This is a genomic window from Citrobacter sp. wls711, assembly GCF_005281055.1.
Lineage (GTDB): Bacteria > Pseudomonadota > Gammaproteobacteria > Enterobacterales > Enterobacteriaceae > Citrobacter > Citrobacter gillenii.
Window position 1 is genome coordinate 230,032 of the sequence record NZ_SZXC01000079.1, and the last position, 57,671, is coordinate 287,702.

The window sequence follows — 57,671 nt, forward strand, 5'->3', positions numbered from 1 at the left end:
ATGTCTTTGCTGAACTCAGCGAGCGCTGGGAGCAGGGCGGGTATGAACGGTTTACGGAAGGCAAAAGCGAGCTGGAATGGCTGGAGACCTTTTACAAGATTGCCGGGCAGCGCGGGGTCAGCCAGCAGGTGACGTTGCCGCACTTTGCCGAGTTCTGGCAGGCCAACAGGCTTATCGAAATGCCGGAAAGTGCCGCCAACGCGCAGTTTATTCGCTTTGCTGATTTTCGCCGTGACCCGCAGGCGCATCCGCTGAAAACGGACAGCGGCAAAATCGAAATCTACTCGCAGAAGATTGCAAGTTACGGCTACGCGGATTGTGCAGGGCACCCGATGTGGCTGGCGCCGGATGAATGGTTCGGCAATGCTGAGCCTGAGCAATTACAGGTGCTGTCGGCCCATCCGGCGCACCGTTTGCACAGCCAGTTGAATTACAGCACGTTACGCGAGCAGTACGCGGTGGCGGATCGTGAACCGGTGACCATTCACCCGCAGGATGCGAGGGCGCGGGGGATTGCCGATGGCGACACGGTCAGGGTGTGGAATCATCGCGGGCAAATTCTGGCCGGGGCGGTGGTGACGACAGGCATCAAAGCGGGCGTGATTTGTATTCACGAGGGCGCCTGGCCAGATTTGGACCTGTCCGCAGGGGGGATTTGTAAGAATGGCGCGGTGAATGTGCTGACCTGCGATCTCCCCAGCTCGAAGCTGGGGAATGGCTGCGCGGGCAACACCGCGCTGGCGTGGCTGGAAAAGTACACCGGGCCCGCACTGGCGCTTACGGCGTTTGATCCGCCTGCCAGTTCATAATCCACGTGGGGTGATGCGTCTCTTCCTGCCATGCGCTGTCTTCAATACGAAAACCCAGCGCATGGTAGAAATTCACCGCCGACTGGTTCTTCTGATAAACCTCAAGGCTGAGTAACGAAAAGCGCTGCTGGACATGCTGCACCAGCGCTTTGCCGATCCCGCTTCTGATGGCGGTAGGTTCAACAAACAGTGCGCCCAAAAAGCGCGCTTCCATCACGCTGGCAAAGCCTTTGAGCTGGCCGCTTTCCTCCCATACCCAGGTTTGTGCTGCGGGCAGGTAGACATCGCGTACGATGGGTTCACTCTCACGCCAGTAGCGTTCTTCAATAAACGGATGAGCATAAATCGTGCTATCCATCCACAGCGCCAGAATCGGCGCCAGATCGTCAGGCGTTGATTGGCGAATCATGTTGACCCTCCGGGTAGCAAATACAGCCGGTGACATGGTCGTTGACCAGCCCGCATGCCTGCATAAAGGAGTAACAGATGGTGGTGCCGACAAACTTAAAGCCGCGCTTTTTTAACGCTTTTGAGAGCGCGTCAGACGCAGGGGTTGAGGTGGGGATGTCGCTCAGGCTAGCGGCGCGCGTCAGCTGCGGTTGATGATCAACGAACGACCAGACAAACTCGCTAAACGGTTCGCCGTTTTGCGCCATCGCCAGGTAGGCGCGTGCGTTGCCGATAATGGCCTGAATTTTCCCTCGATGACGAATAATGCCGGCATCCAGCACCAGCCTTTCGACATCATCTTCGGTCATCGCGGCAACGGCGACGGGATCGAAATGGTGGAAAGCATGACGATAGTTTTCCCGTTTCTTCAGGACGGTTATCCACGATAACCCCGCCTGCTGCCCCTCCAGACAGATCATCTCGAACAGCTTTTGACCGTCGGTTTCGGGGACACCCCACTCCTTGTCGTGATAGGCAATGTATAGTGGATCTTGACTGACCCAGCCGCAACGCTGCATATTCTTCCTCGCTGTTTTTACTGGCGTAAAAATTTCATTCGGCTCGCCTTGACGTGCCCGCTAAAAAGACAATATTTAATACAGGGCCTAATGTGCCCGATATCCTTCACACAATGACAATAATATCGCCGAATTCGGCTCTTTTCTGGAGTCGCGTTGATGATTATAAGAAACAGTAGTGGTCGCCAGAGGTTCAGCCTTCTGGTGAGCGTCGTGGTCTGTGCGCTGTCTACCCATACGGCCTATGGCTGGCAACAAGAATATATCGTTGATGCTATGTCAGGTCATACGGCTGAACGTTATACATGGGACAGCGATCACCAACCACGCTATAACGACATACTTGAAGAACGCATTCGTTCCACGAAGAGCGTGGCGGGTCCGGTGGTGAGCCTGGCGGACCAAACGACGCTGGATACGACCAGCGGTATGAGTATGGGCTGGAATTTCCCCGTGTCCAGGCAAGTGACGACCGGCCCGATTGCAACCCTGCATTATGACGGTTCGGCAACGTCCACCTATAACGAGTTTGGCGACAGTGCGACGTCCGTCACGCAGACCGATCCGTTATGGCATGCCAGCGTTAGCACCTTAGGCTGGCGGGTTAATTCGCAGTTTGGCGATGTGCGTCCGTGGGCGCAAATCAGCTATAACCAGCAGTTTGGCGAGAATATCTGGAAGGCGCAATCGGGCCTCAGCCGGATGTCCGCGGCGAGTCAGGACGGTAACTGGCTGGATGTTACCGTGGGTGCCGATATGCTGCTCAATCCGCATATGGCGGCCTATGCTGCGCTCTCTCAGGCGGAAAATAGCACCAATAACAGTGACTATATGTACACCATGGGAGTAAGCGCAAAATTTTAACGCCAACATGCGTAAATAAAACAACTCCGTTACATATTAGAACCAATAATCACACGCGTCTCAGTGATAGCGGACACTCATTTGTGTGAAAAAATCGGTTAGCTGAATAATTGTCTCGTCATTCATTCCGCAATCCAGGCATTTCATTCCGTTCTGATGGCACTTCATGCCGTTTTCCCCTCGTCATAAATGCACTTCGGTATGGTTGTTGGCAGAGAATTTCCCATTTTGCTTATGCAGGAATACTGCCATGAAAACTTCTGATTATCAGCGTACCCGGTGGCTGACCCTGATCGGCACCATCATTACCCAATTTGCCTTAGGTTCGGTTTACACCTGGAGCCTGTTCAATGGCGCGCTTTCTTCAAAGCTGGATGCGCCGGTCAGCCAGGTGGCTTTCTCCTTTGGCCTGTTAAGCCTGGGCCTGGCGATTTCTTCTTCTGTCGCCGGGAAACTTCAGGAACGTTTTGGCGTGAAACGCGTCACCATGGCATCCGGTATCCTGCTGGGCGTGGGCTTCTTCTTAACCGCACACTCTGACAGCCTGATTATGCTGTGGCTGAGTGCGGGTGTGCTGGTGGGCTTAGCGGATGGTGCGGGCTACCTGTTAACGCTGTCCAACTGCGTAAAATGGTTCCCTGAGCGTAAAGGGCTGATTTCCGCCTTTGCTATCGGCTCTTATGGCCTCGGCAGCCTCGGCTTCAAGTTTATCGACACTCATCTGCTGGAAACCGTCGGGCTGGAGAAAACCTTTGTTATCTGGGGCGCGATTGTGCTGGTGATGATCGTCTTTGGCTCTACGCTGATGAAAGATGCACCAAATCAGGAAGTTAAAACGGTGAATGGCGTGGTCGAGAACGACTACACTCTGGCGCAATCGATGCGCAAACCACAGTACTGGATGCTGGCAGTGATGTTCCTGACCGCGTGTATGAGTGGGCTGTATGTCATTGGTGTGGCAAAAGATATTGCACAAACTCTGGCGCATATGGATGTGGCGACAGCGGCCAATGCGGTGACGGTGATTTCCATCGCTAACCTGTCAGGCCGTCTGGTGCTGGGCATCCTGTCCGACAAGATTTCCCGTATTCGCGTTATCACCATTGGTCAGGTTGTTTCGCTGGTCGGTATGGCGGCGCTGTTATTCGCACCGCTGAACGAAGCGACCTTCTTCGCGGCGATTGCCTGTGTGGCCTTTAACTTTGGCGGTACGATTACCGTGTTCCCGTCCTTGGTCAGTGAGTTCTTTGGCCTGAATAATCTGGCTAAAAACTATGGGGTTATCTATCTGGGCTTCGGGATTGGCAGCATCTGTGGGTCCATCATCGCTTCCCTGTTTGGCGGTTTTTACGTGACCTTCTGTGTCATCTTCGCTCTGTTAATCATCTCGCTGGCGCTGTCTACCACCATTCGTCAGCCTCAGCGTAGCGTATTTACCGAGGCGCACGCCTGATTCTATTAGTGGTGTCATTAATACCTGGCGCATATATTTACAAAAATATATGCGCCATTTTCATTCTCTATAAGCACTTTTGCGTTTACCTGTGGTCTACTTACTCGCGCCCGTAGACATTTCAAACTCTGCCGTTGTCGCATCTTTCACCTGCCCGGTCTAACTGACTGTAAGTAGGGTTTTTTATCCCGTTTTCCAGGTTTTATTGATGAGATATATTAAGTCGATGACGCAGCAGAAGCTCAGTCTCTTGCTGGCAATCTATATCGGTCTGTTTATGAACTCCGCTGTATTTTACCGTCGTTTTAGCGGATATGCGTACGAGTTCACCGTCTGGAAAGGAATCTCTGCGGTTGTTGAATTAGCTGGCGCGGTGCTGGCAACCTTCTTTTTACTTCGTCTTCTCTCTTTATTTGGCCGACGCGCCTGGCGTGTACTGGCGACCTTTGTGGTGCTGTGTTCCGCAGGTGCCAGCTATTATATGACCTTCCTGAACGTGGTGATCGGTTACGGCATTATTGCCTCGGTTATGACCACCGATATTGATTTATCGAAGGAAGTTGTGGGCTGGCATTTTATTGCGTGGCTGGTTTCGGTCAGTATTTTGCCGTTGCTCTTAATCTGGAATAACCGCTGTCGCTACACCCTGATAAAACAGCTGCGCACGCCAGGTATGAGATTTCGCAACGTGGCGGTCGTTTTGCTGGCGGGGATCATGGTATGGGCGCCGATTCGTCTGCTCAGCATGCAGCAGAGATCCGTCGAGCGTGAAACCGGCATCGATTTGCCCAGCTACGGCGGCGTCGTGGCAAACTCCTATCTGCCGTCAAACTGGCTCTCCGCGTTAGGGCTGTATGCCTGGGCGCAGGTTGATGAGTCCTCAGACAACCAATCGCTGATGAACCCGGCGAAAAAATTCACTTATGTTGCCCCCAAGAATCTCGATGACACCTACGTGGTGTTTATTATTGGTGAGACCACGCGCTGGGATCATATGGGGATTTTTGGCTACGAGCGAAATACCACGCCAAGACTGGCTCAGGAGAAAAACCTGGCGGCATTCCGTGGGTATTCATGTGATACCGCGACCAAATTGTCGCTGCGCTGCATGTTTGTACGTCAAGGTGGTGCGGAAGAAAACCCACAGCGGACGCTGAAAGAACAAAACGTTTTTTCTGTACTCGGTCAGTTAGGGTTTAAAACAGACCTTTACGCGATGCAAAGCGAGATGTGGTTCTACAGTAATACCATGGCGGAAAACATCGCCTATCGTGAACAAATTGGCGCAGAGCCGCGTAACCGTGGCAAAACGGTTGACGATATGCTGCTGATTACCGAAATGCAGCAATCCTTAAAGCAGAATGACAGCGGTAAGCGCCTGATTATTCTGCATACCAAAGGTTCACACTTTAACTACACGCAGCGCTACACTCGCGAGTATGCACAGTGGAAGCCTGAGTGTGTGGATGTCGATAGCGGCTGTTCGAAAGAACAGATGATTAACTCTTTCGACAACTCGGTGACCTATGTCGATCACTTTATTACCAAAGTGTTTGATCAACTGCGCGATAAGAAAGCGATAGTGTTCTATGCCGCCGATCACGGTGAGTCTATTAACGAACGTGAGCACCTGCACGGTACGCCGCGTAAAATGGCGCCGCCAGAGCAGTTCCGCGTGCCGATGATGGTGTGGATGTCGGATAAGTATCTGGAAGACCCCGATCATGCGAAGGCGTTTGCTCACCTGAAGCAAGAGGCGGATATGAAGGTCCCGCGCCGCCATGTGGAACTGTATGACACCATTTTGGGTTGCCTCGGTTATACCTCGCCAAACGGCGGTATAAATGAGAACAATAACTGGTGCAACGTTCCGGGCGGGCAGAAAGTCGCGGCGCAGTAACCGGCCTGCTGACTTTCTCGCCGATCGAATGGCATTTTGATACGAAGGGATTGACGGGCGCACACCTGAGCAGTAAGATGCGCCCGCATTCGGTGATTGGCGCAGCCTGGTAGCGCACTTCGTTCGGGACGAAGGGGTCGGAGGTTCGAATCCTCTATCACCGACCAAATTAGAAAAGCCCGCTCTTTGATTCACGAGGATGAGAACCTCCGGGGGTAAGAGGTTCGACTCGAACGTAGTGAGAGAACGTTGCGCCAGCAACGGCCCGCAGGGCGAGCCACGCAGTGGCGAGTCATCCTCTATCACCGACCAAATTTAAAGCCCTGCTCAACGAGCAGGGCTTTTTGCATTTGAAGCCGAGAGGATTTGTAGGCCCGATAAGTGCAGCGCCATCAGGCAATTAAAGCGTGCGGGAGTCTGCATCGTCGGATGGCGGCGCAGACGCCTTATCCGGCCAACGGGCCGCTTCCCCGTTTCATCTTCATTTCGCCTGCAAAAATTGTGTACCACTTCCCACTGTCTGTTAACGATTCTGTGACATATTCCATTGTCTTTTTTTATATTTGCTTGAATCTTTTTTTGCGTTACTTATGGCTGAACCTAGCATTTTCCGCTGTGCGCTTTAACGTTCATGGTATTAATCGCTCAGATATGCAGCATTCATTAAGAAATTTTTCACATTTTGCATAAATGTTAATCACTAAACGTTGCTAAATATGAAGATATTTATTCTGGTATAGGCCGCGTAGCACAAATTTCCCTGCTGAAAATGCCCCTCTGCACTTTTTTTAATCTTTGTTTGCGAATTCTCACCGTTGGCGTAAATCACGGTTACCTGTATTGACGTTTTCACATTCTGTTGACAGATTGTAGGGCATGAGGGGCATTTCATGGAGAATCCGCACTGCAACTCAGTCGCTTATGTGAACGGAATCCCCATCCTCTTAACGCCGACCCGGCCGGGTAAAAAACAAAAAAGGCCAGGCGGTGCAAACCCACTGCAAAGGGTAAAACAACAAACATCACATTTGGAGCAGAAGAATGAGTATTTCCTTGAAGAAGTCAGGGATGCTGAAGCTTGGTCTGAGCCTGGTGGCTATGACCTGCGCCGCAAGCGTACAGGCTAAAACTCTGGTTTATTGTTCAGAAGGATCTCCTGAAGGCTTTAACCCACAGCTTTTCACTTCTGGCACAACCTATGATGCCAGCTCAGTACCGATCTATAACCGCCTGGTTGAGTTCAAAACCGGTACGACTGAAGTGATCCCGGGCTTGGCTGAGAAGTGGGAAATCAGCGAAGACGGTAAAACCTATACCTTCCACCTGCGTCAGGGCGTGAAGTGGCAGGACAATAAAGAATTTAAACCGACGCGTACCTTCAACGCTGATGACGTGGTGTTCTCCTTTGACCGCCAGAAAAACGCCCAGAACCCGTACCATAAAGTCTCTGGTGGCAGCTATGAGTACTTCGAAGGGATGGGCTTGCCGGATCTGATCAGTGAAGTGAAGAAAGTCGACGATAACACCGTCCAGTTCGTACTGACCCGCCCGGAAGCACCGTTCCTGGCAGATCTGGCGATGGACTTCGCGTCTATTCTTTCCAAAGAATATGCCGACAACATGCTGAAAGCTGGCTCCCCGGAGAAAGTGGATCTGAACCCAATCGGTACCGGTCCGTTCCAGATGCAGCAGTACCAGAAAGACTCGCGCATTCTGTATAAAGCGTTCGAAGGTTACTGGGGCACCAAGCCCAAGATCGATCGTCTGGTCTTCTCCATCACCCCTGACGCATCCGTGCGTTACGCCAAGCTGCAGAAGAATGAGTGCCAGGTGATGCCGTACCCGAACCCGGCTGACATCGCGCGTATGAAGCAGGACAAAAACCTCAACCTGCTGGAGCAGGCGGGCCTGAACGTCGGCTACCTCTCTTTCAACACCGAGAAGAAACCATTTGATGATGTGAAAGTGCGTCAGGCGCTGACCTACGCGGTGAACAAAGAAGCGATCATCAAAGCGGTATATCAGGGCGCAGGCGTTGCAGCCAAGAACCTGATCCCGCCAACCATGTGGGGCTATAACGACGACGTTAAAGACTACAGCTACGATCCGGAAAAAGCCAAAGCGCTGCTGAAAGAAGCGGGCCAGGACAAAGGCTTCACCGTTGAACTGTGGGCGATGCCGGTACAGCGTCCGTACAACCCGAACGCACGCCGTATGGCTGAAATGATCCAGGCGGACTGGGCGAAAATTGGCGTCCAGGCCAAAATCGTCACCTACGAGTGGGGCGAGTACCTCAAGCGTGCCAAATCTGGTGAGCACCAGGCGGTGATGATGGGCTGGACCGGGGACAATGGGGATCCGGATAACTTCTTCGCCACCCTGTTCAGCTGTGCGGCAGCGAAAGACGGCTCCAACTACTCTCGCTGGTGCTACAAGCCGTTTGAAGATCTGATTCAACCGGCCCGCGCGACCGACGACCACAACAAGCGTGTTGAACTCTACAAACAAGCTCAGGTAGTGATGCATGACCAGGCGCCTGCGCTGATCATTGCTCACTCCACCGTGTATGAGCCCGTGCGTAAAGAAGTCAAAGGCTATGTGGTTGATCCATTAGGCAAACACCACTTCGAAAACGTCTCTATCGAATAATTAAAAGCAATTAAGGAAGCGCTGCGCCCCGGTATTGTGTAGGCCGGATAAGCGCAGCGCCATCCGGCGTAGTGCTTTACCCACAGTTGTTTATGCGTGGGATAAGATTTGTGAGCAATACAGATTCACGGTTCCAGGCCGTGCGTCATTAGAGAGAATCCGGGTTATGTTGCAGTTCATTCTCCGACGTTTGGGACTCGTCATCCCTACGTTTATCGGTATCACTCTTCTCACCTTTGCCTTCGTCCATATGATCCCCGGCGATCCGGTAATGATCATGGCGGGTGAGCGTGGGATCTCCCCTGAGCGTCATGCTCAACTGCTGGCTGAACTCGGTCTGGATAAACCGATGTGGCAGCAGTACCTCCATTACATTTGGGGGGTTATGCATGGTGACTTAGGCATTTCGTTAAAAAGCCGCTTGCCGGTGTGGGAAGAGTTCGTGCCACGCTTTAAAGCGACGCTGGAACTCGGTGTCTGCGCCATGATGTTTGCCACCGCGGTAGGCATTCCCGTTGGTGTACTCGCCGCGGTTAAGCGTGGTTCCATTTTCGATCACACCGCTGTGGGTCTGGCACTGACCGGTTACTCCATGCCTATCTTTTGGTGGGGCATGATGCTGATCATGCTGGTTTCCGTGCAGTGGAACCTGACGCCGGTTTCCGGGCGGGTGAGCGACATGGTGTTCCTTGATGACTCCAACCCGCTGACCGGGTTTATGCTGATCGACACCGCCATCTGGGGTGAAGAGGGTAACTTCATTGATGCCGTGGCGCATATGATCCTGCCCGCGATGGTGCTGGGCACCATTCCTCTGGCTGTTATCGTGCGTATGACCCGTTCGTCAATGCTGGAAGTGCTGGGCGAAGATTACATTCGTACCGCGCGCGCCAAGGGGCTGACGCGGATGCGCGTGATCGTCATTCATGCTCTGCGCAACGCCATGCTGCCCGTGGTGACCGTTATCGGTCTGCAGGTCGGTACGCTGCTGGCAGGGGCTATTCTGACCGAAACCATTTTCTCGTGGCCGGGTCTGGGGCGCTGGCTGATTGATGCGCTGCAACGCCGTGATTATCCGGTAGTGCAGGGCGGTGTATTACTGGTAGCGACGATGATTATTCTCGTCAACCTGCTGGTAGACCTGCTGTACGGCGTGGTGAACCCGCGTATTCGGCATAAGAAGTAAGGGGCCATCATGTCACAGGTTACTGAAAATAAAGTTATTGCTGCACCGGTGCCGATGACCCCGTTGCAGGAGTTCTGGCACTATTTTAAACGCAACAAAGGTGCGGTCGTTGGCCTCGTTTATGTGGTCATCGTGCTGTTTATTGCCATTTTCGCCAACTGGATTGCGCCCTATAACCCGGCGGAACAGTTTCGCGATACGCTGCTGGCACCTCCTGCGTGGCAGGAAGGCGGCTCGTGGGCGCATCTGTTCGGTACTGACGACGTGGGACGCGATGTGTTATCGCGCTTGATGTATGGTGCACGATTGTCGCTGCTGGTCGGCTGTCTGGTGGTGGTGCTGTCGCTGGTGATGGGGGTTATCCTCGGCCTGGTGGCCGGTTATTTCGGCGGTATTGTTGATAACATCATCATGCGTGTGGTCGATATCATGCTGGCGCTGCCGAGTCTGTTGCTGGCTCTGGTGTTAGTCGCCGTATTTGGCCCATCGATAGGTAACGCGGCGCTGGCGCTGACGTTCGTGGCGCTGCCGCACTATGTGCGTCTGACACGTGCCGCCGTGCTGGTGGAAGTGAACCGCGACTACGTCACCGCCTCTCGCGTAGCGGGTGCCGGTGCGATGCGCCAGATGTTCGTTAATATTCTTCCTAACTGTCTTGCGCCGCTGATTGTTCAGGCGTCGCTCGGCTTCTCTAACGCCATTCTCGATATGGCCGCGCTTGGCTTCCTGGGCATGGGCGCGCAGCCGCCAACACCGGAATGGGGCACTATGCTCTCCGACGTGTTGCAGTTCGCGCAAAGTGCCTGGTGGGTCGTGACCTTCCCGGGTCTGGCGATCCTGCTGACGGTGCTGGCATTTAACCTGATGGGTGACGGTCTGCGTGACGCGCTCGATCCCAAACTGAAGCAGTAAGAGGTTCGAGATGGCGTTATTAAATGTAGACAAGTTATCTGTACATTTCGGCGACGTTGGCGCCGAATTCCGTGCCGTAGACCGCATCAGCTACAGTGTGAACCAGGGCGAAGTGGTGGGGATTGTCGGGGAATCCGGCTCCGGTAAGTCCGTCAGTTCACTGGCGATTATGGGGCTGATTGACTACCCCGGGCGCGTGATGGCGGAAAGCCTTGAGTTTAACGGCCGCGACCTGAAACGCATCTCTGAAAAAGAGCGTCGCCAGCTGGTGGGTGCTGAAGTGGCGATGATTTTCCAGGATCCAATGACCAGCCTCAACCCTTGCTACACCGTCGGCTACCAGATTATGGAAGCCATTAAGGTGCATCAGGGTGGCAACAAGAAAACCCGTATTCAGCGGGCGATTGACCTGCTGACGTTGGTGGGCATTCCTGACCCGGCTTCACGTCTTGATGTGTATCCGCACCAGTTGTCTGGAGGCATGAGTCAGCGCGTGATGATCGCCATGGCGATTGCCTGTCGTCCGAAACTGCTGATTGCCGATGAACCGACAACCGCGCTGGACGTGACTATTCAGGCGCAGATCATCGAACTGCTGCTGGAGCTTCAGCAGAAAGAAAATATGGCGCTGGTGTTGATTACTCATGACCTGGCGCTGGTGGCAGAAGCGGCACACAAAATCATCGTTATGTATGCCGGTCAGGTGGTGGAAACCGGGGCTGCACACGATATTTTCCGCGCGCCCCGCCATCCGTATACCCAGGCATTGCTGCGTGCGTTGCCGGAGTTTGCGCAGGATAAAGCGCGTCTGGCCTCATTGCCGGGCGTGGTGCCGGGTAAATACGACCGCCCGAACGGTTGTCTGTTGAACCCGCGCTGTCCGTATGCCACGGACAAATGCCGTAGCGTAGAGCCGGAGCTGAACATACTGGGCGAAGGTCGCCAGTCGAAATGCCACTACCCACTCGATGATGCCGGGAGGCCCACACTATGAGTACGCACGAGGCCACCTCGCAACAGCCATTGTTGCAGGCAATTGACCTGAAAAAACACTATCCGGTGAAGAAGGGGATGTTCGCCCCGGAGCGCCTGGTTAAAGCGCTGGACGGCGTGTCATTTACCTTAGAGCGTGGCAAAACGCTGGCGGTGGTTGGCGAGTCGGGCTGCGGGAAATCAACGCTGGGTCGCCTGCTGACGATGATTGAAGTTCCGACCGGCGGAGAGCTGTATTATCAGGGGCAAGATCTGCTCAAGCATGACCCGCAGGCGCAGAAGCTGCGTCGGCAGAAAATCCAGATTGTGTTCCAGAACCCGTATGGCTCGCTGAACCCGCGTAAGAAAGTGGGGCAGATTCTGGAGGAGCCGCTGCAGATCAATTCCTCGCTCAACAAAGAGCAGCGTCGTGAAAAAGCGCTGGCGATGATGGCGAAAGTGGGCCTGAAAACCGAGCACTACGACCGCTATCCGCACATGTTCTCCGGTGGTCAGCGTCAGCGTATTGCCATCGCCCGCGGTCTGATGCTCGACCCGGACGTGGTGATTGCCGACGAACCGGTCTCCGCGCTGGACGTTTCTGTGCGTGCACAGGTGCTGAACCTGATGATGGATCTGCAGCAGGATCTGGGGCTGTCCTATGTCTTTATCTCCCACGACCTGTCGGTAGTGGAACATATTGCCGATGAAGTGATGGTGATGTATTTAGGTCGCTGCGTGGAGAAAGGGACCAAAGATCAGATCTTCAACAATCCGCGTCATCCGTACACCCAGGCGCTGCTCTCTGCGACGCCGCGTCTGAACCCGGACGACCGTCGTGAGCGCATCAAGCTGACCGGCGAGCTGCCAAGCCCGCTGAATCCACCGCCGGGCTGCGCGTTCAACGCCCGCTGCCGCCGTCGTTTTGGTCCTTGTACCCAGCTACAGCCGCAGCTTAAAGATTACGGCGGTCAGCTGGTGGCGTGCTTTGCCGTAGACCAGGATGAGAATCCACAGCAATAAGCGTGGGTTATGACCCAATAACCGGAGCCTTGTGCTCCGGTTTTTTTATATTTCGTTTTTACTTCCACAATGTGAGTCCATTGGCAGAACATTATTCCACAGCGTCTAGAATGTAGTCAGATTCTTGAGCGTCACCGAAATATCTACTTCGCAGTTGCTAACTACCTGGAGCAAATGTGGTCACGATACGCTGGGATATTAAAACAATTGATCGCCTGTCTATGGTTGAGGATGTCCTGAAGGAGTTTTCCTGCTGTGATATTAATATCATCTCAATGAAGGTGACGGCAGGCCGGATCCTGATTAAATCCTGGTGTCGTCAGTTGCAGGATATTTCCTGCGTGCAATCCAGCTTAAGTCAGCGTGCCGATATTATTAACGTTGCTTACTTTTGCGAAGAGATAAGCGAACTGTCGATGCCCGAAGTGGAACGCCCACGCTATTTTTCAGACATTATTTGCAGCAGCCAGAGCATGCAGGCACTGATCGAAAAAGCGATCAGAATTGCGGACAGCAAATATACCGTCCTGATCCGCGGTGAAACCGGCACCGGTAAAGAGCTGCTGGCCCGAGCGATTCATAACTCTGGCCAGCGCAGCTTTTATCCATTTATTCCGGTTAACTGCTCTGCATTACCCGAGTCGCTGATGGAGAGTGAATTCTTCGGATACGAAAAAGGCGCCTTCAGCGGTGCGGACGGTAAAGGCAAAAAAGGGCTGTTTGAAATGGCGGATAAAGGCACCCTTTTCCTGGATGAATTTGGTGAGATGCCGCTGAATTTACAGGCCAAATTACTGCGAGTACTGCAAGATGGCGGGATCCGCCGCGTGGGCGGGGCGCAGATTATTCCGGTTAACGTGCGTATTATTGTGGCGACCAACGCCAATCTGGAAGAGATGGTTGAACAACGCCTGCTGCGCGCCGACCTGTATTATCGAATTAACGTCCTCTCCCTGACTATTCCTCCGTTGCGGGAACGCCCGCAGGATCTCAGCCTGCTGATCCGCCATTTTGTGCAGAAATATGCGAAAGAATTTCAGCGCCGGTTAATTTTGGATAAAGGCTGCTTTGATGCCATGCATCATCATGGTTGGCCGGGGAACGTGCGCGAACTGGAAAACACCATTATTCGTCTGATGTTGATGGCAGAATCTGATGTGATTACCCGAGAGGATTTGGGTATCGAAAATATAACCTCAGTTAATCAGGCCCGCGGTGGACAGCCTTTTAAACAGCAGGTTCAATGCGCTGAGCGTCAGTTGATAGAGCAGATGATGGATGAGAATGTTTCATCGCGGCATATTGCCAAAGTGCTGGGGGTGTCGCATACCACGGTACTGAATAAAATCCGTAGCTATCAGCTGGAGAGCGTGGAGTAAGCGCCGTCAGGGCTGACGGCGCTGTCATCGGGTTATTTAATTCGTCATTCAATCAGCTTCAACAGCGGTGACAGGCACAGCAACATTCCGTACAGCAGGATAAGCCAGGTTTTTACCCCGCGCAGTTTTTCCAGCTGTGTGACTTTATAAATCAGGAAGAACGGAATAATGCACGAGACGATACCGTAAAGCGGGCTACCCAACTGGAAGAACACCAGTACTGATACGCGGAACGACACCCAAATCACCAGCGTGGTGACGATAAAGGCGCAAATCCCCAGCGTCAGAACCAATGGATTAATTTTCTCAACGTCGATAACACGACCCAGTACGTTAAGAATAATACCCTTCATGGCCTCGTGGAATCCCAGATAAATACCGAAGAATGCTGTCAGTACGGCAAAAATATTCAACACCGTGGAGGTGATGTGAATAATTTGTCCTGGGATAACTTGAGCCGCCAGCGCCAGTGCGGAAATATTTTGTTCGAAGGCTGAGACCGCTTCTTCATGGCTAATAGAGAAGGTAAAGGAAAATGAGAAGAACAGAATGACTGCAATCAACGTAATATAACTGATGCGGTGGGTACGAATGACCATGCGCGTAGCCAACACCCGGTCTGACACCCGTTTGCGGTAGGCGATATTCATGGGGTTCAGTACCTGAATAAACACCGCCGAGAAGAAACAGAACGGGATGGTTAGCAGGACATCGCGGAAGAAGACACCCGCCTCAGGGAATGCGCTGATATTATTAAAGTTCCAGTGCGGGACCATCGCAAAGCCAAATACAATGATGATGCCAACTTTTACCACCACCATCGGGCCGGAGATTTTGAACAGCAGCTTTTCTCCGCCGGAAGCAATGGCAACCAGCACCGCAAAAATCGCGACTTTGTAGATAATTGACTGCGAAAGATCGGCATCGGTGAGTCCGAAGGTTTTGATATAGGACGCACTGTCAAAAACAACCGATAATGAATAAATAAAGATGCCGTGGATAATCATCAGAAAATAGATGACGCCAAGAAATACGCCCCAGTTCTTACCTAAATAATGACTAATAATATCGGTGTAGTCATTACAGGTTTCACTTTCAGAGAGCGTTTTTAAATAAATGTCCTGCACAATATAGGTGGCGGGATAAGCAATAATAAAGGCGACAATAAATACCCAAATACCGGTTAAACCAATTTGTACCGGCATCAGCACCGTTCCGGCGCCAATTGCCATGCCGATGCAGAGTAATACCCAACCAAAATCGTATTTTGTAAAAGGTAGCTTTGTTGAGAAGGATGCGGCGGTTGCTGTAGTGTTGCTTAATTGTAATGTGTTGTCCTGCATAGAACCCCCTGCCGAAAATACACGCTCTCCCCCCGAAAAGGAATTACGTGTATAGCCAGGCTGTTGTGCCTTGATTCTCAACGGCCTGAACCGATCTGCATCGGTTCAGGCCGTAATAGTCAGAATGTTGCCTTTCTGATGGCGTGTTCAAGGTCGTTAATAATATCTTCTGGATCTTCAAGACCAACAGAAAGACGGATAAGTCCGTCGGTAATACCTGCTTTAAGCCGTTCCTCTGGCGCAACGGGCGAATGTGTCATAGACGCTGGGTGCTGAATGAGGGTTTCGGTGTCACCGAGACTGACCGCGAGGAGGCACAATTCTACAGAATTGATCATCCGTCTGCCAGCCTCGAGGCCGCCGGCGATTTCGAAGCTGATAATTCCTCCCGGCAGGCTCATCTGACGTTTACCCAGCTCATACTGCGGATGTGAAGGTAAGCCAGGGTAATACACGCGGGTAATGGCCGGATGCCCTTCCAGGAAGCGGGCAATTTTTAACGCGTTTTCACAATGGCGCTCCATTCGGATGCCCAATGTTTTCACGCCGCGCAGCGTCAGCCAAGCGTTGAACGGACTCATGCAGCCGCCGGTGATATCTTTCAGCCCGACGAATCGTGCCTGGTCGATAAATTCCTGCTTGCCAACAATCACACCGCCAATCACGTCTCCGTGGCCGTTGATGTACTTGGTCACGCTGTGCACCACGATGTCGGCACCTAACAGCAGAGGTTGCTGGCAGTAGGGCGACATAAAGGTGTTATCCACGACCAGCAATGCGCCTTGCTGATGGGCGATCCCGGCGACCGTTTCAATATCAACCAGCGAGAGCGTTGGGTTTGCTGGTGTTTCGATATACACCACTTTGGTTTCCGGGCGCATGGCCGCGCGGATTTCTTCCGGCTTGGCGGCGTCGACGAAGCTGACGTTAATGCCGAACTTCGGCAGGCTGTGTGACAGAAAAGCGTGAGTACAGCCGTAAATGGCACTGGCGGAAACGATATGGTCGCCCTGCTGGCACAGGGTCAGCAACGAGGTGGTGATGGCTGAAATACCGGATGCAGTTGCCAGCGCGGCATCGCCTCTTTCCAGCACAGCCAGCTTTTTCTCCAGCGCGTCGGTGGTGGGGTTTCCAAGGCGCGTATAGATGTAGCCGGGTTCTTCAAGCGCAAAGCGGGCGGCGCCCTGTTCGGCACTGTCAAAAACGAAGGTTGACGTCTGGAAAATAGGCGTACTGAGCGCGCCAGTGGAAGGGTCGGGTTGTTGGCCCGCATGAACGATCTGGGTATTGAATCCGTAAGCACGACAGTCAGACATGATATCTCCTTTGATTCGGAACAGAACAGCTCACAGTCAAATAGCAATCGCTGTGCCAGAAAATGAATGTATAGATATCAATGTGTTAGTAATTTAATCATTTGAGATGCCGTCAGGAAAGTTGCCAGCTGGCAAATAACTTTCCAGTTACGGCGAGATAAACGTGAATGCGAGGCTTCACGCAGACGGGGTACTGGCGAAGTGGTTTGGGTGATGTGTTACCGCAGAATCATCGATAAGCCGGGCTTGTCCGGTGAAGCGTAATCTTGCGGCCTTTTTCGCCTTTCTGTCGGTAACTTTCCACGCCAGGCGTCAAACCTGCGGCGAAAATACGCGATGGGAACTTTTCAGATAGCGCCTCTCTTAATAACGCTATGATCGGGTATACTCTGACGGCAGTTTTATTTATCCATGGAGAGTCAGTTTGCGTGTCAGTCGCTCGTTAACAATTAAGCAGATGGCGATGGTTGCGGCCGTAGTCATGGTGTTTGTTTTTATTTTTTGCACCGTTTTGCTGTTTCATTTGGTACAGCAGAACCGCTATAACACGGCTACGCAACTGGAAAGTATCGCCCGCTCTGTACGTGAGCCCCTGTCGGCCACCATTCTGAAAGGGGATATCCCCGAAGCGGAGACGATTTTACGGCGAATTCAGCCCGCGGGCGTGGTTAGCCGCGCCGATGTGGTACTGCCGAATCAGTTTCAGGCTTTGCGGATGAGCTTTATTCCCGAACGTTCGGTCCCGGTAACGGTGACGCGTCTGTTCGAACTGCCGGTGCAGATCTCGCTGCCGGTCTATTCTCTGGAGCGTTCTGCCAACCCACAGCCGCTGGCCTATCTGGTGCTGCAGGCAGATTCGTACCGTATGTACAAATTCGTGATGAGCACGCTCTCAACGTTAGTGACCATTTACTTACTTTTATCCCTGGTCCTGACGGTGGCGATCTCCTGGTGTATTAACCGCTTGATTGTGCATCCGTTACGTAAAATAGCCCGAGAACTGAATGAGATCCCTCAGCAGGCGTTAATGGGCTACCAACTGGCGTTGCCGCGCCTGCATCAGGATGATGAGATTGGCATGCTGGTGCGCAGCTACAACCTGAACCAGCAGTTGGTGCAGCGCCGCAGCGAAGAGTTGAGCGACTATTCAATGCGTTTTCCGGTCTCCGAACTGCCCAACAAAACGTTTTTAATGGGGCTGCTGGAGCAGGTTGTATCCCGTAAGCAGACCACAGCACTGATGATTGTCACCTGCGAAACGTTGCGGGATACCGCAGGCGTGCTGAGCGAAACTCAGCGGGAAATCCTGCTGCTGACGGTTGTCGAAAAACTCAAGTCGGTACTGGCGCCCAGAATGGTGCTTACCCAGGTAAGTGGCTACGATTTTGCCATTATTGCGCATGGTGTGAAGGAACCCTGGCATGCCATTACATTAGGTCAGCAAGTACTCACTATCATTAATGAGCGTTTGCCTATCCACGGTATCCAACTGCGCCCCAACTGCAATATTGGGGTCGCGATGTTTTATGGCGACTTGACCGCAGAGCAGCTTTACAGCCGTGCGCTCTCTGCGGCACTCACCTCACGCCGGAAGGGTAAAAACCAGATTCAGTTCTTTGACCCGCAGCAAATGGAAGAAGCTCAGCAGCGTTTGACGGAAGAGAACGACATTCTTACCGCGCTGGACAACCAGCACTTTGCGCTGTGGATGCAGCCGCAGGTAGAAATTGCCAGCGGCAAAATACTGAGTGCGGAAGCGCTGTTACGGATGCAGCAGCCGGATGGAAGCTGGGAACTGCCGGAAGGGTTAATCGACAGGATTGAATCCTGTGGTCTGATGGTAACTGTCGGGTACTGGGTGCTGGAAGAGTCCTGCCGCCAGCTTGCTGCCTGGCAGGAGCGCGGTCTGATGCTTCCACTATCGGTTAATCTTTCTGCACTGCAGTTAATGCACCCGAATATGGTGTCAGACCTGCTGGAACTACTAAACCGGTATCGTGTGAAGCCCGGCACGCTGATTCTCGAAGTGACCGAAAGCCGACATATCGATGATCCCAACGCGGCCGTTGCCATTTTGCGCCCGCTGCGTAATGCAGGTGTGCGTATCGCGTTGGATGACTTTGGTATGGGCTACGCCGGTTTACGCCAGCTACAGCATATGAAGTCGCTGCCGGTGGATGTGCTCAAAATCGATAAGATGTTTGTCGACGGCGTGCCTGAGGATTGCAGCATGATCACGGCGATTATTCAGCTGGCGCACAGCCTCGATTTACAGATGATTGCCGAAGGTGTCGAAACCGAAGCCCAACGCGCGTGGTTGGAACAGGCGGGCGTGGAAGTGGCGCAGGGATTCTTATTTGCCCGTCCCGTTCCGGCAGATATCTTCGAAGAACGTTATTTAACGCAGTAATGGGCTGATTACAAAACTTAAAAAAGGGTGCGCTTGTGCGAGCCAGCTCAAAATTTTTAACATTTTTGTATCAATTATGATCTTTGTACATTTCTGTCATGTTGTGTGGGTGTTACTTTAGGGCCGCAGGTTAAATAAAACCTTACAAGACCTGTGGTTTTTACTTTAAGGACACCCTATGAAAACCTCAATATTCAAAAGCCTTTACTTTCAGGTCCTGACAGCGATTGCCATCGGTATTCTCCTTGGCCATTACTACCCTGAATTGGGCGCCCAAATGAAACCGCTTGGCGACGCGTTCGTTAAGCTCATTAAGATGGTCATCGCGCCCGTCATCTTCTGTACTGTCGTTACCGGCATTGCAGGCATGGAAAGTATGAAAGCAGTAGGCCGCACGGGTGCGGTTGCACTGCTTTATTTTGAAGTCGTCAGTACGATTGCGCTGATCATCGGTCTTATCATCGTCAACGTGGTGCAACCCGGTGCCGGGATGAACGTAGATCCGGCCACGCTGGATGCCAAAGCCGTCGCGATGTACGCTGAGCAGGCAAAAGACCAGGGGATTGTGGGCTTCCTGATGGATATTATCCCAGGTAGCGTCATTGGCGCGTTCGCCAGCGGCAACATCCTGCAGGTATTGCTGTTCGCGGTGATGTTTGGTTTCGCGCTGCACCGTCTGGGTAGCAAAGGCCAAATGATTTTCAACGTGATTGAAAGCTTCTCGCAGGTCATTTTCGGCATCATCAATATGATCATGCGCCTGGCGCCAATCGGTGCTTTCGGGGCCATGGCCTTTACCATCGGTAAATATGGCGTCGGTACGCTGGTACAGCTGGGGCAGTTGATTATCTGCTTCTACATCACCTGTATTCTGTTTGTGGTGGTGGTGCTGGGGTCTATTGCTCGTGCAACCGGCTTTAGCATCTTCAAGTTCATCCGCTATATCCGTGAAGAATTGCTGATCGTTCTGGGGACATCATCTTCCGAGTCCGCGCTGCCGCGTATGCTTGATAAGATGGAAAAACTGGGCTGTCGGAAGTCGGTGGTCGGGCTGGTTATCCCTACCGGTTACTCGTTTAACCTTGATGGGACATCGATCTATCTGACGATGGCGGCGGTGTTTATCGCTCAGGCCACGAACAGTCATATGGATATCTTCCATCAGATAACCTTGTTGGTGGTGCTGCTGCTCTCCTCGAAAGGGGCTGCGGGTGTCACCGGAAGTGGCTTCATTGTCCTGGCGGCGACGATCTCCGCTGTGGGCCATTTACCGATTGCCGGTCTGGCGTTGATTCTCGGTATTGACCGCTTTATGTCTGAAGCCCGTGCGCTGACCAACCTGATTGGTAACGGTGTGGCCACGGTCGTTGTGGCTAAGTGGGTGAAAGAATTGGATACCAAAAAGCTGGATGACACGCTGAATAACCGTGCGCAGGATGGCAAAACGCACGATTTATCCTCTTAATCTCGTCACTTCTGCCCGTAGTCCCTTGTAGGGCTACGGGCTCCTGCGCATAATTACCCCCTGTACCTGAAGCCGTCGATCCGATGGCTTCGGGATTTTTTCACTTCTTCCGTGACATTTTTATGTTTTCGCGGTCTAACACGAAGTGTTTTAACGTCATATTCAGAGAGTCCTGTTCAGGGCTGTCTTTTTATTACCAGGATTGTTGATCAGGGGTTCACATGCAGGGCACAAAAATTCGACTTTTAGTGGGCAGCTTGCTGATGATGGCCTCTGCCGGCTATGTGCAGGCAGATGCGCTCCAGCCTGACCCGGCGTGGCAACAGGGTACGCTGGCAAACGGTTTACAGTGGCAAGTATTAGCCACCCCCCAGCGCCCCAGCGACCGTATCGAGGTTCGCCTGCTGGTTAATACCGGTTCACTCACCGAAAATACACAACAGAGTGGTTTCAGCCATGCGATCCCGCGTATCGCGCTGACGCAAAGCGGTGGCCTTGATGCCACTCAAGCCCGTTCACTGTGGCAGCAGGGGTTCGATCCCAAGCGTCCCATGCCGCCTGTTATCGTTTCCTATGATTCCACACTGTATAACCTCAGCTTGCCCAACAGCCGTAACGACCTGCTGAAAGAGTCGCTCTCTTATCTGGCGACTATCTCCGGCAAACTGACCATCACGCCAGAAACCATCAACCATGCGCTGAGCAGCGAAGATATGGTGACAACCTGGCCGGTGGACACCAAAGAAGGCTGGTGGCGCTACCGACTGAAAGGATCAACGCTGCTGGGACACGATCCTGCCGATCCGCTGAAAACCCCGGTCGATGCTGAGAAAATCCAGTCGTTCTACCAGAAATGGTATACCCCGGATGCCATGACGCTGATTATCGTCGGCAACGTTGACGCACGTAACGTGGCAGAGCAAATCAACAAAACCTTCGGCGAATTAAAAGGTAAACGTGAGACTCCGGCACCGGTGCCGACACTTTCTCCGCTACGCGCTGAAGCGGTGAGCATTATGACCGATGCGGTACGCCAGGATCGCCTCTCAATTATGTGGGATACGCCGTGGCAACCGATTCGTGAATCTGCCGCGCTGTTGCGCTACTGGCGTGCTGATTTAGCCCGTGAAGCGCTGTTCTGGCACATTCAGCAGACGCTTACTAAAAACAATGCGAAAGATATCGGCCTCGGCTTTGACTGTCGGGTGTTGTTCCTGCGTGCGCAGTGCGCCATTAACGTTGAGTCACCGAATGATAAGCTGAATGCGAATCTGGGTACGGTGGCGCGTGAGTTGGCGAAAGTGCGTGATAAGGGGCTGCCGGAAGATGAATTTAACGCGCTGGTGGCACAAAAAAATCTGGAACTGCAGAAGCTGTTTGCCACCTATGGCCGAACCGATACCGATATCTTAATCAGCCAGCGCCTGCGCTCGCTGCAAAATCAGGTGGTGGATATTGCGCCGGAACAGTACCAGCGTTTACGCCAGAACTTCCTCAATGGCCTGACCGTAGAAATGTTGAATCAGGACCTGCGCCAGCAACTGTCGCAAGAAATGGCACTCATTCTGCTGCAGCCGAAGGGTGAGCCGGAATTCAATATGAAGGATCTGCAGGCGACGTGGGATGCCATCATGGCGCCGGTGGCCGCTGCGGCAGCGTCGGTTGAAACCGATGAGTCGCATCCTGAAGTGACGGATATTCCGCCAGTACAGTAGAGGGTATCGTAACCTGTAGGCCGGGCAAGCGAAACGCCCCCGGCGTACCCAATGCCGGATGCGGCCTTAACGCCTTATCCGGCCTACAAGAACAATAAGTTACTGCGGCATTGCGTCGCGGGGAATAATCGCCCCGCGATGCTGAATCACCGTGCTGGCCGTCAGATGACCGCGTTTGGCGGCTTCTGCGGCATCACCACCGGTTAAGCGTACGGCCAGATACCCGGCGCTGAACGAGTCGCCCGCGGCAGTGGTATCAATCACTTTCTCTTTCGGCAGTTTTACCGCCGGTACATCAATGAGCTCTTCGCCATTGATAGACACCAGGCACGAGTCTGCGCCGCGTTTCACCACTACCTCTTGCACACCGGCCGCGTGGGTGCGGGCAATGACCTCAGCAACGGGTTTTTCACCCCACAGTGCGTCTTCATCATCCAGCGTCAGGAACGCGATATTGGTGCATTCCAGCATCTGCTGATACACCTGCTGCGTCTCTTCTTTACTGCTCCACAGGCGCGGGCGGTAGTTATTGTCAAAAATGACTTTTCCGCCGTTGGCGCGGCATTCGCGTAGCAGTGACAGCAGTTTCTCGCGGCTGGTCGGGCTTAAGATCGCCAGGCTTATACCGCTCAGGTACAGGTAGTCGAACGTCGCCAGCTCTTCGCAAATGGCGGCGGATTGTTCACTCTCCAGCCAGAATTTTGCCGCGGCTTCATTACGCCAGTAATAGAAGGTACGTTCGCCGGTGCTGTCTGTCTCAATGTAATAGAGACCCGGAAGGCGATTGTCCATGCGTTGCGTTAATGAGGTATCGACGTTTTCGCCATGCCAGGATTCCAGCATCTGTTGGCTGAAACTGTCCGTGCCCAGCGCCGTGACATAGTGTACAGAAAGGGCCGCAGAATCGACCTGACGGGCGATATAAACGGATGTATTCAACGTGTCGCCACCGAAACCGCGCTGAACGTCTGCGCCTTTCTGTGACAGTTCAATCATGCATTCGCCAATCACGGCAATCTTGCTGGACATAGTCGTAACCTGCTCTGAAAAAAATTAACGGTAGTGTGCGCTGTGGGTGTTAAGTGGTCAACTATATTAAAACATCGTTCCATTAATTTTTTGAGCCAACGCGTATTCTGCGCAATTTTTTGCTGCCTGGTTTTTATTTTGCGATGTGCTGAATGTAAAGTTCTGCGCCCGAGCGCCGATAACCTTTGACGAGTCCGGTCAGTCACACTCTTATTTACAGGACATCTCAGATGATAAAGCAGGTTACCCAGCAGCTAATTACGCCTGATGCGAGTATCGAGAGCTTGCTGGAGAGACGCTATTGGCTGCAGTGCGAGCGTGCTTACACCTACCAGCCGATTTACCAGACCAATGGGCGGCTGATGGCCGTTGAACTGCTGACAGTGGTGAGCCATCCTGACAATCCTGCCCAGCGTCTTGCGCCGGACCGCTATTTTGCCGAAATAGCCGTACGTCATCGTATTGACGTGGTGAAAGAGCAGCTTCTGCAACTCCAACTGAAAAGCGACTTTTTCAGAGCCCACGACCTGCTGGCGTCGGTGAACGTCGATGGCCCGACGCTGCTGGCGATGCGCCAGGATCCCGACATACTGAAAATCATTGAATGCCTGCCGTGGCTGCGCTTTGAACTGGTGGAGCATATTCGTTTACCGAAGGGAGCGTCATTTGCCTCAATGTGCGAGTTTGGTCCGCTTTGGCTGGATGACTTTGGCACCGGGATGGCGAATTTCTCCGCTCTGAGCGAAGTCAGCTATGACTACATTAAGGTAGCGCGGGATCTGTTTATTATGCTGCGCCAGACGCCGGAAGGCCGCAACCTGTTCACACTGCTGCTGCAGTTAATGAACCGTTATTGCCGCGGCGTGATTGTTGAAGGTGTGGAAACACTGGAAGAGTGGCGCGACGTGCAAAACTCGCCGGCGTTCGCTGCGCAGGGCTATTTTCTCTCGCGTCCGGTTCCCCTGAATACCCTTGAAGAGGTGATATTGTCGCTGTGATGTTGGCGTCATCGGCCTCCTTTTAACCCTGCTGGACTATCTTTAGAACAGGCAAGGAAGAAAGTGAGGAGGTAAAAGATGACGAAAGCAGGTAAAATAACCACAGCAGCATCAGGGGTTTTCTTGTTGTTGATCGTCGTACTCATCATCGTGATTGCGACATTTGACTGGAACCGGCTCAAACCGACCATCAACCAGAAAGTCTCTACTGAACTCAACCGACCGTTCGCGATACGCGGTGATTTGGGCGTCGTCTGGGAACGCCAGAAGCAGGAAACCGGCTGGCGAAGCTGGGTTCCGTGGCCGCACATTCATGCGGAGGATATTATCCTCGGCAACCCGCCGGATATCCCTGACATCACCATGGTGCATCTCCCGCGTGTTGAAGCCACACTCGCGCCGCTGGCGTTGCTGACCAAAACGGTCTGGCTACCGTGGATTAAGCTGGAGCAGCCGGATGCGCGGCTTATTCGCCTGTCGGAGAAAAACAACAACTGGACCTTTACCCTCGCAGGGAGTGAAAACCCCGATCCCAACACCCCGCCTTCAGTCTGGTCATTTCGACTCGATAATATTTTGTTCGATCAAGGACGTATCGCCATCAACGATAAGATCACCCAATCGGAGATTGAGATCGTCGTTGATCCGCTGGGCAAACCGTTGCCCTTTAGCGAAGTGACGGGAACGAAAAGCACAGAAAAGCGTGCCAACGTTGGCGATTACGTTTTCGGCCTGAAGGCACAAGGGCGGTATCGCGGTGAACCGCTAACCGGCAGTGGAAAAATCGGTGGGATGCTGGCGTTACGCGGCGAAGGCACACCGTTCCCGGTGCAGGCCGATTTCCGTTCAGCTAATACGCGGGTGGCCTTTGTCGGTGCGGTAAATGACCCGATGAATATGGGCGGCGTCGATCTTCAGTTGAAATTCTCCGGTGATTCGCTCGGGGATTTGTACGATTTGACCGGCGTTCTGCTGCCGGATACTCCCCCCTTTGAAACTGACGGGCGGCTGGTGGCCAAAATAGGCAGCGAGAAATCTGCCGTATTTAGTTATCGCGACTTTAATGGCCGCATCGGCGACAGCGATATTCACGGCACGCTGGCTTACACCACCGGCCAGCCGCGCCCGAAACTGGAAGGCGACGTTGAGTCGCGCCAGCTGCGGCTGGCGGATTTAGGGCCGCTGATTGGCGTGGATTCCGGAAAAGGTGCACAACGCGCCAAACAATCTGAACAGCGTAAAGGCGAAAAGAGCGTTCAGCCCGCGGATAAAGTCTTGCCGTACGACCGTTTCGAAACCGATAAATGGAACGTGATGGATGCTGATGTGCGCTTCAAGGGACGGCGTATTGAGCATGGCAGCAGCCTGCCGGTAAGCGATCTCTCCGCCCATATCATCCTGAACAATGCCGACCTGCAACTGCAGCCGCTGAAATTTGGTCTGGCGGGAGGCAGCTTCGTCTCTCGCATTCATCTGGAAGGGGATAAAAAGCCGATGCAGGGCCGGGCGACTATTCAGGCGCGTCGTCTGAAGCTGAAAGAGCTGATGCCGGATGTAGAACTGATGCAGAAAACGCTCGGTGAAATGAACGGTGACGCCGAATTTCGCGGGAGCGGGAATTCGGTGGCTGCGCTGCTCGGAAACAGTAATGGCAACCTGAAGTTGTTGATGAACGATGGGTTGATCAGTCGAAACCTGATGGAAATAGTGGGGCTGAATTTGGGCAACTATATCGTCGGACAGATATTTGGTGATGACGAAGTGCGAGTGAACTGTGCGGCGGCGAATCTGGATATCGTCAATGGCGTTGCGCGCCCGCAAATTTTTGCTTTTGATACCGAAAATGCGGTTATCAATGTTACCGGAACAGCGAGTTTTGCCTCTGAACAGCTGGATTTAACCGTCGATCCGGAGAGTAAAGGCATTCGTATTATTACGCTGCGCTCACCGCTGTATGTTCGCGGGACATTCAAAAATCCGCAGGCCGGAGTGAAAGCAGGGCCGTTGATTGCGCGTGGGGCCGTCGCCGCGGCACTGGCAACGCTCGTCACACCGGCTGCCGCCCTGCTGGCACTGATCTCACCGTCAGAAGGTGAGGCTAATCAGTGCCGGACGATTTTGTCGCAAATGAAGAAGTGATGTCTGGCCGGATGTTTACCCGGCCTGGATTTCATGCTCAACGTAGGCCGGATAAGGTGGTTACACCGCCATCCGGCAAAATAATCACAACGACTGATGACGCGTCTCGTGGATTAACAGCAGCGCGATCAGCGTTAATGCGGCCATCGAGGCCAGATAAATCCCGACGGCCGGCAAGCCATAGTTACCTTGCAACCATGCCGCGATGTAGGGGGCCACGGACGCGCCGAGAATCGATGAAACGTTATACGAGAACGACGCGCCCGTGTAGCGCACCTCGGTCGGGAACAGCTCCGGCAGCAGCGCGCCCATCGGGCCGAATGTCAGCCCCATCAGGCTCAGCCCCAGCAACAGGAAGACAAAGACCAGCGCCGGATTGCCAGACCCCAGCAGCGGTTTAAAGGCGAACAGGGCGAACAGAATGATAAGCGTGGTGATGATGAGCATGCTCTTGCGACGACCAAACGCGTCGGCCAGCAGTCCGGCAACCGGGACCATCACGCCAAAGCCAATCACCGCCATCATCAGCATCCACAGGACTTCATTACGCGGTAAACCAAGGCCCACAGGGGCGGCGGCGGTACTGAAGGTCATTGAGTAAACGGTCATGATATAGAACAGCGTATAGGTCGCCAGCATGATAAACGTGCCGAGGATCGTGACGCGAACATGTTTTGTCAGCAGGGTTCCCAGCGGGATCTTGACCTGCTTTTTCGCTGCCGCGACTTTGGCGAACACCGGGGATTCATGCAGTGAGACGCGAACGTACAGACCGATAATCACCAGTACCGCAGAGGCTATAAACGGTACACGCCAGCCCCAGCTCATAAACTGCTCATCGGTCAGCAGCCAGGAGAGCAGCAGAAACGTGCCGTTGGCAAAGAAGAAGCCGATCGGTGCGCCCAACTGCGGGAAGGACCCATAGAGCGCTCGTTTGCGTGGTGGGGCATTTTCTGTGGCCAGCAATGCAGCACCGCCCCATTCACCGCCAAGACCCAATCCCTGACCAAAACGCGCCAGTGCCAGCAGGATCGGGGCGAAAATCCCAATCGACGCATAACCCGGCAACAAGCCGATAATCACCGTCGAAATCCCCATGGTCAGCAGCGAAGCAACCAGCGTGACCTTACGCCCGACGCGGTCGCCGAAATGTCCGAACACCGCCGAGCCGATCGGCCGCGCCACAAAGGCGATAGCAAAGGTGGCGAGAGACTGCAGCGTGGCCGCCGCCGGGTCGCCCTGCGGGAAGAAGATATGGGGGAAAACGATCACCGCGGCGGTCGCGTAAATATAGAAGTCGAAGAACTCAATGGCGGTACCGATGAGTGAGGCGACGACGACTTTATTGCGCGAATTGACCGGGGTGTGTTCCTGTTCGTTGTCGAGCGTTGTGGCGGTTGCTTGCATATTATTTTCTTATTTTTTGTCGAACGAACGGTCATATTACGCACAGCAAAAGAGACATTTCAATCTGTAACAATCGTTGCGCTTGGTCAAAAATCGGGCAAAAAGGGGATAATGTTTAGGCCGAAGATTTCGCTTCTATGAAATGCTTCACATAATTTAAAACTTGGATGATAAAACTGGTTTTTGGTTAAATAAAAGTTACGGGTTGGATTTATTCACTGAATCAGTGAGAGCGGGCGGCATTATAATTGCCGGATGGCGCTACGCTTATCCGGCCTACAAAACTCACCAGTAGGGCAGATAAGCGTAGCACCATCCGGCAGTTAACGAAGATTATCGGTGTGTTTTCCCCGGCATCCGCGGGTCGTCTTTGTATTCCGCGGTGGCTATCCAGGCGGCGCAGAACAGGGTCAAACGGGCGAAGAAGTAGAAGAAAGCCATTAGACCTAATACCGAGCCAAACGCCGCGCCTGACGGGGATTGCACCAGCGACGGCAGCGTGTAAGTCATAATAATTTTGATTGCTTCAAAGCCAAAGGCCGCAATAAAGGTACCGCGAATGAGCGCCTTCTTACGTGGGCGATGACGCGGGAGTCGCCAGAAAATCCAGAAGAACAACAGATAGTTGGCGAAAATAGAGATCGCCAGGCCGATCAGTCGCCAGGCGGGCTTCAGCCAGTCAATACCATCGAGGTACAGGGCCGAAATTATCATCTGCTGGGCGGAACCGGCGATGGAGGTAATTGACAGGGTGACAATCAGCGCAATCAGTAATCCAATCAGCGAGACAAAATCGCGCAGATATTTAACCCAGATTTTCTCCTGATCCTGCGGCGTGCGTTCCCAGACATCACGCGACTGGGCGCGAATGGCCTCGCGCAGGTTTCCCATCCAGTTAACCCCGGAGTAAAGGGCGATACCCAGCCCGACCAGCCCGACGGTGGTACGTTGCTGAACGGCGGTATTGATGGTGTTTTTCAGCGTGGATGCCAGCGTCGGATCGCTGACGTTGGCCAGGATTTTACTGAAGATATCCTGCAATAACGTGGGGTGCGACGCGAGAATAAAACCGGCGGCAGCGAACGATACCATCAGGATAGGGATCATCGACAGGAACGAGAAATAGGTGATTGCCGCGCCAAACTGGTTTCCCATCCGGTCATTAAAACGTTCTGCGGCGCGGATAAGGTGGGCGATCATGGGCTGGCGTTGAACGCGTTCCGCCAGAGTCAGGGCTGTTTTCAGCGCCTGATGGGTCTTATTGTTGGTTTCTGCCTGGTCACGCTCTGGTGTGTCAATTTTGGCGATCGGCGCGTGCTCAAGTTCCTGAATGGGGCGTTTTACGTCTTTTTCCTGCGTCATCAGGGCGGTAGTCCTTATTCTGTGCATTCACAGGACAGTATAGCGCGTCAGTCCACATAGTCTTTCATCACGCCGGTCAGCCATTCCATAAACAGGTGGACCCGGCGGGAGAGATTACGGCGATGTGGATACAGCAGAGAAACCGGCATCGGTTCGGCGCGATACTGCGGTAAGACTTCGACCAGCGTACCGGCGCGCAATGCCTCACGTACACCCACGCGTGGGACCTGAATGATGCCCAACCCGGCAAGACAGGCCGCATGATAGGTTTCGGTACTGTTCACCGTCAGCATGCCGCCGGTTTTTATCCAGCGGGGCCCGTTGTCGGTCGCTATTTCAAAGCCCTGCGAACGGGTACCCAGATTTACCGCGTAATGCACCACCGCATGCGAGGCCAAATCGTCCAGGCTTTCGGGATAACCAAAACGGGCCAGATACTGTGGGCTGGCGCAGTTAATCTGCGTCAATTTCCCCAGCGGGCGGGCAATCAGCCCTGAATCTTTCAGCGCACCCACGCGCACCACGCAGTCGAAACCCTCACGGATTAAATCCACCAGACGGTCGCTGCTGCTGAGTTCTAGCTCAAGTCCCGGATACTGATGCAAAAAGGCAGGCAGGCGGGGCATCACCAGATTTCTGGCCACGCCAACCGGCATATCGACCCGCAGTTTACCGCTGATGCTGGTGGGATCGTGATGAAAAAGTCCGTCCAGCTCATCCAGATTGCTCAACAGATCTTTCGCACGTTCGTAATAGATCATCCCGTCCTGGGTCAGCTGAACGCGGCGGGTGGTGCGATGCAGCAACTGGGTACCCAGATGATTTTCCAGCGCCTGGATTTGTCGCGATACGCTTCCCTTAGGCAGTCCGAGGGTGTCGGCCGCACGCGAAAAACTCTCCAGTTCTGCGACGCGGAGGAACAACTGCATTGCGTGAATTTTATCCATCTCTCTGCCCTATTGTTGTTCCCAGGGAAACAGTAATGCGCAATTCGACATATTTATTGTTTTTCTAACACCTAATAAGCTTTATCTCAATCTTCACAACGCCTGAAATGAGGTTTCTTATGACGCAACGTATTGTATTGGTGACCGGCGGCGGTCGTGGACTGGGGAAAAACGCGGCGCTTAAGCTGGCGAGTAAAGGAATGGGCATCATTCTGACGTGGAACAGCAATGAAAAAGAAGCTCAACAGGTGGTGGATGATATTCGCCAACTTGGCGGCAAAGCAGCAGCATTGCCGCTGAATGTCGGCGATATTTCAACGTTTCCGCGCTTTGTTGAACAAATGAAGGAGACGCTACAAACCCAGTGGCAATGTGCGAGGTTTGATTATTTATTGAACAACGCCGGAATCGGCATAACTGCGCCGTATTCTGCCTTCACCGAAGCGCAGTTTGACCAGCTTTTGAACATCCAGTTTAAAGGGCCTTTTTTCCTGACACAGAGCCTGTTGCCGCTGATAAACCAAGGGGGCAGGATCCTCAATGTGTCGACCGGGCTGTCGCGTTTTGCCCTGCCAGGCTACAGCGCCTATGCCGCCATGAAAGGCGCGATGGAAGTGCTGACCCGCTACCAGGCAAAAGAGTTGGGGGAGCGCGGTATTACGGCGAACATTATTGCGCCCGGCGCGATTGAAACCGATTTTGGCGGCGGGAACGTGCGGGACAATGCGCAGCTGAATGCGTATATTGCCTCGCAAACCGCATTGGGGCGTGTCGGGCTGCCGGATGATATTGGTGATGCCATCGCTGCGTTGCTTAGTGATGACCTGGCGTGGATGACCGCGCAGCGCATTGAGGTCTCTGGCGGGATGTTCCTGTAACCCCGTCCCGTGCTTATTCGGTCACTGACTCTGATTAAATAAGCACTTCATGCTACATTGTTTTTTGTAACATATTTCCCTGATATGCCATGTTCCTTATTTTTGGTGAAAAGCATAGACTCTGATTAATTAATATTACTTGGCGAGAGGTGTGCGCTAATAATAAGGAATTACTTAATTCAGAGTCTTTTTATGACCTCTTTATGTAATCCTTTTGTTTGAGCTGTAACTATTCATAACTTCTGCTTCTCTCTTCTTCTTTCATCGGTAGAATGGCCCCTGCCAAATGGTGAGTTCTTATTTTACCCCATGGGTAATACCCTTCCGCGTGTTAAGGCAAATATCTTATTCAGACGGAGAGAAATAATGCAGGTAATAATGTTTGACAGGCAGTCAATATTTATTCATGGAATGAATGTCAGTTTACAAGAAAATCTTCCAGGAGTGGATGTTCAGGGTGTCAGTCAGGCAGATGACCTTTGGCAAAAGCTGGAAGACAATCCCAATGCGTTGGTTATGCTTGATGGCGATCTTGGCAGTGAGTTTTGCCGTGAACTGCTCCAACAACTCGCGCAACGCTATGCGACGGTAAAAGTACTGATCACCGCCACAGATTGCCGTAAAAAATGGCTGCAGGAGGTGACACAGTTAAACGTGCTGGCCATTGTGCCGCGCGACGCTGACGCAGAAACATTTGCGCTGGCGCTCAATAGCGTGGCAATGGGCATGATGTTTTATCCCAGAGATTGCTTAACGCCAACCGCGTGCGGTAGCCAAAATATAAAAGCACTAAGTTCGCGTCAGCGCGAGATCTTGACCATGCTGGCTGCGGGGGAGTCCAATAAACAAATTGGTCGCCTGTTAAATATCAGCACCGGGACGGTAAAAGCGCATCTGGAGTCGCTATATCAGCGTCTGGAGGTAAAAAACCGTACCCAGGCGGCGATGATGTTAAACGAAGTACATTAATCAACGCTTATTTCACGGTCAGATCGTCTCTGGCTGTGAAATATGAGCAGGCCACATTTCTGATGCGCAAAACCGGGTTATCCCTACGCTAAACATCCACGCAATTAATGCTTCCAGCTGAAACATATCGTTCAGTTGCGGCAGTTTCGCCTGGATTAATTCCTCGCAGGCGTAGAGATCCATGAGCAGCAGCGTTTCTGCCTGTGCTACTGAAATTTGGCTCGTGAAGGTTTCACCTACGGTGATTTCATGCCCGTAGCCAATGACCCAGACCCCGCGTTCATCCTGATATTTTTCCAGCGACAATCCCTGTCCTTGTTTAATAAAGGCGATACAGGCGGGCGTAAAATGTGATGAATGGCGGTACATCTGATTTCTCTGCAAAGAGAACCATTCTAGAGAAAACCTTCCGTTACGGTACCTGCCATACAGCCCGTTTTTTCAGTAAGACGCCTTATGACGCTCGGAGCGGATATTCGTGCTTTAACAGGCCGAAAATCCAGTCATCGTGCCAGGTTTGATGCAGCCAATAGCTTTCGCGCAGTGTACCTTCGAGAATAAATCCCGTCTTTTCCAGCAGACGTCGAGACGCATAATTGCCGGCGGTGACGCAGGCCGTCATACGGTGTAGCCCGCCGGTTGTAAACGCGAAATCACACACGGCATGCAAAGACTCAGCGCCATAGCCTTTACCTTGCGCTTCTGGCGCGAGCAGAAACCCCACTTCGGCACACTCATTATTTTCGTGAACATATCCAGTGACGCCGAGCGGCGATCCCGAGTCGTTATCGCACATGACCAGGCATAGCCAGTGTGGGCTTCCGGGAGACCATTCGGCTAAGCGCGAGTCGAATATTGCCCGTACGTCTTGTTCAGAGCGCGCATCGGAGACATAGTGCATTACGCCAGAATCCTGCTGTAATGCTAAGAAAAAATCCCAATCAGACGCCGTCAGCGGGCGGCAGGTCAGCCGTGGTGTTTTTAATACGGGCACAGGCTTATCTCCTGGATAATTTTCAATGATTACGAGGTCATCACTGTAAAACATATTTATTTGTTATATGAATGTATTTCAGTTTACACCGGCACGTTGTTACACGGCGTCGCGTTTATAAAAAGAGCAATAAAGACCATTGTGAGGCCGTACCGTTGCGGCACTTTTAGGGACGATGATGACCAATAGCGCATTACCGGCGACATGTACGCCATTTGAACACTGTTTGGGGATCATCCGCCAGGCATCGGTGGAAATCCTGTTGTTGTTAGGTGTGCATGTTGCAGAGGGAAAAGACCCGCGCTGGTTTCTGGAACAGCTCGACCAGGCTCGCCTGAATCTGGGGGGCTGGGGAGTGGTAGCCAGACGATTGCAGATGAACGATGCGCAATTAAGCCAATTCACCCTGCGGTTACGCCATCTTCAGCAAAACGTTCCCCAGTATGAAAATGGTCAGGATGTCAGTGAAAACCAGCTCATTTCTGCGCTGCGCTTTGTTGCCGCCCTGGAGCAACTGCGCCAGCTTCAGCCGATCCTGCACTATCAAACCTATATTGAAGCCGAGAGTCCCGAGGCGCAGATGCAGGCGCAGAGCCAGCTTCGTGCGATAGAGTTAACCCTCAAAGCCCTTGTCGCACGGGTATGGCCGGACCAGCATCCGCTCAACAGCTTCCTGAAACAGCACTTCGGTGCTGACCGGCTACGCCGCTGGCTTAAGCTGGGTGAGGGGCGTGATGCGCTGGACGGCATGTTGTTTAGCGAGCTGGCGCTGATGGTGGTCGATAAGAAACTGTTCGTGCGCCACTTTACCCAGATTTTTAATGACACTTCGGTACTCACGCTGTTTGTCGAACCGCGCCTAACGCTGCGTATGTTTCTTGATGACTGCCGACTGGCACGCAATAGCATCATTGCTTCGCAGCCGCTGACCTCGGTACAGCTGATGTTGTTAAAGTATCAGTACCGACAAATTACCCACCCCGTGCAGCGGGCATTTGAAGAACGTCGTGTCCGTATCAATCCCGCGTCGTATCTGGAATCTGATGAGGGTCTCGTTCGCCAGTTCTGGGAAACGGCAAAGCAAAAGGCTGAACAGACCGGGGATGATAAACAAGAAATTGCCGACAGCATTGACCCACCAGAAAAGCGAGCGCAGCGTACGGCTGAAGAGCGTGAGCAGCTGATTTCCAACATGCTGTGGATAGTCGTTGGCGCGATGGTGCTGGCAATATCGCTGGGCGCATTCTGGTTATTTAGCTCGCCTGCGCCGCGGGTGACCGCTGGTCAATCGGTTGAAATCATACAAGAGGAACCGCGACGTGATGCTCCTTCCGCACGGGAAGCCGTGACCCGCATGGGTATTTCGTGGGATGCGTTTACCATGCGGGCGGCTATCGATCGCAATGATACCCGCATTACGTCATTGTTTTTACAAGGCGGGATGGACTGGAAGCTGGCGTGGACGGAGCAGGCGTTCTCTGCGGGCAATACTGCTGTGCTGAAGCTGTTGTTGCGCTATCCCTCGCAGATGGATGAAACCCAGCCCTGTCAGCAGTTTATGAGTACGCTAAGTCATGCGATGTCGAACGGCGCATCGCTGACGTCGCTGCATAAAAGCTATCTGCAAAGTTTTTGTGCTAAACCGGACGTTGTCGCGCGCCAACGGTATGACGCCGAGCAAGCCGAACGACGCGCTCGCGCGGAGCCAAACGCCGAAAACAAGAAATGGCAGAAAATTCATACCGCGCTGTATGACGCCATTAACTGACGGCCTGATGAGCAACATCTTGTCAGACCGTTACGGCTCGCCGTAGAGACCGATTAATCGGCGCACGACGCCGTTGGTCCAGCCAAAGCCATCCTGCAACGGGTACTCGCCGCCGCCCCCTTCACGGGGCGTGCCGTCGGCGATATGGTACTTCTCGATAAGCTTATGGTGCTCTTGATAAAAAAGGTTAACCGTTTTCAACCAGTTGCGGGCAATCTCATCTCCCAGGTGGTCGTCACCATACAGCTTGAAGCCCTGAATCGCCATCCACTGCAGCGGTGCCCAGCCGTTGGGTTTATCCCACTGTTCACCGGTTTCGTATTCCGTCGCCATAATACCCCCGGGGGTTAACAGACGGCTGCGTACGGCATTAGCGAGGCGGTCGGCTTGTGCATGGGTCGCCATACCGACATACAGCGGCACGATACTGGCGGCGGAGAAGAGGGCCATCTCTTCGCGTCGCCAGTCATAATCCCGATAACAGCCGTTTTCATCATCCCATAGAAAGTGGTCCACGGCGGTGCGGCGGTTGGTGGCTTTCTGGCGAAACAGAGCCTCGGTTTCGCGATCGCCTTTCAGTGCCGAAATGTTTGCAATGGTGCTTTCCAGTTTGTACAGGAAGGCGTTGAGATCAATGGGGATGAACTGGGTGGTGCGGATGCTGGCAAGGCGGCCCGCATCGCGCAGCCAGCGTGAGGAGTAATCCCAGCCGGAAGCCGCACCGGCACGCAAATCCCGGTACACCTCATTCGGCGGCCGGCCAGAATGCTTGGCCGTTTCGACGTCTTCGATCCACGATTCATCGCGCGGGGTATCACGATCGTCCCAATAACGGTTGAGTAGAGAACCATCCGGCATTCTGATGACATGACGGTACGCCTGGTTTAACGCCAGGGAATCTGCGCCATCCATCCAGAACGCGTATTCCATTTTGAGATGATCCAGATAACGCCGCGCGCCGCGCACGCCATCTTCTTCAAACAGTTCCACCATCAGTGCAAACACCGGCGGCTGCGAGCGACTCAGGTAGTAGGTCCGATTACCGTTCGGGATATGGCCATAGTTTTCAATCATCCAGGCAAAGTTATCCGCCATACATTTCAGCAGGTCCCCCCGACCGCTCTCCGCCAGACCGAGCATAGTGAAGTAGGAATCCCAGTAGTAGGTTTCGCTAAAACGTCCGCCTGGCACAATATATGACTGCGGCAGCGCCAGCAGCGAGGACCAGGGAATGTGATCCTGCGGTTCGCGTGTCAGCACTGGCCACAGCTGGTCAATATGCTCTTTCAGCGAGTCCTGCGGGTTGGAAACGTACTCACTCGAGGGGGTCTCGGGGAGCCAGAAATGGTTCTCAACAAAGCGCTGCAGGTCAAAGTCCCGGTGCCGCTTAACCTTGCGATAGCGGATCAGAATATCCAGCGGGTCCATTTTGGGTGCGCAGTCGGGGAAGGCTTTGCTGTCGGCAAACAGCTTTGACGACTGAACATGTTCGAACAGTTCGAGGTAACGATCGGCGGGCGTTAACGCATCTGAGGCAGGCAGCCCTTCAATCATCTCCGGCTCAGGTTCTGCCTCAATCATTTCATCCAGCTTTAACTCGCACGGATCCATTTCATAAAGCAGATCGAGGTCGATCGTCAGTTCTTCTGAAGGGGCGTGGGGTAGTTTCTGGTTGAGCATAATGAGAAAGACCTCCGGTAAAGAGATGGTGAAAGGAAACGGCTATTGCCCGGCTGTCTGTTAAGCGTAGACATTCGCTTCGGTGTCGGGTGAGTAAAGCGTGCGGTTGATCACGTTCTTATGTTTTTTAATATTTAAAAAATAAAACTATCTTAATGATAATAATGAAGAATTACTGGTCTTGTGCGATCTGTATATTTTCCATTTTCAGAACATTCGATTGCAACGAGGTGTGAACAGAACCCGCTAACGTCCGATCCCTGTAATAGGTGCAGGCTATTCAAATGATAGTTCTGGCCCATGTAATCTGGGCCGGTAAGGTCAGTGATGCTGAGCGAGAAGACATTCTTGGCTGGGTAGCCAAACAACGTGAGCAGTACTACGCCAGCCGTGATACCGCCCCGCAGCATCGCAATGAGCCCGTACAGCCAATACCGGAAAGTATTCCGACTGATGCCCGCAAAGTGGCGCTGGGCTTTACGCTGTATCATGACCCGCGCATTTCTGGCGACAGCACGATCTCCTGTGCGCACTGCCACGCATTAAACGCAGGCGGTGTGGATGGCAGGAAAACGTCAATCGGTGTCGGTGGCGGTGGCGTCGAAATCCTGGGATGAAATTATCCAGAAGTTAGATAAAGACCCGGTGCTGAAACAAGAATTTATCACCGTTTATCCTCAGGGATTCAGCGGGGACAATATTACCGATGCGATTGCTGAGTTTGAGAAAACGCTAATTACGCCAAATGCACCGTTTGATAAATGGCTACGGGGTGATGAAAGCGCGTTAACGGCCCAGCAAAAACATGGCTATCAATTATTTAAGGAAAATAAATGTGCCACCTGCCATGGTGGTATTATTTTAGGCGGGCGTTCATTTGAACCCTTAGGCTTGAAAAAGGACTTTAATTTTGGTGAGGTCACTGCCGTAGATATTGGTCGAATGAACGTCACCAATGAATTACGAGATAAGCTGCGCCAGAAAGTCCCTGGATTGCGTAACGTTGCACTGACTGCACCTTATTTCCACCGGGGAGATGTGCCAACCCTCGACGGCGCGGTAAAACTGATGATGCGTTATCAGGTAGGCAAAGAACTGCCGCAAAAAGATATCGACGATATCGTGGCGTTCCTTGAAAGCCTCAACGGGATCTATACGCCGTATATGCAGGATAAGTGACCGAAGGGCGACTGATGCTTTACTGGCCTACATATTATGGTGTTTGTAGGCCGGATAAAGCATCAGTCGCCATCCGGCATTTATAGTATTAACGCATGGTGACAAATTCTTCCGACGCGGTCGGGTGAATAGCGACAGTGTTGTCGAAGTCTTTCTTGGTTGCGCCCATTTTCAGTGCCACGGCAAAGCCCTGCAGCATTTCGTCCATGCCAAAGCCGATGCCGTGAATACCGACAATCTTCTCTTCCGGACCCACGCACACCAGCTTCATACGGCACGGCTGACGGTGTGTGGTGACAGCGGTATACATCGCGGTAAACGATGATTTATACACTTTCACCTGATCATCGCCGTGCTGCTCGCGCGCCTGTTGCTCGGTTAAGCCGACGGTGCCAATTGGCGGATGGCTGAAGACCACGGTCGGGATGTTGCTGTAGTCCAGATGTTCGTCCGGCTTGTTGTTAAACAGACGTTCGGACAGGCGACGACCCGCGGCAACGGCAACCGGCGTTAATTCAACGGCACCGGTGTTATCGCCCACGGCGTAAATTCCTGGAACGCTAGTATTCTGGTATTTATCAACGATGATGTAGCCTTTTTCGTTGGTTTTCACGCCAGTAACCGCCAGGTTAAAGTTATCGGTTGCCGGTTCACGGCCAATCGCCCAGATCAGGCAATCCACGGTCTGGCTACGACCATCTTCCAGCTCCAGGGTCAGGCTGCCATCTGCATTTTTAACCACCGCTTTTGGAATCGCGTGTGTATGCAGGGTCGGGCCTTCGGCATTCATTACCTCAACCAGCGTGTCGACGATCATCGGGTCAAAGCTGCGCAGCGGCGCGTGTTTACGCACGAACAGATGTGTTTCTGCGCCCAGGCCGTTAATCACGCCAGCCAGTTCAACGGCGATGTAACCTGCACCAACTACCGCAACGCGCTTCGGCAGTGCCGGCAGTTCAAAGAAACCGTCGGAATCAATACCGTATTCCACGCCTGGAATGTTCGGGTGGCTCGGGCGGCCGCCGGTAGCAATCAAAATATGATCGGCGGTGATGGTTTCACCGTTTACTTCAATGGTCCTGGCATCAACGAAGCGGGCAAAACCTTTGATCACATCGACATTATTTTTACCCAGTACGTTGTCGTATGAGGTGTGAATGCGGTCGATATAGGCGGTACGGGTGGCGATCAGCTTGTCCCAGTCGAATTTATTGATGGTGGTATCGAAGCCGTAGTCCGGGCCGTACATATGGATCGCTTCACGAACCTGTGCGGCATGCCACATCACTTTCTTCGGTACACAGCCAACGTTGACGCAGGTACCGCCCAGTTCTTTGGCCTCAATCAACGCGCATTTCTGACCGTACATGGCCGCGCGGTTAATGGAGGCGATACCGCCGCTGCCGCCGCCGATAGCGATGTAATCATAGTGTTTGGTCATGACCGCTCCTTCATGTTCATTGTAGGGCGGAGAAGCGTTATGCCTTCCGCCAAAATATTCGCGATTGTATACCTGAAATCAAAAGGTTCCACCGATGGCTGCGATTACTCCGGTACGATCCAGCTTACCGAGGTATGTCCGGTTCCCGCCGGAACCAGTTTGCGGTGCAGCCACGGCAGCACATTGTTCATTTGCTGTTCCAGCTTCCACGGTGGGTTAACCACAATCATGCCGGACGCCGTCATGCCGCGTTGATCGCTGTCCGGACGAACCGCCAGCTCAATTTGCAGGATGCGGCGAATGCCGGTCGCTTCCAGCTCTTTGGTCATGCGTTTGATTTGCTGGCGCAGGACTACCGGATACCACAGGGCATAGGTGCCGGTTGCGAAACGCTTATAGCCTTCGTGGATACCGGCCACTACCGCCTGGTAGTCGGTTTTAATTTCGTACGGCGGATCGATGAGGATCAGCCCGCGACGGGAGACGGGTGGTAATTTCGATTTCAACTGCTGATAGCCGTCGGCTTTTGCCACGCGCGCGCGCTCATCTTTCTGGAATTCGGAACGCAGCAGCGGAAAATCGCTCGGGTGCAGTTCGGTTAGCTGCAGGCTGTCCTGCGCGCGCAGCAGCTGGCGGGCAATCAGCGGAGAGCCTGGGTAGTAGCGCAGTTGACCGCTACGGTTGAAATGATTCACTACGCTGATGTACGGCTCGAGTTCTGCCGGCAGATCGTCCTGCTGCCAGATGCGGGCGATGCCTTCCAGATACTCACCGGTACGTTCAGCACGTTCACTGCTCAGCTGATAACGGCCCGCACCGGCGTGGGTGTCCAGATAGAGAAACGGTTTATCTTTCTCTTTGAGCGACTCGATGATCAGGCTCTGAACCGTGTGTTTAAGGACGTCGGCGTGGTTGCCAGCGTGAAAGCTGTGGCGATAACTGAGCATGGGTAAACGTGTTCCAGGTTGTAAACGTAGGCCCGATAAGCTGCGTGCCATCGGGCGAAAATAGAGCGTATCGCCACAGTATACAGAAAAGTCGTCACTGCCGCGAAAGCGCAACGCCTGGCATTGAAATCCTCTACACTTAACCCCATTCTACAAATAATATGCACAGCGCGGGATGCGCGCTTCATTCACTCTTTTCTACAGGACTGCGCTAATGACCAATCCATTGCTGACTCCCTTCGAACTGCCGCCGTTTTCCAAAATTCAGCCGGAGCATGTTGTACCCGCCGTCACTAAGGCGCTGAACGACTGCCGCGAAAACGTCGAGCGCGTGGTTGCGCAGGGGGCGCCATATACCTGGGAAAATCTTTGCCAGCGGCTGGCGGAAGTGGACGATGTCCTGGGGCGTATCTTCTCTCCGGTCAGCCATCTGAACTCGGTGAAAAACAGCCCGGAACTGCGCGAAGCCTACGAACAAACGCTGCCGCTGCTGTCTGAGTACAGCACCTGGGTTGGGCAACATGAAGGCCTGTACCAGGCGTACCGCGATCTGCGTGAAGGTGACCATTACGCCACTCTGAATACCGCGCAGAAAAAAGCCGTCGATAACGCCCTGCGTGACTTTGAGCTTTCTGGTATCGGCCTGCCGAAAGAAAAACAGCAGCGCTACGGTGAAATCGCGACCCGCCTGTCTGAACTTGGCAACCTGTACAGCAACAACGTGCTCGACGCCACCATGGGCTGGACCAAACTGGTCACCGACGAATCTGAGCTGGCTGGCATGCCGGAAAGCGCGCTGGCGGCAGCAAAAGCCCAGGCCGAAGCCAAAGAACAGGAAGGTTATCTGCTGACGCTGGATATCCCGAGCTATCTGCCGGTGATGACCTACTGCGACAACCAGGCATTGCGTGAAGAAATGTACCGCGCCTACTCCACCCGTGCGTCCGATCAGGGGCCCAATGCGGGCAAATGGGACAACAGCCCGGTGATGGAAGAGATCCTCGCGCTGCGCCACGAGCTGGCTCAATTGCTGGGCTTTGAAAGCTATGCCTTTAAATCTCTCGCCACTAAAATGGCCGAGAACCCGCAGCAGGTGCTCGACTTCCTGACCGATCTGGCAAAACGTGCCCGTCCGCAGGGTGAGAAAGAGCTGGCCCAGCTGCGCGCCTTCGCCAAAGCAGAGTTTGGCGTTGATGAGCTGCAGCCGTGGGATATCGCCTACTACAGCGAAAAACAGAAACAGCACCTGTACAGCATCAGCGATGAGCAGCTGCGCCCGTACTTCCCGGAAAACAAAGCCGTAAACGGCTTGTTCGAAGTGGTTAAGCGTATTTATGGCATCACTGCCAAAGAGCGTACCGATGTTGACGTCTGGCACCCGGAAGTGCGTTTCTTTGAGCTGTATGACGAACACAACGAACTGCGCGGCAGCTTCTATCTGGATCTTTATGCGCGTGAAAACAAGCGCGGTGGGGCATGGATGGACGACTGCGTCGGGCAGATGCGTAAAACCGACGGCACGCTGCAAAAACCGGTCGCTTACCTGACCTGCAACTTTAACCGTCCGGTCAGCGGCAAGCCGGCGCTGTTTACCCACGATGAAGTGATTACCCTGTTCCACGAGTTCGGTCACGGCCTGCATCATATGCTGACCCGCATCGAAACGGCCGGTGTTTCCGGTATCAACGGTGTGCCGTGGGATGCTGTCGAACTGCCAAGCCAGTTTATGGAAAACTGGTGCTGGGAGCCGGAAGCGCTGGCGTTTATCTCCGGTCACTATGAAACCGGTGAGCCGCTGCCGAAAGAACTGCTGGATAAAATGCTGGCGGCGAAAAACTACCAGGCGGCGCTGTTCATCCTGCGTCAGCTGGAGTTCGGCCTGTTCGACTTCCGTCTGCACGCTGAGTTTAACCCGCAGCAAGGGGCGAAAATTCTCGACACCCTGGCGGAGATCAAAAAACAGGTTGCCGTTGTGCCGGGCCCAAGCTGGGGTCGTTTCCCGCATGCATTCAGCCATATTTTTGCCGGCGGTTATGCGGCGGGATATTACAGCTACCTGTGGGCTGATGTGCTGGCGGCGGACGCCTTCTCCCGCTTTGAAGACGAAGGGATTTTCAACCGTGAAACCGGCCAGTCGTTCCTCGATAACATCCTGACCCGCGGCGGTTCTGAAGAGCCTATGGAGCTGTTCAAACGCTTCCGTGGCCGTGAGCCGCAACTGGATGCGATGCTGGACCATTACGGCATCAAGGGCTGAAAACTGGCGTGAAAATTTGTTTACTGGATGAAATGGGCGCCGGAGACGGCGCCTTATCTGTTCTGGCTGCCCGCTGGGGCCTGGAACATGATGAAGACAATCTGATGGCGCTGGTGATGACACCGGCGCACCTGGAACTGCGCAAGCGCGATGAACCCAAGCTCGGCGGCATCTTCGTTGATTTTGTCGGCGGGGCGATGGCCCATCGGCGTAAATTTGGCGGCGGTCGCGGTGAAGCGGTGGCGAAAGCCGTTGGCGTGAAAGGCGATTATCTGCCGGACGTGGTGGACGCGACGGCCGGGTTGGGACGCGATGCGTTCGTGCTGGCCTCCGTGGGCTGTCGCGTACGGATGCTGGAACGTAACCCAGTAGTGGCGGCGTTGCTCGACGATGGCCTGGCGCGCGGTTATGCCGATGCGGAAATTGGCCCATGGTTGCAGGAACGTTTACAGCTGATCCACGCGTCCAGCCTGACGGCGCTCACCGATATCACCCCACGCCCGCAGGTGGTATACCTCGACCCGATGTTCCCGCATAAGCAGAAAAGCGCGCTGGTGAAAAAAGAGATGCGCGTGTTTCAGTCGCTGGTGGGGCCGGATTTAGATGCCGATGGCCTGCTGGAGCCTGCGCGCCAGTTAGCCACTAAACGCGTGGTGGTCAAGCGCCCGGACTATGCCCCGCCGCTGGCGGAGGTGGCAACGCCGAACGCGGTGGTGACCAAAGGGCATCGGTTTGATATTTATGCCGGAACTCCGTAGGCCGGATAACACGCATCGCGTCGCCATCCGGCATGGTTTGCTGCCCGATGGCGCTACGCTTATCGGGCCTACGCGCAGCCTTGCGAGTACGCTGACATCCGGCAATATCAATTACACAAACGGTGCCAGCGGGTCGGCAATCTCAAAGGCGACCGCACGGTCCGCTTTCGGTGGATAAATCAGCTCGCTGACGATTGAACGCTTCAGTTCCTTCGCCTCTGCGCGCGTCAGTTTCACCTGCTGATCCCAGCCTTCGCTGTACACCGCGCCCCACGCGCCCAGATCCAGACAGGTGACGTAGTTTTCCTGGCGATAGGGCAGTGGCATCACATCTAACAGGCTGGCAGCGGCATTGTTTCCGGCGAATTTACCCAACAGAATCGCGTGCTGGCAGGTCATTAAGGCGTGGTTGCCTTTGTCATCAGTGGCGGCCCTGGCGACATCCCCCGTCGCGTAGATATCCTCGTGGCCCACAACCTGAAGATGCGCATTCACATGCAGACGGCCCTGACGATCGCGCGGGGCGTCGATCTGTGCCGTTAAGCCGTTTGCCTGCACGCCGACCGTCCAGATAACGGTTTGTGATGCAATTGTCTGCCCGTCTTTCAGCGTCACGCCTGACGCATCCACGCTTTCAACTTCTGCATTGACCCGCCATTCCACACCCAGTTCAGCGGAGGCTTCGGCGATCACATCGCGCAGCTCCTGGCTCCAGCGTGCACCCGGTTGCGGGCCGCGTTCAACTACGACTACTCTGGTCTTAGCATCAGCACCGAGAATGTCCCGCAGGCGACCCGGTAATTCCAGCGCCATTTCGATCCCGGTAAAGCCGCCGCCGCAGACCACCACGGTATTGCGCGCCTCGCTTTCTGGTCTGTGCGCGAGATCTTTCAGATGCTGCTCCAGTACGGTTGCGCTTTCCAGCTGATCGAGGTCGAAGGCGTGCTGCGCAGCGCCGGCAACCCTATTGCGATTAACTTCACTGCCGCTGGCCAGAATCAGCCTGTCGTAGCTGAGACGCTGTTTTTGGCCCGTTGCGTCCGTCCAGCTCACTTCTTTAGATTGTGGAAGCAACTGGGTGACCGTGCCGCGCAGGAACTTCACGCCGGTGACATCAAACAGCGGCTGCAGTGGCGCAACCAGCGTCTGGACATCATTCTCATAAAAACGCGGACGTACGCGCAGCTCTGGCTGCGGCGCAATAACAGTAATATCAATGGACTGCTGATGTTTATCCGCCAGTCGTGCGGCGCTTAATGCTGCCCACATACCGGCAAAACCGGCGCCCACGATCAGAATTTTTTTACGCATTTGCGTTTCTCACTGGTGACTATGAATTATTTGCTCGGATTCTATTGGTCGTAGTTAAGGATTGCAATGTAATTCCCTGTAAAAGCGCTTCTTTGTCTGTTGAGTTGTATTTATATATTTGATATTTAATGAATTAAATTTTATTTATGAGCGGGTGAATTCTGAGTATCTGGAATGTGCAGGCCGAAAAAGTTACAATAACTCAGATTCATTTTGGCTGAGATAAGAACATGGCATTCTACAGTTCCGGGGTTGAGTACGGCATCCATAGCCTGATGTGTATGGTTGACAGTAAGGGGGATGCGCGGGATATGAGCGTACGGGAAATTGCTGAGCTACAAAGCGTGCCGTATGACTATCTGGCGAAGATCTTCACCCGTCTGTCGAAGGCCGGACTGGTGCGCAGTAGTGAAGGAAAGGGCGGCGGTTTTCAGCTCGCCAGGCCCGCCGAGCACATCACGGTTCTGGATGTGGTCAATGCTATTGACGGCGACAAGCGTATCTTCGAATGCCGTGAAATCCGCCAGCGCTTAGCGATCTTTGAGGAGCATCCGCCGGAGTGGGCCTGTGAAGGGATTTGCGGCGTGCGCTCAGTGATGGACATGGCGCAGCAGCGTATGGAAGAGGCGCTTGGTCAGCACACGATCCTGGATTTGGCGCGTAAGATGTATCGCAAAGCACCGGATACGTTTGTCGTAGAAGTGCAGGACTGGATCGACGCCCGCAAAGGATAACCACTAAAAATGCCCGATAGCGCAAGGCGTATCGGGCATAATGAATGTAGGCCGGACAAGGCAATAGCCGCCATCCGGCACGGTGTATTACTGTTCAGTACTCGGCGTATTAATCATCCGGTTCAGCCAGGGCACCATAATCGCCATCACTACCGTGACGGCCAGCGTGACCAGACCGATTTTACTAAAGACGTTGGTATAGATAGGCAGCGTCTGTAGCGGGTCGGTGATGTTTTCCGGTACCGCGGTGAACGTTGCCACGTAGCCACCCATCAGGAACGCTGCAGCCTGGGTCAGGAACCACATCCCCAGAATAAAGCCCATCAGATGCTGCGGCACCAGCGCGGCGACCATGGCCAGCCCCAGGGCGCTAATCAGCAACTCACCCAGACTCTGGAACAGATATACCAGCACAATGAACCACGGCGAGGTCAGCCCCTGCGCATCGGCAAACCACATACCCGCGGCAGCCGCGGTCAGGAAGCCCAGCGAGCACAGGAACATACCGAGGGTGAACTTCATCGGCATGGTCAGGTCTTTGCCCTTGCTGCCCAGACGGGTATAAATCACCGCCAATAGCGGGCTGGCAAGTACCACCCAGAACGGGTTCAACGCCTGGAAGCTCACCGGGTTGATGGCGAAACCGAGAATTTCATGGTGTACGTTATTGATGGCAAAGAAGTTCAGTGATGTCGGCATCTGCGCGTACAGCACGTAGAATACCACCGCTTCCAGCATCAGGATAAAGGCCACGAACATCTTATTGCGCCCGGTTTTATCCAGTTTGAATGCCTGACGGAAGAAGATGATGGTGACGATAATCGACAGGACGATCAGCACCAGGTTGGCAACTTTCACGTTGTGCATCAACCAGGCGCACACGAATATCATCACCACGGTACCGGCCAGTACACACAGCAGATTGCGGAATACCAGCGGCTTATGGTCCGGATCAGAACCGATGTCCTTCACCATGCCACGGCAGGCAAAATAGACCAGCAGTGCAACGATAAGTCCCGCGCCACACAGGTTGTAAGTCACCGCATAGCCAAACTTATCGGCAATGACCGGCGCCAGCGACAGCGACAGCAGGGAGCCGATGTTAATCGACATATAAAACAGGGTGAAGGCGCCGTCCAGTCGGGCGTCTTTTGGCGGATAGCATTTTGACAGCAAGCTTGCCGGGTTAGCTTTAAACAGCCCGTTACCTACGGCGATGGTACCCAACGCAATAAAAATCAGGTCGGGTTTCAGCAGCGACATTCCGGTCATGAAATAGCCAATGGCTAACACGATGGCGCCGAGAACCAGCGTGCGCTTGGTGCCCAACAGGTGGTCGCCAACGTAGCCGCCAATGGATATCAGGCCGTACACCAGCGCAGCAAACGCACCGAAGGTGATAAACGCCTGTTCCTGAGAGAAGCCGAGTTGTTTAACAAAAAATACCGCCAGGATGCCCTGAACGCCGTAATAGCCAAATCGTTCCCATAATTCTACAAAAAAGATCATGAAGAACGGACGAGGTTGCTGCAGCAAGCCCGTAGGTGCTCGTGTATTCATATTCCTTCGCCTTTCAAAGCCATCCCGAAAAGTATGAACGCGTATTCTAAAACGCGCCGAAAAAGTCTTATTTTGTTATAGACTGCGGTGATAGGCCGCGCGGGTAGAGTATTATAGAGATAGTTTTCGATCCAATTAGTTGATCACACTAATTATGATTTATTTGTTGGATTGATGTACTGATAGGCAATAATTTTCACGCAAGGTACAAAAACAAAAACGCCCGCACAGGCGGGCGCTTACAGGCTTAAATGTTTACAGCGGGGCGGGTTACCCCCCGACAGCTAGCATTTTATGCTTCTTCGTCATCTCGCAGCGGGACAATCAACATGTCGACGTGAACGGTGTTGATCAGCTGGCGCGCAGAGGACATCAGCTTGCTCCAGAAATCCTGGTGATGGCCGCACACGACAAGATCCATATCGTATTTTTTGATGGCATCAACCAGAACCTGACCCAGATCGCCGCTACCGCTCAGGGTTTCGGTGATAGGGTAGCCTGCGTTGGTGGACAGTTCGGTTAACGCGTGATGAGTTTCTTCAGAAATGCGTTTCTGCATGTCGCCCAGATTTACGTCGATTAGCCCGGTGTACAGGTCGGAATAGTTTACGTCAACGTGGATAAGGGAAACTTTTGCATTGTAAGGCCGCGCCATAGAGACCGCTTTTTCAACCAGAACTTTGCTTTCCGGAGAAAGATCAACCGCGATGAGAATGTGTTTATAAGCCATAGTGTTACTCCTTCCATAAGTTGTCGATGACTAGCCTTCTGGCGATCGTTTGCCGCCGCGTCATCCGCATCCTGCGGACCTTACGCGCGGGGCTAGTCCAGTCGTAAAGACGTACCCTATAGGGACTATCCTTACATTATAGCGACCAGAATAATCCGTCAATCCACCTTGATTGCCAAGTAGTTAAACAAATTTTTCAGTTAATTGTATTGATAGTGATTAACCTTCTGGCAAAAAAATTAACTAATCTCCTACACTATCTAGAGAGGCGCTCGGATGCGTGACACTAACACGAGCGGTTTCGGTAGCACTCTTCACTGCATAGTTTGGTAGGGTATCGGGGAGCGGTAGTCCCGGAGAGGAACTCCGTGGGCGGGTCGCCGGGGAGGGGGTATGATAAGCACCATTGCGTTATTCTGGGCTTTGTGTGTCGTTTGCATTGTTAATATGGCGCGCTATTTCTCGTCGTTGCGCGCACTGTTAGTGGTACTTCGTGGTTGCGATCCATTGCTTTACCAGTATGTTGATGGCGGAGGCTTTTTTACCTCGCATGGGCAACCCAACAAGCAGATGCGTCTGGTGTGGTATATCTACGCCCAGCGCTATCGCGATCATCATGATGATGAGTTTATTCGCCGCTGTGAGCGCGTGCGTGGCCAGTTCATTCTCACCAGTTCGTTATGTGGACTGGTATTAATCAGTATGGTTGCGCTGATTATCTGGCACTGAACCTGATGACAGCGTAAAAAAAAAGCGGACCTGTTTGCAGGCCCGCTTTTTTATTGCGCATTCGCTTAGATAAGCTTCAGGGAGAGCCAGTACAGCCCCCCGGAAAGAATAATCGCCGCAGGCAGGGTGAAGACCCAGGCCATCAGAATGCTGGTCACTGTTTTACGCTGTAAGCCGCCACCGTCAACGACCATCGTACCCGCAACGGAAGAGGAGAGTACGTGGGTGGTGGAAACTGGCATACCGGTATAACTGGCGAGACCGATAGAGACGGCGGCCGTCATCTGCGCCGACATCCCCTGAGCATAGGTCATGCCTTTCTTACCGATTTTCTCACCGATAGTGGTTGCCACGCGACGCCAGCCAATCATCGTACCGCAGCCCAGAGCCAGCGCAACGGCCATGATGATCCACACCGGAGCGTACTCAATGGTGCTCAGCATGTCGGTTTTCAGTTTCTTCAACAGACGCTGATCGTCGTTGCTTACACCAGGCAGTTTCACGACCTTATCGGTGGTATCGGAAATGCACAGCATAATACGGCGCAGTTGTCCGCGCTGCTCAACGCTTAACTTGTCGTAGGTTTCCAGATTCGCCAGCATACCTTTCGCACGTTCCAGCGCGTTAATGGTATTAGCCGGGTGGCAATGGAACTCTGTCGTCGTCGCTGTACCTGTTTCCGTCGGTGACGGAATCAACTGGTCTACGCCGGTCGCCTGCTTGAGCAGGTCAGGGCGTTGCTGGAAGAAGGTTTCGACGTTATTGATGGCATCGCGGGTACGCGTAATTTCGTAACCGGAAGCGTTCATATTCACCACGAAACCGGCAGGTGCTACGCCAATCAGTACCAGCATGACCAGACCAATGCCTTTCTGCCCGTCGTTTGCGCCATGAGAGAACGCCACGCCGATTGCGGAGAGGATCAGTGCAATACGCGTCCAGAATGGCGGCTTTTTCTTGCCGTCTTTCTTTTCACGCTCTGCTGGCGTCAGGTGAATACGGGCACGTTTTTTAGTACCGCTCCAGTAGCGACGCAGCAAAAAGATCAGGCCGCCTGCAACCACCAGGCCGACAATCGGCGAGATGATAAGAGAGGCAAAAATACCCATCACTTTCGGGATGTTAAGTGCATCCACGACCGATGTGCCGTTCATCAACGCATTGGTTAAACCAATACCGATAATCGCGCCAATCAGCGTGTGGGAGCTGGATGCAGGCAAACCAAAGTACCAGGTACCCAGGTTCCAGATAATTGCCGCCAACAGCATAGAGAACACCATGGCGAGGCCATGTGATGAACCCATGTTGAGCAGCAGATCCGTTGGCAACATATGCACGATGGCATACGCTACGCTGAGACCGCCCAGCAAAACACCAAAGAAGTTAAACACCGCAGCCATGATCACCGCCAATTGCGAACGCATGGCACGGGTGTAGATCACAGTAGCGACGGCATTGGCTGTATCATGGAAGCCGTTAATTGCTTCGTAGAACAGAACAAAAGCCAAAGCAAGCAAGAGTAAAAGCCCGGTATGTAAATCCAGGCCAGCAAACAAATGTAGCATAGGACGTTACGCCATTTTGAGGACATGAACGCGGCGCATTATCAGTGACTTTGGCGGCGCGGGCAAAGTGAAATATAGAGTTTTTTTGATTTGTCTCCTGCTTTGTATGACACCACTAAAGAATTATCTTATAGAATTCAGATAAATACCTATTTTTGATGGTTTGGTGCTGGTGCGGCCACTGAGGAATCTTTACAATTCACGCCCGCTTTTTAGAGAGGATCGCAACGTGGAAAGGTTTGATACCGTTATTATAGGCGCTGGCGCAGCGGGTATGTTCTGTGCCGCGCAGGCAGGACAAGCAGGAAGTCGAGTACTGCTTATTGATAATGGTAAAAAGCCCGGGCGCAAGATCCTCATGTCTGGCGGGGGGCGCTGTAACTTTACCAATCTTTATGTTGAGCCTGCGGCTTATTTGAGTCAAAACCCTCATTTCTGTAAGTCAGCGTTGGCGCGCTATACCCAGTGGGATTTTATCGATCTGGTGGGTAAACACGGCATTGCCTGGCATGAAAAAACGCTCGGCCAGCTTTTTTGTGACGACTCCGCGCAGCAAATAGTCGATATGCTGGTAGCGGAATGCGAAAAAGGTAACGTTACGATGCGCTTACGTAGCGAAGTTCTGAGCGTTGCACGGGATGATGAGGGCTTTACGCTGGAGCTCAACGGCGCAACCGTTGGTGCGACGAAACTGGTGATTGCCAGCGGTGGGCTTTCTATGCCGGGTCTGGGTGCGACGCCATTTGGTTATAAAATCGCCGAACAGTTTGGCCTGAATGTGCTGCCAACGCGTGCGGGTCTGGTGCCTTTTACGCTGCATAAGCCGCTGCTTGACCAGCTTCAGGTGCTCTCCGGCGTGTCTGTTCCCTCTGTCATTACCGCCGAAGACGGCACCGTATTTCGTGAAAACCTGCTCTTTACGCACCGCGGGCTGTCAGGCCCGGCCGTTTTACAAATTTCCAGTTTTTGGCAGCCGGGTGAATTTGTCAGCATTAATTTGTTGCCAGATGTTGACCTCGAAAGCTTCCTTGATGAACAGCGCAGCGCACACCCCAATCAGAGTCTGAAGAATACGCTGGCGATGCAATTACCGAAGCGACTGGTGGAGTGTTTGCAGCAGTTGGGGCAAATCCCGGACGTGACGTTGAAGCAACTTAACCTACGCGATCAACAAGCGCTGGTGGAAACGCTGACCGAATGGCGCGTACAGCCAAACGGCACGGAAGGGTATCGTACGGCAGAGGTGACGCTGGGCGGAGTAGACACCAACGAATTGTCTTCACGGACCATGGAAGCCCGCAAAGTACCGGGCCTTTATTTCATCGGCGAAGTGATGGACGTCACCGGCTGGCTGGGCGGCTATAACTTCCAGTGGGCATGGTCGAGCGCCTGGGCGTGTGCGCAGGATTTAGTGTTGTCCGAAGACAATAAAGTTGTACACAAAGCACTAAAGTTGTAACCATTCTCAAAAAACGACGCTAATGTTGTATACTTACTGAATGTGTGGTTATAGGGTTGGAGACTATAAAATGCACATATAGGTACGTATCAATGTCGTTTTTTGGGTACGATCATGGGTAGGGGTAGGCGTCTCAAATCCTATTTGGATTATGAAAATGCGCTAGGTGACGGCATAGGAGTGGGCTATGGCCAAAGTTATCAGCCCTGGCTTAGAGCTCAGGACGTTAAATCCCGTGGAAACCGTTCGATAGTCTTTGGCCTTAAGACGTTTCGAAACCATCATCTCCTTTCTTCTGTCGAAAGTAACTTTTTCTATCTGGCTGAGTTTAATGACTCGGTGATTGATATCCGGGAACAATTCCCACTCTTTCCTCTCCGGCTTACCCAACAAATAGCAAATCATCTACATTTTCAACATCCTATGGTGAGGGGAGTAAGAGGAGTACCTGTCGAAGTTCTGAATGTTATGACAACCGATTTTTTACTGACCTTGAGAACTCCTGAAGGCGGACTTCGATACAAAGCTGTAGCAGTAAAACAAAACGAGAGCATACCTGAACGCGAAGCCCAAAAACTTGAAATAGAGAGGATGTTTTGGCAGTTGATTGATGTTGAGTTTCAAATTTATGTTGGCTCGGAACTCAATAACGTCGTCGGTAAAAATATTTGTTGGGTTACTTCTGTATTAAGAGATGGTTCTGTATTTTATGATAAATATCCTCTTGATAAAATCCTATGGAAGCTTAAACCAGATGTTTATCCCATAGTGGGACTACGTGCAATGATTTCATCAATCATTGGGGTAGATGCACAAGAAGCGATGATGTTATTGCAGGCAATGATTGGATTAAAAATGATAAAAATTGATTTATCATATCCAATACTCGAAACCGGTCTGATAAAGATAATATCCAATGGCCACTATATAGGACTGAACGCAAATGGATATTATTAGAAATTCAGTCTGGCTCTCTCAAGGCACTGATTTGCTTGCAGAGGGGCTTTATCGTGTTTTGGATTTTGACAAAAAGGTTGATTTGTTAATTTTGTTTAAAATAAAATCAGAAAGAACGGGTAAGCCAATTCCTTTCTCATTTTCATTGTTTAAATATTATATTGAATCAAATAGCATAACTTGTAAAGATTATATATACCCTTCATATATGTTAGTAGATGAGAAAGAAATAACAGATGAAGACAGGGGAAGGCGAGATGAAAATTACAATATCATTAAAGATCTTGTAGATGACAGAATGTTTCTGTTCGACTATGCATTACATAAAAAGTCTCACCTTTTAATGGACTACTCCAGAAATAAAAAAATATCACAATATACTATCAGAACGCTTCTGGCGTTGTACTGGCGACATGGGCAGGATGTTTATGCATTACTACCCGCATTCTCGAACTGTGGTGCCGCTGGGAAAAGTAGAATCAAACATGAAATTAAACTTGGGAATTCCAAGAAAAACAGAGCATTACCTAATGAACGTTCACGTGTTTTCATTCTTAATGAAAGAGATATAAATAATATTAGAAAATCTCTCATTATGTATCATTATAAAGTTAACGGAGATACGATAAAGAAAACATTAGAGAGACATATTGATTTGTATTTTAGGGATGAAATTAAAACAGCGAACTTAGAAAATAGAGCTCCATATGTTCCTTCTTTAAAACAATTTTCATACTGGAATAAAAAACTCTTCACTAAAGATTTCTCGATAAAGAAGAAGAACACGAAAAAAGAAATAGACCTCAAAATGCGGGCGCTTTTAGGTAGTGCGGCTAATACAACTGTTTTACCGGGTGATGTTTTCGAAATAGACTCAACTGTCGCTGATGTACATCTTATTTCGAGTTTAAACAGACGAAAAGTCATTGGGCGCCCAACTATTTATACAGTGGTGGATCGCGCAACAAGAATGATTGTTGGCCTTCATGTTTCTTTATACCATGCTTCATGGCGAGCTGCCCGACAAGCGTTAGCAAATTGCTTTATGCCAAAAAAAGAATATTGTAGATTATTTGGAATCTCTATTACTAATGATGATTGGCCTTGTTCTCATATTCCATTAACATTGATGTGTGACAACGGGGAGATGATTGGTCTTAAACCTCAGGAAAAGATGACCCCCCTGACAAAACTTGAGTTTGCGCCAGTCGGTAGAGGCGACAGAAAAAGCATTGTTGAACGCTGTTTCGGTATTCTAAATGATGAAGTTATTCATAGGCTTATTGGAACAACACGAAGGGGTAAGATTGTTAAAGGAGCGCCAACACCGCAATCCAGGGCTTGTTTAACGATTCAGGAGGTCACGTCTTTACTGATTCGGGAGATACTTGCACATAATCAGAGAACATATGAAGAACTGGCTTATATCAATCCCTTACTGATTGAAAATGATCTCGTAATATCACCAAAAAATAGTTGGATGATAAGCTTAAAGCACGGGAGATTCAGCGCAAGAGCCGTTGGGGCCGACGAAGTGATCGCACGATTGTTGATCCCTGTGAACGCTAACATTACCGCCGGTGGGATTCAGTACAATAATCTTTTTTATGAATGTGATCCAGACATTGCATCAGGTGCCAGAGTATTTGGAAGAACCACTTGTGAAGCAAGAATAGATGACAATTGCGTAGATTATATATATGTAAGATTTGACAAAAATAGCATTTTCAAAAAGCATTACCTGCTTAAGAAAAGAGATATATTTAAAGGTAAAGCTCATCTTGATACAGATGTAATGGCTGATTGGGTAGATACTCAAAAAGAAATTAATTTATTTACTCTGGATTCACTCAGCAATATCAATAATAAAGATGATTTTAACAAGAAAGGTAACGAAAGATTAAATGAAATATACGAATCTCGACGGGTACATGGTAAAGATATTAAAAAGAACAGGAAAAATGAACTTGATTCATTAGGGCGAACTGATGTTGCTAATGGAAGACCTGAACCCCTACTTCCGTCATCCAGTAAGGTTCTGCTTTTGCCTGGCCGGGAGGAGAAACAAAGATGGTTAAAAGGTAAGAAGAAGACTGAGGACGCAGAATAATGAACCTTATACGGAGCGTTTCAGCGATATATAAAGAACAGGAGTTACCTGAGTATCGTGGCAACCCCTTAATTGAAGCACTTCCTGAAGCGCTTACGGAAGATGAAGTACTTCTGGAAATGAGTTATTTTCCCGAAATTGACGAAAAAATCCGCTGGACTGCCCCGGCGAATGTTAGAGAGCAGTATGTCGAACGTATAAAGAAATTCCGTTGCCCTCAAACCAATCTTATCCAGGCTTATAAAATGATTTTACGGGCACTTAGGGAAAGCTATGCAGCCCGTAATCCTTTAAAAAGCGGAACTATTCAATATCTTCATTACTATGGGACTGAGCGTCCTGATATTGAACCCGAAAGTGGATATTTTAAATCCCAGGCTGAAACCATTACGATAGTTGGAATGAGTGGTTCTGGAAAAACTACCATGATCGAGCAAGTCATGGATCATTTCCCTCAGATTATAGAACACAGCAGCTATAAAGGAGTTTTTCCCGGCTTCAGTAAGCAAATCGTATGGGTAAAGATTAATTGTCCATACAACTCAAGTGTGAGAGACCTTTGTGAAGAGATTTTACAAAAATTAGATGATGCAATTGGTATTGAACGAACTACACCAGAGATTAGAAATGGTGCTCTGGCTCGCCAGATTGCGCAAAGAATAAAATCATCATTTTTAGGTATCCTTGTTATTGATGAAATGCAGAGGCTAAAATTTTCAAGAACTGGAGGTGAGAGTAAGTTGATTGATTTTTTACATGAAATTGTAGATTCGATGGGGGTATCTATGGTTTTTTGTGGAAATCATCCTTTTGACGAGACTCTGACAAAGAAAATGAGAATTGCCAGGCGGGCAGAGTCTGGTGGTTATATGAAAATTTCAAATGTCAGATACGACTCACAAGACTGGCAATCGTTTATTCATTATTTATGGCCATTACAATGGACAAATGTTGAAACACCATTAAATGATGAGTTAAACGAAAAATTATTCATTTTATCTAAAGGCAACATTGGATTGGCTCAGATGATTTATCGGGGGGCACAATTAAAGGTTATCGGTAGCGGTAATGAAATCATAACTGGTGCAGTCTTGTCGGCCTCTGTACCGGTACTCGTAAGCCATACGGAGGAATATAAGGATACTTTACTCCCGGGGGCAGCGACTGAAGACGAGGAAGCCAAATGGCTCTCTGCATCTAATGAAAGTGATGCTTCGGCTAAGTTCATGTCAGAGAAGCCCTTAAAAGCTTTGATCCCTGGAGATATAGACAGGCCACAGCACAAGGAATTCGTAAGAAAAATAGACGAGGTTATGCGCAATTTCGACGAGAAAATACTGTCTCTTGACCATGATCTTGTTATCACCAGAACAGCTGAAAAGAAAAATACCTACGATGCTCTTCAGCGTTGCGGGCTTATAAATACAGATCCACTTAATAAATTGTAATGAGGTCATCAGTTCGTAACGGTCAAAGAGAGGTGGGGTAAATGAGAATGTTGTCTGTTTTACCTGATGAATCCTTGTTCAGTCGGTTTTGTCGGACAGCTACCGTGTACGGTATGTCCCCATCTTCTCTGTTAACGATCATTTTCCACAAACCTGATATGAGCGTCCATCCAATTCTCAATTCAGGATTAAAGGCTATTTCTCTTCATACATCCGAAAGTGCAGACCAGCTCTGGCATGAACAGACTTTACTCCCTCTGTTTGCCTGGGCACTACCAATCAGTCGTAATGAAATTATGGATTTCAACACGACCCCTGCCAGGCTTAATCGATTGTGCCGCCTTAGTAATTTTTCACTAGGACAGCGGACACTATTGAAGTTTTGCCCGGTTTGCGCTCGTGAAGATACTTTTCATTATGGTGTTACTTATTGGCATCTGGCGCATCAACTTCATGGGGTTACAACCTGCCATCGGCACCAGGTAGTGCTTGAAAGCATCAATGTCCCTTCTGCACCGCACATACGTATTGGACTGATGCCTCCTGTTTCGTATACAGAACAACTCAGCAATGAGACAGACTTCGATTTTGCTAAATTTTGTTATGAGTCCATAAATATAATCAGAAGAAAAGAAATTTGTCACCCAAATTACATGGATGTACTTAAAAAGTTAAATTTATTATCATTGGACGGGAATCTGAAGAAAAATGTATTTTACGCACATGTTTATGCTAAGTGCCAGTTATTTGGGGAGGGTTCATCGGAGCTTCTACCGACATCCCTTACTGATTATCACTACTGGGAGCCTATACTCAAAGATAAATGTTGTCAGCATCCCACAAAGCACCTTTTGCTTTGTTATTGTTTGTTAAATACTTGCTGGCCAACGTATGCAGGAAGTCGTCCTAATAAAAAGAAAGAAATCTTTAAAAGTCATAAGGAATACAGCTTTCATATGGCTGAAAATAATACTAGTGTTAGCAACCTTGGGAGAGAATTTAATCGCAGCAGATGTTACATTAAAACACTTATTTATAAAAAATACCTGAGGGCGTTTAAGCGAAACACAAAAATTAATATATTCACTGAATTGCTTATCAAGTCTATGGCTGTAAGGGGGTTTAGTCTGGCATCCATAGCTGAGAAAAACTCATTATCGGAAGGAACTGTATCCTCTGTAATTTCATCTTGTTACGGTTTATGCTCATGGCGTAAAAAATGTAAAAAAGATTCTTTAAGACGGCGTCATAAGCAGAAAATATTAAGATTTATACATAATCAATCCATTTCTGTAACGCGAAAGTTAGTCAAGGAAAGTTGTTATGCTAGTTTCTTTTGGCTAAATAAACATGAAAATGGCTGGCTTAATTCCTGTCTTCCTAAAGCAGTACGATGTTATAGAAATAAAAGAGTAGACTGGAGCGAGAGAGATATAATCTCATCATCATTAATAAATGTTGTTTTATCTCAGGGGCAATACCCGATGTCACTTACAAGCCTGGATGCTTTACTGGGGGGGCATAACTGGCTTTTGAAATACAGAGATAAACTACCAATGACAATGACACTTCTCAGGAAAAAGAATCTAATTAAATAAGAGGGAGTGATATGGTTTACGAAAATGAATTGTGGCACAGTTTTCTTCTGCGTTCACAGATAATGTATAACTTATCCAATTGCAGGAACATAATATCTAAGCATGGTGAACTAAGGTACGATGCCTTTCCTCGGCTCGAACTGATTGATATGTACAAATTGCATAGTTTGCAGGATATATATGACATTCTTGCCACAAGAAATGGTTATATACTAACTTCCAATATAGTGTCGTTATCTTCTGGTGTTTACGGGTATTTCAACGCTGTTGAAGATGCCTGTCGAAATAATTTACACATAACTAATTCATATCCATTGGTAAACATCTCAAAGATTCGTTACTGCCATAAATGT

General features: G+C 51.6%; 46 protein-coding genes, 1 tRNA gene, 1 other RNA gene and 1 pseudogene (2 of these 49 only partly in view). 32 read left to right on the forward strand and 17 right to left on the reverse strand.

All coding sequences use genetic code 11. The features are described from left to right. On the forward strand, positions 1–809 hold the end of the coding sequence (locus FDW98_RS22655; RefSeq protein ID WP_096759153.1) for a molybdopterin guanine dinucleotide-containing S/N-oxide reductase. 1,525 nt of this gene lie to the left of the window's left edge; only the last 809 of its 2,334 coding nucleotides appear in the window; the start codon falls outside the window, past its left edge; it ends in the stop codon at positions 807–809. Here FDW98_RS22655 and FDW98_RS22660 read toward each other — a convergent pair. Both FDW98_RS22660 and tag read right to left on the reverse strand, forming a co-directional pair. Further along, entirely contained in the window at positions 778–1,218 is a 441-nt protein-coding gene (locus tag FDW98_RS22660; protein ID WP_096759154.1) for an N-acetyltransferase, read from the reverse strand. The two genes, FDW98_RS22655 and FDW98_RS22660, sit on opposite strands and share 32 nt — an antisense overlap. Beyond that, complete coding sequence (gene tag / locus FDW98_RS22665; protein ID WP_096759155.1) at positions 1,196–1,777, reverse strand: DNA-3-methyladenine glycosylase I; 582 nt, start codon at positions 1,775–1,777, stop codon at positions 1,196–1,198. Before tag ends, FDW98_RS22660 begins: the two co-directional genes overlap by 23 nt. A 159-nt stretch (positions 1,778–1,936) precedes the next feature. Between tag and FDW98_RS22670 the strand changes: the two genes are divergently transcribed. The 12 genes from FDW98_RS22670 (at position 1,937) to FDW98_RS22730 (ending at position 14,115) form a co-directional block, all read left to right on the forward strand. Beyond that, a complete protein-coding gene (locus FDW98_RS22670) occupies positions 1,937–2,641 on the forward strand; it encodes an autotransporter outer membrane beta-barrel domain-containing protein (RefSeq protein WP_096759156.1) in 705 nt (234 codons plus the stop codon). Between the two features lie 250 nt (positions 2,642–2,891). Beyond that, positions 2,892–4,094: an MFS transporter gene (locus FDW98_RS22675; RefSeq protein ID WP_096759157.1), complete on the forward strand. Its 1,203-nt coding sequence runs from the start codon at positions 2,892–2,894 to the stop codon at positions 4,092–4,094. Between the two features lie 208 nt (positions 4,095–4,302). Next, entirely contained in the window at positions 4,303–5,994 is a 1,692-nt protein-coding gene (eptB, locus tag FDW98_RS22680) for a kdo(2)-lipid A phosphoethanolamine 7''-transferase (protein ID WP_096759158.1), read from the forward strand. A 90-nt stretch (positions 5,995–6,084) separates the two neighbouring features. Next, positions 6,085–6,161, forward strand: a tRNA-Pro gene (locus FDW98_RS22685). A 12-nt stretch (positions 6,162–6,173) separates the two neighbouring features. Then, a non-coding RNA gene (locus FDW98_RS22690) (RtT sRNA) lies at positions 6,174–6,306 on the forward strand. A gap of 578 nt (positions 6,307–6,884) precedes the next feature. Further along, positions 6,885–7,121: a hypothetical protein gene (locus FDW98_RS22700; protein WP_137398959.1), complete on the forward strand. Its 237-nt coding sequence runs from the start codon at positions 6,885–6,887 to the stop codon at positions 7,119–7,121. After that, positions 7,036–8,643, forward strand: coding sequence for a dipeptide ABC transporter periplasmic-binding protein DppA (gene dppA, locus FDW98_RS22705; protein WP_096759161.1), 1,608 nt, complete (start codon positions 7,036–7,038; stop codon positions 8,641–8,643). Before FDW98_RS22700 ends, dppA begins: the two co-directional genes overlap by 86 nt. Before the next feature lie 166 nt (positions 8,644–8,809). Then, complete coding sequence (gene dppB / locus FDW98_RS22710) at positions 8,810–9,829, forward strand: dipeptide ABC transporter permease DppB (RefSeq protein ID WP_096759162.1); 1,020 nt, start codon at positions 8,810–8,812, stop codon at positions 9,827–9,829. A gap of 9 nt (positions 9,830–9,838) precedes the next feature. After that, complete coding sequence (gene dppC / locus FDW98_RS22715; RefSeq protein ID WP_096759163.1) at positions 9,839–10,741, forward strand: dipeptide ABC transporter permease DppC; 903 nt, start codon at positions 9,839–9,841, stop codon at positions 10,739–10,741. A 10-nt stretch (positions 10,742–10,751) separates the two neighbouring features. Continuing rightward, a complete protein-coding gene (gene dppD, locus FDW98_RS22720; RefSeq protein WP_096759164.1) occupies positions 10,752–11,735 on the forward strand; it encodes a dipeptide ABC transporter ATP-binding protein in 984 nt (327 codons plus the stop codon). Continuing rightward, entirely contained in the window at positions 11,732–12,736 is a 1,005-nt protein-coding gene (gene dppF / locus FDW98_RS22725; protein WP_096759165.1) for a dipeptide ABC transporter ATP-binding subunit DppF, read from the forward strand. The genes dppD and dppF overlap by 4 nt, the downstream gene beginning before the upstream one ends. Before the next feature lie 176 nt (positions 12,737–12,912). Next, entirely contained in the window at positions 12,913–14,115 is a 1,203-nt protein-coding gene (locus FDW98_RS22730; protein WP_096759166.1) for a sigma-54-dependent Fis family transcriptional regulator, read from the forward strand. Positions 14,116–14,159: 44 nt separating this feature from the next. Here the strand turns inward: FDW98_RS22730 and FDW98_RS22735 are convergent, their stop codons facing one another. Both FDW98_RS22735 and megL read right to left on the reverse strand, forming a co-directional pair. Beyond that, on the reverse strand, positions 14,160–15,458 hold the full coding sequence (locus FDW98_RS22735; RefSeq protein WP_096759167.1) for an amino acid permease: 1,299 nt from the start codon (positions 15,456–15,458) through the stop codon (positions 14,160–14,162). Between the two features lie 119 nt (positions 15,459–15,577). Continuing rightward, positions 15,578–16,774: a methionine gamma-lyase gene (gene megL, locus FDW98_RS22740; protein WP_096759168.1), complete on the reverse strand. Its 1,197-nt coding sequence runs from the start codon at positions 16,772–16,774 to the stop codon at positions 15,578–15,580. 424 nt (positions 16,775–17,198) lie between these two features. Between megL and hmsP the strand changes: the two genes are divergently transcribed. From hmsP to FDW98_RS22755, 3 genes are all read left to right on the forward strand, one after another. Continuing rightward, positions 17,199–19,184, forward strand: coding sequence for a biofilm formation regulator HmsP (hmsP, locus tag FDW98_RS22745; RefSeq protein WP_096759169.1), 1,986 nt, complete (start codon positions 17,199–17,201; stop codon positions 19,182–19,184). A 178-nt stretch (positions 19,185–19,362) separates the two neighbouring features. Further along, a complete protein-coding gene (locus FDW98_RS22750) occupies positions 19,363–20,649 on the forward strand; it encodes a dicarboxylate/amino acid:cation symporter (RefSeq protein WP_096759170.1) in 1,287 nt (428 codons plus the stop codon). 221 nt (positions 20,650–20,870) lie between these two features. After that, entirely contained in the window at positions 20,871–22,364 is a 1,494-nt protein-coding gene (locus FDW98_RS22755) for a pitrilysin family protein (RefSeq protein WP_096759171.1), read from the forward strand. A gap of 99 nt (positions 22,365–22,463) precedes the next feature. On the opposite strand, the gene FDW98_RS22760 is transcribed toward FDW98_RS22755, so the two are convergent. Continuing rightward, on the reverse strand, positions 22,464–23,393 hold the full coding sequence (locus FDW98_RS22760; protein ID WP_096759172.1) for a sugar kinase: 930 nt from the start codon (positions 23,391–23,393) through the stop codon (positions 22,464–22,466). Positions 23,394–23,623: 230 nt separating this feature from the next. Here FDW98_RS22760 and pdeH point away from each other — a divergent pair, with 230 nt between their 5' ends. Together pdeH and FDW98_RS22770 are read left to right on the forward strand one after the other, a co-directional pair. Further along, complete coding sequence (gene pdeH, locus FDW98_RS22765; protein WP_096759173.1) at positions 23,624–24,391, forward strand: cyclic-guanylate-specific phosphodiesterase; 768 nt, start codon at positions 23,624–23,626, stop codon at positions 24,389–24,391. A 78-nt stretch (positions 24,392–24,469) separates the two neighbouring features. Then, positions 24,470–26,530, forward strand: a complete 2,061-nt coding sequence (locus FDW98_RS22770) for an AsmA family protein (protein ID WP_096759174.1) — start codon at positions 24,470–24,472, stop codon at positions 26,528–26,530. Between the two features lie 84 nt (positions 26,531–26,614). Here the strand turns inward: FDW98_RS22770 and FDW98_RS22775 are convergent, their stop codons facing one another. The 3 genes from FDW98_RS22775 to FDW98_RS22785 form a co-directional block, all read right to left on the reverse strand. Further along, the gene (locus tag FDW98_RS22775; RefSeq protein ID WP_096759175.1) at positions 26,615–27,937 is read right to left on the reverse strand and encodes an MFS transporter; all 1,323 of its coding nucleotides are present in this window, start codon (positions 27,935–27,937) and stop codon (positions 26,615–26,617) included. Between the two features lie 333 nt (positions 27,938–28,270). Beyond that, a complete protein-coding gene (gene yhjD / locus FDW98_RS22780; protein ID WP_096759176.1) occupies positions 28,271–29,299 on the reverse strand; it encodes an inner membrane protein YhjD in 1,029 nt (342 codons plus the stop codon). A 47-nt stretch (positions 29,300–29,346) separates the two neighbouring features. Then, on the reverse strand, positions 29,347–30,246 hold the full coding sequence (locus tag FDW98_RS22785) for a LysR family transcriptional regulator (RefSeq protein ID WP_096759177.1): 900 nt from the start codon (positions 30,244–30,246) through the stop codon (positions 29,347–29,349). Positions 30,247–30,365: 119 nt separating this feature from the next. On the opposite strand from FDW98_RS22785, the gene FDW98_RS22790 reads away from it, so the two are divergent. Beyond that, positions 30,366–31,124, forward strand: a complete 759-nt coding sequence (locus tag FDW98_RS22790; RefSeq protein ID WP_096759178.1) for an SDR family NAD(P)-dependent oxidoreductase — start codon at positions 30,366–30,368, stop codon at positions 31,122–31,124. A gap of 366 nt (positions 31,125–31,490) precedes the next feature. Continuing rightward, on the forward strand, positions 31,491–32,093 hold the full coding sequence (locus FDW98_RS22795) for a response regulator transcription factor (RefSeq protein WP_096759179.1): 603 nt from the start codon (positions 31,491–31,493) through the stop codon (positions 32,091–32,093). 18 nt (positions 32,094–32,111) lie between these two features. Here the strand turns inward: FDW98_RS22795 and FDW98_RS22800 are convergent, their stop codons facing one another. Beyond that, the gene (locus FDW98_RS22800; RefSeq protein WP_096759180.1) at positions 32,112–32,462 is read right to left on the reverse strand and encodes a glycoside hydrolase family protein; all 351 of its coding nucleotides are present in this window, start codon (positions 32,460–32,462) and stop codon (positions 32,112–32,114) included. 85 nt (positions 32,463–32,547) lie between these two features. After that, complete coding sequence (locus FDW98_RS22805; RefSeq protein WP_096759499.1) at positions 32,548–33,087, reverse strand: GNAT family N-acetyltransferase; 540 nt, start codon at positions 33,085–33,087, stop codon at positions 32,548–32,550. Positions 33,088–33,265: 178 nt separating this feature from the next. On the opposite strand from FDW98_RS22805, the gene FDW98_RS22810 reads away from it, so the two are divergent. Further along, positions 33,266–34,855 (forward strand): STY4199 family HEPN domain-containing protein, encoded by a 1,590-nt coding sequence (locus tag FDW98_RS22810; RefSeq protein WP_096759181.1) that lies wholly within the window; start codon positions 33,266–33,268, stop codon positions 34,853–34,855. 30 nt (positions 34,856–34,885) lie between these two features. On the opposite strand, the gene FDW98_RS22815 is transcribed toward FDW98_RS22810, so the two are convergent. Then, a complete protein-coding gene (locus FDW98_RS22815) occupies positions 34,886–36,535 on the reverse strand; it encodes an alpha,alpha-trehalase (RefSeq protein WP_096759182.1) in 1,650 nt (549 codons plus the stop codon). A 308-nt stretch (positions 36,536–36,843) separates the two neighbouring features. Between FDW98_RS22815 and FDW98_RS22820 the strand changes: the two are divergent. Then, positions 36,844–37,714 (forward strand): annotated as a pseudogene (locus FDW98_RS22820) (cytochrome-c peroxidase); the annotation flags it as partial. 88 nt (positions 37,715–37,802) lie between these two features. On the opposite strand, the gene gorA reads toward FDW98_RS22820, so the two are convergent. Both gorA and FDW98_RS22830 read right to left on the reverse strand, forming a co-directional pair. Beyond that, positions 37,803–39,155 (reverse strand): glutathione-disulfide reductase, encoded by a 1,353-nt coding sequence (gene gorA, locus FDW98_RS22825; RefSeq protein WP_096759183.1) that lies wholly within the window; start codon positions 39,153–39,155, stop codon positions 37,803–37,805. A gap of 104 nt (positions 39,156–39,259) precedes the next feature. Further along, on the reverse strand, positions 39,260–40,102 hold the full coding sequence (locus FDW98_RS22830) for a 23S rRNA (adenine(2030)-N(6))-methyltransferase RlmJ (protein WP_096759184.1): 843 nt from the start codon (positions 40,100–40,102) through the stop codon (positions 39,260–39,262). A 214-nt stretch (positions 40,103–40,316) separates the two neighbouring features. Here FDW98_RS22830 and prlC point away from each other — a divergent pair, with 214 nt between their 5' ends. Continuing rightward, positions 40,317–42,359, forward strand: coding sequence for an oligopeptidase A (prlC, locus tag FDW98_RS22835; protein WP_096759185.1), 2,043 nt, complete (start codon positions 40,317–40,319; stop codon positions 42,357–42,359). Between the two features lie 8 nt (positions 42,360–42,367). Next, positions 42,368–43,117, forward strand: coding sequence for a 16S rRNA (guanine(1516)-N(2))-methyltransferase RsmJ (rsmJ, locus tag FDW98_RS22840; protein ID WP_096759186.1), 750 nt, complete (start codon positions 42,368–42,370; stop codon positions 43,115–43,117). 111 nt (positions 43,118–43,228) lie between these two features. Here the strand turns inward: rsmJ and FDW98_RS22845 are convergent, their stop codons facing one another. Then, on the reverse strand, positions 43,229–44,428 hold the full coding sequence (locus tag FDW98_RS22845; RefSeq protein WP_096759187.1) for an NAD(P)/FAD-dependent oxidoreductase: 1,200 nt from the start codon (positions 44,426–44,428) through the stop codon (positions 43,229–43,231). Positions 44,429–44,658: 230 nt separating this feature from the next. Here FDW98_RS22845 and FDW98_RS22850 point away from each other — a divergent pair, with 230 nt between their 5' ends. Continuing rightward, on the forward strand, positions 44,659–45,162 hold the full coding sequence (locus FDW98_RS22850) for an Rrf2 family transcriptional regulator (protein WP_096759188.1): 504 nt from the start codon (positions 44,659–44,661) through the stop codon (positions 45,160–45,162). An 87-nt stretch (positions 45,163–45,249) separates the two neighbouring features. Here FDW98_RS22850 and dtpB read toward each other — a convergent pair whose 3' ends face one another. Next, the gene (dtpB, locus tag FDW98_RS22855) at positions 45,250–46,722 is read right to left on the reverse strand and encodes a dipeptide/tripeptide permease DtpB (RefSeq protein ID WP_096759189.1); all 1,473 of its coding nucleotides are present in this window, start codon (positions 46,720–46,722) and stop codon (positions 45,250–45,252) included. 292 nt (positions 46,723–47,014) lie between these two features. Then, positions 47,015–47,452, reverse strand: coding sequence for a universal stress protein UspA (gene uspA, locus FDW98_RS22860; RefSeq protein WP_003023368.1), 438 nt, complete (start codon positions 47,450–47,452; stop codon positions 47,015–47,017). Between the two features lie 393 nt (positions 47,453–47,845). Between uspA and uspB the strand changes: the two genes are divergently transcribed. Then, positions 47,846–48,181 carry a universal stress protein UspB gene (gene uspB / locus FDW98_RS22865; protein ID WP_096759190.1) on the forward strand — a complete coding sequence of 112 codons (336 nt, stop codon included), beginning with the start codon at positions 47,846–47,848 and terminating at the stop codon, positions 48,179–48,181. Positions 48,182–48,246: 65 nt separating this feature from the next. Here the strand turns inward: uspB and pitA are convergent, their stop codons facing one another. After that, positions 48,247–49,746 carry an inorganic phosphate transporter PitA gene (gene pitA, locus FDW98_RS22870; RefSeq protein ID WP_096759191.1) on the reverse strand — a complete coding sequence of 500 codons (1,500 nt, stop codon included), beginning with the start codon at positions 49,744–49,746 and terminating at the stop codon, positions 48,247–48,249. A 229-nt stretch (positions 49,747–49,975) separates the two neighbouring features. Between pitA and FDW98_RS22875 the strand changes: the two genes are divergently transcribed. From FDW98_RS22875 to FDW98_RS22900, 6 genes are all read left to right on the forward strand, one after another. Then, positions 49,976–51,205: an NAD(P)/FAD-dependent oxidoreductase gene (locus tag FDW98_RS22875; RefSeq protein ID WP_137362471.1), complete on the forward strand. Its 1,230-nt coding sequence runs from the start codon at positions 49,976–49,978 to the stop codon at positions 51,203–51,205. Positions 51,206–51,319: 114 nt separating this feature from the next. Then, positions 51,320–52,162, forward strand: coding sequence for a TnsA endonuclease N-terminal domain-containing protein (locus FDW98_RS22880; RefSeq protein WP_020833813.1), 843 nt, complete (start codon positions 51,320–51,322; stop codon positions 52,160–52,162). Continuing rightward, positions 52,149–54,272, forward strand: a complete 2,124-nt coding sequence (locus FDW98_RS22885) for a Tn7 transposition protein B (protein ID WP_048217579.1) — start codon at positions 52,149–52,151, stop codon at positions 54,270–54,272. Before FDW98_RS22880 ends, FDW98_RS22885 begins: the two co-directional genes overlap by 14 nt. Further along, positions 54,272–55,720: an ATP-binding protein gene (locus FDW98_RS22890; protein ID WP_001049182.1), complete on the forward strand. Its 1,449-nt coding sequence runs from the start codon at positions 54,272–54,274 to the stop codon at positions 55,718–55,720. The genes FDW98_RS22885 and FDW98_RS22890 overlap by 1 nt, the downstream gene beginning before the upstream one ends. A gap of 41 nt (positions 55,721–55,761) precedes the next feature. Beyond that, positions 55,762–57,318, forward strand: coding sequence for a TnsD family Tn7-like transposition protein (locus FDW98_RS22895; protein WP_024143025.1), 1,557 nt, complete (start codon positions 55,762–55,764; stop codon positions 57,316–57,318). 11 nt (positions 57,319–57,329) lie between these two features. Continuing rightward, on the forward strand, positions 57,330–57,671 hold the 5' portion of the coding sequence (locus tag FDW98_RS22900; RefSeq protein WP_000262426.1) for a hypothetical protein. The gene runs 585 nt beyond the window's last position; the window shows 342 of its 927 coding nt (coding positions 1–342); its start codon is at positions 57,330–57,332; the stop codon falls past the right edge of the window.

Excerpts from the sequence above, each read along its gene's own strand:
- dppA (WP_096759161.1), top strand. The coding sequence starts at position 7,036 with ATGAGTATTTCCTTGAAGAAGTCAGGGATGCTGAAGCTTGGTCTGAGC.
- FDW98_RS22810 (WP_096759181.1), top strand. The coding sequence starts at position 33,266 with ATGACCAATAGCGCATTACCGGCGACATGTACGCCATTTGAACACTGT.
- FDW98_RS22815 (WP_096759182.1), bottom strand. The coding sequence starts at position 36,535 with ATGCTCAACCAGAAACTACCCCACGCCCCTTCAGAAGAACTGACGATC.
- FDW98_RS22790 (WP_096759178.1), top strand. The coding sequence starts at position 30,366 with ATGACGCAACGTATTGTATTGGTGACCGGCGGCGGTCGTGGACTGGGG.
- dppD (WP_096759164.1), top strand. The coding sequence starts at position 10,752 with ATGGCGTTATTAAATGTAGACAAGTTATCTGTACATTTCGGCGACGTT.
- FDW98_RS22735 (WP_096759167.1), bottom strand. The coding sequence starts at position 15,458 with ATGCAGGACAACACATTACAATTAAGCAACACTACAGCAACCGCCGCA.
- FDW98_RS22845 (WP_096759187.1), bottom strand. The coding sequence starts at position 44,428 with ATGCGTAAAAAAATTCTGATCGTGGGCGCCGGTTTTGCCGGTATGTGG.
- dppB (WP_096759162.1), top strand. The coding sequence starts at position 8,810 with ATGTTGCAGTTCATTCTCCGACGTTTGGGACTCGTCATCCCTACGTTT.
- FDW98_RS22675 (WP_096759157.1), top strand. The coding sequence starts at position 2,892 with ATGAAAACTTCTGATTATCAGCGTACCCGGTGGCTGACCCTGATCGGC.
- eptB (WP_096759158.1), top strand. The coding sequence starts at position 4,303 with ATGAGATATATTAAGTCGATGACGCAGCAGAAGCTCAGTCTCTTGCTG.
- FDW98_RS22755 (WP_096759171.1), top strand. The coding sequence starts at position 20,871 with ATGCAGGGCACAAAAATTCGACTTTTAGTGGGCAGCTTGCTGATGATG.
- FDW98_RS22700 (WP_137398959.1), top strand. The coding sequence starts at position 6,885 with ATGGAGAATCCGCACTGCAACTCAGTCGCTTATGTGAACGGAATCCCC.
- FDW98_RS22850 (WP_096759188.1), top strand. The coding sequence starts at position 44,659 with ATGGCATTCTACAGTTCCGGGGTTGAGTACGGCATCCATAGCCTGATG.
- gorA (WP_096759183.1), bottom strand. The coding sequence starts at position 39,155 with ATGACCAAACACTATGATTACATCGCTATCGGCGGCGGCAGCGGCGGT.
- FDW98_RS22795 (WP_096759179.1), top strand. The coding sequence starts at position 31,491 with ATGCAGGTAATAATGTTTGACAGGCAGTCAATATTTATTCATGGAATG.
- FDW98_RS22800 (WP_096759180.1), bottom strand. The coding sequence starts at position 32,462 with ATGTACCGCCATTCATCACATTTTACGCCCGCCTGTATCGCCTTTATT.
- uspA (WP_003023368.1), bottom strand. The coding sequence starts at position 47,452 with ATGGCTTATAAACACATTCTCATCGCGGTTGATCTTTCTCCGGAAAGC.
- uspB (WP_096759190.1), top strand. The coding sequence starts at position 47,846 with ATGATAAGCACCATTGCGTTATTCTGGGCTTTGTGTGTCGTTTGCATT.
- FDW98_RS22775 (WP_096759175.1), bottom strand. The coding sequence starts at position 27,937 with ATGCAAGCAACCGCCACAACGCTCGACAACGAACAGGAACACACCCCG.
- tag (WP_096759155.1), bottom strand. The coding sequence starts at position 1,777 with ATGCAGCGTTGCGGCTGGGTCAGTCAAGATCCACTATACATTGCCTAT.
- dtpB (WP_096759189.1), bottom strand. The coding sequence starts at position 46,722 with ATGAATACACGAGCACCTACGGGCTTGCTGCAGCAACCTCGTCCGTTC.
- FDW98_RS22830 (WP_096759184.1), bottom strand. The coding sequence starts at position 40,102 with ATGCTCAGTTATCGCCACAGCTTTCACGCTGGCAACCACGCCGACGTC.
- dppF (WP_096759165.1), top strand. The coding sequence starts at position 11,732 with ATGAGTACGCACGAGGCCACCTCGCAACAGCCATTGTTGCAGGCAATT.
- megL (WP_096759168.1), bottom strand. The coding sequence starts at position 16,774 with ATGTCTGACTGTCGTGCTTACGGATTCAATACCCAGATCGTTCATGCG.
- dppC (WP_096759163.1), top strand. The coding sequence starts at position 9,839 with ATGTCACAGGTTACTGAAAATAAAGTTATTGCTGCACCGGTGCCGATG.
- yhjD (WP_096759176.1), bottom strand. The coding sequence starts at position 29,299 with ATGACGCAGGAAAAAGACGTAAAACGCCCCATTCAGGAACTTGAGCAC.
- FDW98_RS22890 (WP_001049182.1), top strand. The coding sequence starts at position 54,272 with ATGAACCTTATACGGAGCGTTTCAGCGATATATAAAGAACAGGAGTTA.
- FDW98_RS22670 (WP_096759156.1), top strand. The coding sequence starts at position 1,937 with ATGATTATAAGAAACAGTAGTGGTCGCCAGAGGTTCAGCCTTCTGGTG.
- FDW98_RS22885 (WP_048217579.1), top strand. The coding sequence starts at position 52,149 with ATGGATATTATTAGAAATTCAGTCTGGCTCTCTCAAGGCACTGATTTG.
- FDW98_RS22750 (WP_096759170.1), top strand. The coding sequence starts at position 19,363 with ATGAAAACCTCAATATTCAAAAGCCTTTACTTTCAGGTCCTGACAGCG.
- pitA (WP_096759191.1), bottom strand. The coding sequence starts at position 49,746 with ATGCTACATTTGTTTGCTGGCCTGGATTTACATACCGGGCTTTTACTC.
- FDW98_RS22880 (WP_020833813.1), top strand. The coding sequence starts at position 51,320 with ATGGGTAGGGGTAGGCGTCTCAAATCCTATTTGGATTATGAAAATGCG.
- prlC (WP_096759185.1), top strand. The coding sequence starts at position 40,317 with ATGACCAATCCATTGCTGACTCCCTTCGAACTGCCGCCGTTTTCCAAA.
- FDW98_RS22785 (WP_096759177.1), bottom strand. The coding sequence starts at position 30,246 with ATGGATAAAATTCACGCAATGCAGTTGTTCCTCCGCGTCGCAGAACTG.
- FDW98_RS22895 (WP_024143025.1), top strand. The coding sequence starts at position 55,762 with ATGAGAATGTTGTCTGTTTTACCTGATGAATCCTTGTTCAGTCGGTTT.
- pdeH (WP_096759173.1), top strand. The coding sequence starts at position 23,624 with ATGATAAAGCAGGTTACCCAGCAGCTAATTACGCCTGATGCGAGTATC.
- FDW98_RS22660 (WP_096759154.1), bottom strand. The coding sequence starts at position 1,218 with ATGATTCGCCAATCAACGCCTGACGATCTGGCGCCGATTCTGGCGCTG.
- FDW98_RS22770 (WP_096759174.1), top strand. The coding sequence starts at position 24,470 with ATGACGAAAGCAGGTAAAATAACCACAGCAGCATCAGGGGTTTTCTTG.
- FDW98_RS22760 (WP_096759172.1), bottom strand. The coding sequence starts at position 23,393 with ATGTCCAGCAAGATTGCCGTGATTGGCGAATGCATGATTGAACTGTCA.